Annotated in this window: 45 protein-coding genes; 14 read left to right on the forward strand and 31 right to left on the reverse strand. The window is 72.1% G+C overall.

Annotation, left to right across the window (positions count from 1 at the left end; translation table 11 throughout):
- Positions 1-117: 117 nt before the first annotated feature.
- Entirely contained in the window at positions 118-618 is a 501-nt protein-coding gene (locus IE332_RS09495) for an NUDIX domain-containing protein (protein ID WP_189915010.1), read from the reverse strand.
- Positions 619-647: 29 nt separating this feature from the next.
- Positions 648-2,000, reverse strand: coding sequence for an NsdA family TPR-like regulatory protein (locus IE332_RS09500; RefSeq protein ID WP_189915011.1), 1,353 nt, complete (start codon positions 1,998-2,000; stop codon positions 648-650).
- A gap of 160 nt (positions 2,001-2,160) precedes the next feature.
- Here IE332_RS09500 and IE332_RS09505 point away from each other — a divergent pair, with 160 nt between their 5' ends.
- The 6 genes from IE332_RS09505 to IE332_RS09520 all read left to right on the forward strand — a co-directional run bounded on the left by IE332_RS09505 (position 2,161) and on the right by IE332_RS09520 (position 6,040).
- The gene (locus tag IE332_RS09505) at positions 2,161-2,886 is read left to right on the forward strand and encodes an ATP-binding protein (RefSeq protein ID WP_189915012.1); all 726 of its coding nucleotides are present in this window, start codon (positions 2,161-2,163) and stop codon (positions 2,884-2,886) included.
- A gap of 25 nt (positions 2,887-2,911) precedes the next feature.
- Entirely contained in the window at positions 2,912-3,727 is an 816-nt protein-coding gene (locus IE332_RS09510; protein WP_308437541.1) for a radical SAM protein, read from the forward strand.
- Entirely contained in the window at positions 3,667-4,032 is a 366-nt protein-coding gene (locus tag IE332_RS42195; RefSeq protein ID WP_308437542.1) for a hypothetical protein, read from the forward strand. The genes IE332_RS09510 and IE332_RS42195 overlap by 61 nt, the downstream gene beginning before the upstream one ends.
- A complete protein-coding gene (locus IE332_RS41840) occupies positions 4,029-4,163 on the forward strand; it encodes a hypothetical protein (protein ID WP_268256547.1) in 135 nt (44 codons plus the stop codon). The genes IE332_RS42195 and IE332_RS41840 overlap by 4 nt, the downstream gene beginning before the upstream one ends.
- Before the next feature lie 68 nt (positions 4,164-4,231).
- Entirely contained in the window at positions 4,232-5,041 is an 810-nt protein-coding gene (locus tag IE332_RS09515; protein ID WP_189915013.1) for a protein kinase family protein, read from the forward strand.
- Between the two features lie 219 nt (positions 5,042-5,260).
- Entirely contained in the window at positions 5,261-6,040 is a 780-nt protein-coding gene (locus tag IE332_RS09520) for a VOC family protein (RefSeq protein ID WP_189915014.1), read from the forward strand.
- Positions 6,041-6,120: 80 nt separating this feature from the next.
- On the opposite strand, the gene hisF is transcribed toward IE332_RS09520, so the two are convergent.
- The 8 genes from hisF to hisD form a co-directional block, all read right to left on the reverse strand.
- Positions 6,121-6,891, reverse strand: coding sequence for an imidazole glycerol phosphate synthase subunit HisF (hisF, locus tag IE332_RS09525; RefSeq protein ID WP_189915015.1), 771 nt, complete (start codon positions 6,889-6,891; stop codon positions 6,121-6,123).
- Complete coding sequence (locus IE332_RS09530; RefSeq protein ID WP_189915016.1) at positions 6,888-7,328, reverse strand: RidA family protein; 441 nt, start codon at positions 7,326-7,328, stop codon at positions 6,888-6,890. Before IE332_RS09530 ends, hisF begins: the two co-directional genes overlap by 4 nt.
- Positions 7,325-8,050, reverse strand: coding sequence for a bifunctional 1-(5-phosphoribosyl)-5-((5-phosphoribosylamino)methylideneamino)imidazole-4-carboxamide isomerase/phosphoribosylanthranilate isomerase PriA (priA, locus tag IE332_RS09535; protein WP_189915403.1), 726 nt, complete (start codon positions 8,048-8,050; stop codon positions 7,325-7,327). The genes IE332_RS09530 and priA overlap by 4 nt, the downstream gene beginning before the upstream one ends.
- A 17-nt stretch (positions 8,051-8,067) precedes the next feature.
- Positions 8,068-8,703 carry an imidazole glycerol phosphate synthase subunit HisH gene (hisH, locus tag IE332_RS09540; RefSeq protein ID WP_189915017.1) on the reverse strand — a complete coding sequence of 212 codons (636 nt, stop codon included), beginning with the start codon at positions 8,701-8,703 and terminating at the stop codon, positions 8,068-8,070.
- Between the two features lie 71 nt (positions 8,704-8,774).
- Positions 8,775-8,927, reverse strand: coding sequence for a CG2302 family histidine operon protein (locus tag IE332_RS40840; protein WP_229928467.1), 153 nt, complete (start codon positions 8,925-8,927; stop codon positions 8,775-8,777).
- A complete protein-coding gene (gene hisB, locus IE332_RS09550; protein ID WP_189915019.1) occupies positions 8,924-9,517 on the reverse strand; it encodes an imidazoleglycerol-phosphate dehydratase HisB in 594 nt (197 codons plus the stop codon). The genes IE332_RS40840 and hisB overlap by 4 nt, the downstream gene beginning before the upstream one ends.
- 6 nt (positions 9,518-9,523) lie before the next feature.
- Positions 9,524-10,624 (reverse strand): histidinol-phosphate transaminase, encoded by a 1,101-nt coding sequence (locus tag IE332_RS09555; protein WP_189915405.1) that lies wholly within the window; start codon positions 10,622-10,624, stop codon positions 9,524-9,526.
- A gap of 5 nt (positions 10,625-10,629) precedes the next feature.
- On the reverse strand, positions 10,630-11,937 hold the full coding sequence (gene hisD, locus IE332_RS09560) for a histidinol dehydrogenase (protein ID WP_189915020.1): 1,308 nt from the start codon (positions 11,935-11,937) through the stop codon (positions 10,630-10,632).
- 91 nt (positions 11,938-12,028) lie between these two features.
- On the opposite strand from hisD, the gene IE332_RS09565 reads away from it, so the two are divergent.
- The 3 genes from IE332_RS09565 to ybaK are packed head-to-tail and all read left to right on the forward strand — an operon-like array spanning position 12,029 to position 14,914.
- On the forward strand, positions 12,029-13,609 hold the full coding sequence (locus IE332_RS09565) for an oxidoreductase (RefSeq protein ID WP_189915021.1): 1,581 nt from the start codon (positions 12,029-12,031) through the stop codon (positions 13,607-13,609).
- A 49-nt stretch (positions 13,610-13,658) separates the two neighbouring features.
- On the forward strand, positions 13,659-14,387 hold the full coding sequence (locus tag IE332_RS09570) for an LON peptidase substrate-binding domain-containing protein (protein ID WP_229928468.1): 729 nt from the start codon (positions 13,659-13,661) through the stop codon (positions 14,385-14,387).
- A gap of 32 nt (positions 14,388-14,419) precedes the next feature.
- Positions 14,420-14,914: a Cys-tRNA(Pro) deacylase gene (gene ybaK, locus IE332_RS09575; RefSeq protein WP_189915022.1), complete on the forward strand. Its 495-nt coding sequence runs from the start codon at positions 14,420-14,422 to the stop codon at positions 14,912-14,914.
- 144 nt (positions 14,915-15,058) lie between these two features.
- Here ybaK and IE332_RS41845 read toward each other — a convergent pair whose 3' ends face one another.
- The 6 genes from IE332_RS41845 to IE332_RS09605 all read right to left on the reverse strand — a co-directional run bounded on the left by IE332_RS41845 (position 15,059) and on the right by IE332_RS09605 (position 21,515).
- The gene (locus IE332_RS41845; protein ID WP_189915023.1) at positions 15,059-15,814 is read right to left on the reverse strand and encodes a hypothetical protein; all 756 of its coding nucleotides are present in this window, start codon (positions 15,812-15,814) and stop codon (positions 15,059-15,061) included.
- A 54-nt stretch (positions 15,815-15,868) separates the two neighbouring features.
- Positions 15,869-16,678: an ABC transporter permease gene (locus IE332_RS09585; RefSeq protein WP_189915024.1), complete on the reverse strand. Its 810-nt coding sequence runs from the start codon at positions 16,676-16,678 to the stop codon at positions 15,869-15,871.
- Positions 16,675-17,673: an ABC transporter ATP-binding protein gene (locus IE332_RS09590; protein WP_189915025.1), complete on the reverse strand. Its 999-nt coding sequence runs from the start codon at positions 17,671-17,673 to the stop codon at positions 16,675-16,677. The genes IE332_RS09585 and IE332_RS09590 overlap by 4 nt, the downstream gene beginning before the upstream one ends.
- A gap of 91 nt (positions 17,674-17,764) precedes the next feature.
- The gene (locus IE332_RS09595; protein WP_189915026.1) at positions 17,765-19,108 is read right to left on the reverse strand and encodes an NYN domain-containing protein; all 1,344 of its coding nucleotides are present in this window, start codon (positions 19,106-19,108) and stop codon (positions 17,765-17,767) included.
- Positions 19,109-19,467: 359 nt separating this feature from the next.
- Positions 19,468-20,496, reverse strand: coding sequence for an aspartate-semialdehyde dehydrogenase (locus tag IE332_RS09600; protein ID WP_189915027.1), 1,029 nt, complete (start codon positions 20,494-20,496; stop codon positions 19,468-19,470).
- Between the two features lie 113 nt (positions 20,497-20,609).
- Positions 20,610-21,515 (reverse strand): dihydrodipicolinate synthase family protein, encoded by a 906-nt coding sequence (locus IE332_RS09605; protein ID WP_189915028.1) that lies wholly within the window; start codon positions 21,513-21,515, stop codon positions 20,610-20,612.
- 97 nt (positions 21,516-21,612) lie between these two features.
- Between IE332_RS09605 and IE332_RS09610 the strand changes: the two genes are divergently transcribed.
- Positions 21,613-22,500, forward strand: coding sequence for a LysR family transcriptional regulator (locus tag IE332_RS09610; protein ID WP_189915029.1), 888 nt, complete (start codon positions 21,613-21,615; stop codon positions 22,498-22,500).
- A 66-nt stretch (positions 22,501-22,566) separates the two neighbouring features.
- Here IE332_RS09610 and dnaE read toward each other — a convergent pair whose 3' ends face one another.
- From dnaE to IE332_RS09635, 5 genes are all read right to left on the reverse strand, one after another.
- Positions 22,567-26,100: a DNA polymerase III subunit alpha gene (gene dnaE, locus IE332_RS09615; protein ID WP_189915030.1), complete on the reverse strand. Its 3,534-nt coding sequence runs from the start codon at positions 26,098-26,100 to the stop codon at positions 22,567-22,569.
- A gap of 179 nt (positions 26,101-26,279) precedes the next feature.
- The gene (locus tag IE332_RS09620; RefSeq protein WP_189915031.1) at positions 26,280-27,359 is read right to left on the reverse strand and encodes a hypothetical protein; all 1,080 of its coding nucleotides are present in this window, start codon (positions 27,357-27,359) and stop codon (positions 26,280-26,282) included.
- 15 nt (positions 27,360-27,374) lie between these two features.
- Positions 27,375-27,896: a DUF3592 domain-containing protein gene (locus tag IE332_RS09625; RefSeq protein WP_189915032.1), complete on the reverse strand. Its 522-nt coding sequence runs from the start codon at positions 27,894-27,896 to the stop codon at positions 27,375-27,377.
- Between the two features lie 69 nt (positions 27,897-27,965).
- Complete coding sequence (locus tag IE332_RS09630) at positions 27,966-28,628, reverse strand: MOSC domain-containing protein (protein WP_189915033.1); 663 nt, start codon at positions 28,626-28,628, stop codon at positions 27,966-27,968.
- Between the two features lie 155 nt (positions 28,629-28,783).
- Positions 28,784-29,956, reverse strand: a complete 1,173-nt coding sequence (locus tag IE332_RS09635; RefSeq protein ID WP_229928469.1) for an amidohydrolase family protein — start codon at positions 29,954-29,956, stop codon at positions 28,784-28,786.
- Positions 29,957-30,319: 363 nt separating this feature from the next.
- On the opposite strand from IE332_RS09635, the gene IE332_RS09640 reads away from it, so the two are divergent.
- Both IE332_RS09640 and IE332_RS09645 read left to right on the forward strand, forming a co-directional pair.
- The gene (locus IE332_RS09640) at positions 30,320-31,102 is read left to right on the forward strand and encodes a VOC family protein (RefSeq protein WP_189915035.1); all 783 of its coding nucleotides are present in this window, start codon (positions 30,320-30,322) and stop codon (positions 31,100-31,102) included.
- Between the two features lie 117 nt (positions 31,103-31,219).
- On the forward strand, positions 31,220-31,762 hold the full coding sequence (locus IE332_RS09645; RefSeq protein ID WP_189915036.1) for a HEAT repeat domain-containing protein: 543 nt from the start codon (positions 31,220-31,222) through the stop codon (positions 31,760-31,762).
- An 83-nt stretch (positions 31,763-31,845) separates the two neighbouring features.
- On the opposite strand, the gene IE332_RS09650 is transcribed toward IE332_RS09645, so the two are convergent.
- The 6 genes from IE332_RS09650 to IE332_RS09675 form a co-directional block, all read right to left on the reverse strand.
- Positions 31,846-33,003, reverse strand: coding sequence for an MFS transporter (locus IE332_RS09650; protein ID WP_189915037.1), 1,158 nt, complete (start codon positions 33,001-33,003; stop codon positions 31,846-31,848).
- A 145-nt stretch (positions 33,004-33,148) separates the two neighbouring features.
- The gene (locus IE332_RS09655) at positions 33,149-33,868 is read right to left on the reverse strand and encodes an HAD family hydrolase (RefSeq protein ID WP_189915038.1); all 720 of its coding nucleotides are present in this window, start codon (positions 33,866-33,868) and stop codon (positions 33,149-33,151) included.
- 161 nt (positions 33,869-34,029) lie between these two features.
- Positions 34,030-35,757 carry a carbamoyltransferase family protein gene (locus tag IE332_RS09660; protein ID WP_189915039.1) on the reverse strand — a complete coding sequence of 576 codons (1,728 nt, stop codon included), beginning with the start codon at positions 35,755-35,757 and terminating at the stop codon, positions 34,030-34,032.
- Between the two features lie 560 nt (positions 35,758-36,317).
- Positions 36,318-36,896, reverse strand: a complete 579-nt coding sequence (locus IE332_RS09665; protein WP_373313691.1) for a dienelactone hydrolase family protein — start codon at positions 36,894-36,896, stop codon at positions 36,318-36,320.
- A gap of 105 nt (positions 36,897-37,001) precedes the next feature.
- Positions 37,002-37,859, reverse strand: coding sequence for an ABC transporter permease (locus tag IE332_RS09670; protein WP_189915041.1), 858 nt, complete (start codon positions 37,857-37,859; stop codon positions 37,002-37,004).
- Entirely contained in the window at positions 37,856-40,648 is a 2,793-nt protein-coding gene (locus IE332_RS09675) for an alpha/beta fold hydrolase (RefSeq protein ID WP_189915042.1), read from the reverse strand. The genes IE332_RS09670 and IE332_RS09675 overlap by 4 nt, the downstream gene beginning before the upstream one ends.
- Positions 40,649-40,764: 116 nt before the next feature.
- On the opposite strand from IE332_RS09675, the gene IE332_RS09680 reads away from it, so the two are divergent.
- Positions 40,765-41,784 (forward strand): mechanosensitive ion channel family protein, encoded by a 1,020-nt coding sequence (locus tag IE332_RS09680; RefSeq protein WP_189915043.1) that lies wholly within the window; start codon positions 40,765-40,767, stop codon positions 41,782-41,784.
- Between the two features lie 109 nt (positions 41,785-41,893).
- Here the strand turns inward: IE332_RS09680 and IE332_RS09685 are convergent, their stop codons facing one another.
- The 4 genes from IE332_RS09685 to IE332_RS09700 form a co-directional block, all read right to left on the reverse strand.
- The gene (locus tag IE332_RS09685) at positions 41,894-42,379 is read right to left on the reverse strand and encodes a GNAT family N-acetyltransferase (RefSeq protein WP_189915044.1); all 486 of its coding nucleotides are present in this window, start codon (positions 42,377-42,379) and stop codon (positions 41,894-41,896) included.
- Position 42,380: 1 nt separating this feature from the next.
- Positions 42,381-43,319: an RluA family pseudouridine synthase gene (locus IE332_RS09690; protein ID WP_189915045.1), complete on the reverse strand. Its 939-nt coding sequence runs from the start codon at positions 43,317-43,319 to the stop codon at positions 42,381-42,383.
- Between the two features lie 85 nt (positions 43,320-43,404).
- Positions 43,405-44,118 (reverse strand): signal peptidase II, encoded by a 714-nt coding sequence (gene lspA, locus IE332_RS09695; RefSeq protein WP_373313692.1) that lies wholly within the window; start codon positions 44,116-44,118, stop codon positions 43,405-43,407.
- A gap of 94 nt (positions 44,119-44,212) precedes the next feature.
- On the reverse strand, positions 44,213-44,677 hold the full coding sequence (locus IE332_RS09700) for a TraR/DksA family transcriptional regulator (protein ID WP_229928471.1): 465 nt from the start codon (positions 44,675-44,677) through the stop codon (positions 44,213-44,215).
- 643 nt (positions 44,678-45,320) lie between these two features.
- On the opposite strand from IE332_RS09700, the gene ileS reads away from it, so the two are divergent.
- Positions 45,321-48,449, forward strand: coding sequence for an isoleucine--tRNA ligase (gene ileS / locus IE332_RS09705; protein WP_189915049.1), 3,129 nt, complete (start codon positions 45,321-45,323; stop codon positions 48,447-48,449).
- Positions 48,450-48,668: the final 219 nt, after the last annotated feature.

The following is a 48,668-nucleotide window of genomic DNA, read 5'->3' on the forward strand; positions in this document are numbered from 1 at the left end:
GCGGCGACGTTGCCCCAAACCTCTGACGAGCAGGAAGTTCCCTCTCTCGCCGGTAGATGATGACGGCCCGCGCCCCATGAGCCTGGGGCGCGGGCCGACTACACGCTGATACTGGAATTAGCGCTGCCACGAATCGAGGGAGACGCTCGGACCGTTATTGAGGTAGCTGATCAGGGCCTCCTTGGTGGTGGAGACGAATTCCTCCGGCACAGCACCAGTGCCGACCCAGGCGACTTCCGAATGCTTGGCCGGCTCCCCGTTCGCAAGATCGCCGGCCCAACGGTGAGCGGCGAAAACGACGGTCAGGAAGCCGTTGGGCGCCTCAACTCCTTGGGCCCCGTGGATCACGTGGGCAAGACGCAGGTCCTCGGCAGCGACGACGAGCCCGGTCTCCTCCTTGAGTTCGCGCACCGCTGTCTCGGTGACCGGTTCGCCTGGTTCGCTCTTACCGACAGGCAGATCCCACAGGCCTTGAGCGAACTTGGCCTTGGGTCCTCGGCGCAGGAGGACGACCCGCTGGGCTTCGACGTCGTGGACGATGACAGCGGCGACCAACAGGGTCATCGACTCCATAGCGGGCTTGAGAGTGGCGGTCTGATCGGCGGTCGGCTGAGCCACGTCAACGGGTCCTTCCTGTGGTGCGGCTGTCATGTCAGTGCCTCGCGTGCGCGGCGCTCCAAGTCGACGGCTCCTGGGACACCGCGTCTACGGTAGATCGCCAAGCAAGGACGGATCGAGGAGACCGCTTTTCTCGTCCGATCCGAGGTCATGCCGGCCATGAGGTCAAGCGCGCGTCCCCATGTTGCGACTGCCTCGTCCGCTCGGGCTTGCGCGGCCAAGCTGTCCCCGAGGTCCGCGTAGGTGAGGGCATGCACGCGCTTGTACTTCGTGGCGTCCCAACGAATCAGCGCGGCACGGTGCTGCTGCTCGGTTCCCGCATGGTCTCCGAGGTCAGTGAGAGTACGGGCCGTGTGACTGGCGACGGTGCCGGCCACCGGCCCGCTGACGAGCGAGAAGCCGGCCTGCGAATCGCCGTCACGGGTAAGGGCGTTCTCGGCGGCGAGGAGCGCTCTGGCCGCAGCGGGCTTGTCCCGGACGGCGGCGAAAGCACGGGCGTGGGTGATATGGAGGAGCGCTTCGGTCTTTCCGTCCACACGACCGACGCTTCGGGCCAACGCGTTCTCGATCAATGCCACACAGTGGTGGGGCTGCTTGAGGCTGAGCGCCTGGTGGGCGAGGGCGCGCATCATCCATCCGGCGTGACCATGGGGATCCGCCTCCACGGCGAGCTGGTAACCGACCTGGTAGTAGTGCTGAGCCGCGCCCTCCTGGCCGAGATCGTGGTGCTTCCACCCGGCGAGGTAGGCAAGTTCGGCCACGGCACCGAAGGCTCGGCACCGCGTGTTTTCGTCAGGGAAGCGGCCGTTGAGCATCGGGGCCGCTGTGTCAGCCAGGTAGGCGCTCACGGTGGTCAGCCCGTGCCCGCCGCCGAGTCGCTCGTCTGCCTCGCTGAACACGGCAGTGATCTGTCGAACGACCTCGACCTCCTCAGCACCGACACGAGCCTTGCCGGTCCGAGCCCGCATCAGACGCGAGATCGGCTCGGGGTCGTAGAGCAACGGCATGGCCACACCGGCGGTGGTGAATGCGGCCACGGCCAGAAAGCTTCGACGCTCGACATCCGCGCGGCCGAGATCGGCGGCAGCCTCGACCGGATCACCACTCACCGCCAAGGCCTCTTCCGGGGTGGCGAAACCGATTTCGGCCAAGGTGATCCGCCACCCGAGGCGGCGGGACAGCGCCTCGGCGATGTACTGACCGACCTGCCCTGCCGGCTGCGCGCCGTTGACCCAGTGGGCGACGGCGGACTTGTTGGTGAGCAGCGTGTCACCGTTCTCCGCACCGATGCGCCGTACGGCACCGGCTAACGCCTCGTAGGTCCATCTGCCGGCTGAAATCGCCTCTCTGAGGCGGTGATTGGGCTCCCTGCGTGTGGCCACGATCGATCCCCTGAGGTGGAGGAGCTGTAAACCGCGTAAACCACTCTACGTGCTGGAACGCCTACCGATCGTGCCGTTGGGTCGGTTCACTGAATTCGAGCTTCCAGAGGTGCTGAGCTCTCACCGCCTCATCGATCAACGCCCCCGTGCTGGAGAACTGATGAACACCGACGAGTGCGCTGTGCTCCCGATGTCGAAGACCCGGGAGGTGCAACCGACGACAGCCGCGGTGCGATCCGCTCGGCGGTGGGTGGTGCACGCGGCCCGGTCCTTGCGCGGACTCCTCTCCGAGAAGTCGCTGCGGGAGGTCGAACTGTGTGCCGCCGAGGTGATCGCCAACGCTGTTGAGCACACCGGAGACCGCTGCCGGGTCACGGTCCAGTGGGTCGGCGGAAGGCTCCGGGTCGAGGTCGAGGATTCGAGTCCGCGCCTGCTGGAGCGGAGCGCTGTCGACGACCTGGCTACCGGCGGCCGCGGTCTCCTCCTGGTCGAGGCGCTGTCGCACGCATGGGGCTGGCACCCCGCGGACGAGGGCAAGGTGGTGTGGTTCGAGACCGTGCCCGACCTGATCGTCCCGGGGGACGCGAGGCTCGCCGAACTCGCCTCCACTACCCGTCTTCGCGCCTTGGAAGGTCGCGCGGTGACCACTCCCACCATGGCGCCTCGGTACGAGATCCGCCTGATCGACGTCCGCAGCCCCCACTTCGTCTCGCTGGAGTGCTGGGGGATCCATGACCGCGAGCAGCACGGGTACGTGCGCGTCCCGGGTTCCTCCGACCGGATCAGGCGCTTCTACACCGAGTCGGCCGCCCAGGCACACCTGCAAGTTCTGCTGACGGGTTCCGACCCCCTCGCGGCCCGACGCATCCGACCCATCAACGTCTGAATCAACCGAGTGAAGGGTGGCCACGATGCACGATCTGATCGCGAGTCCGTTCCTCAACAGCTTCGTTCTGTTGCGCCCGGGCCGGCTGGAGGGCATCAAGCTGCCCGAACGACGGTTCCGGGAGCTGGAACGCGCCCGAGACTCCGGGGCCACCCTCCCGTTCTGGCTCACGGATGCCGCCCGCGCCCGATGGAACGTCGAGCTGTCGGTCCGGCTGACGAGCGAGGCCGTCCTGGTCCGCGACACGTCGATGTTCGGGCACAGCCGTGCGAGCTGGGAGATCAACCTCGGATGCGATCTCGACTGTGAGCACTGTTACCTCGGGCAGAAGCGGTTCGCCGGCCTGGACGGGAAAGGCAAGCGCCGTCTGCTGCTGACCCTGCGGGACGCCGGAATCCTCTGGCTCCAGATCACCGGGGGCGAGGCACTGATCGACCCCCACTTCGCCGCCTCATGCCGGCTCGCGCACGACCTGGGGATGATGACCGAGGTCCTGACGAACGGCACCCGGCTCTCGAACCCTGACATCCTGGCTGCGCTCAACGCCGGTAGGCCGTACAGGGTCACCGTCTCCCTCTACGGGGCGACCGCTGAGACATACGACTCGTTCACCCGTCGTCGAGGCGCCTTCAAACGGGTCACGGCCGGACTGGCCGCTGGGATCGCGGCCGGGCTTCCCCTGCAACTGGCGTTGATCGTCACCGCGCAGAACGCGCACGAGCACGAGCAGATGCTCGCAATGGCGGACGAACTCGGCCTTCCCGCAAGGAATACACCCACATGTCGCCCACGATCTACGGCGGCGCCGAATCACTCGCCTCCCAGTCGCCCGCTCACCTGAAGCCACTCGCACGGTTCACGGGCTGCAACGCCGGACACACGTTCTTGCACGTCGACCCGCACGGGCAGGCGTCGATCTGCAAGGTCGGCCGGGACGAGCAGATCGACCTCATGACCGAAGGCCTGCAAGGCCTTGGCCGGCTCGGCGGAATCGCCGACCGCCTCATGCTTCGCACGGGTGGCTGCGCCGGCTGCCAGCTCTCCGACAATTGTTCGGTTTGCCGGCCGCTGGCCAAGCGCTACCAGGAGGCGAAGGCACCACTGAACACCTACTGCCGGCACGGACAGAAGGGAAACACCACATGACCGCTGTCATGATCGAGATGACCGCCACCCGCCGCGAGAACGACGACGAGACGTTGGGGTTCATCGACGACATGGAGGACTTCGGCACTGACGCCCTCCCCGGGTGCAGCGACGACAACCCGTACCGCTGAGGTAGGACCCCGGAGGCCGACGGCTGTTCCGCCGTCGGCCTCCGGGCTGGCTCTGGGAGCCTGGGCACGTGACCACCACCCGCTTCGACTGGGCGGACCTGCCTGACGCGGTACACCAGGCCGTCCACGCCCACCTCCGCTCGCCGGTCCTCACCTCGGAGACCGTCTCCGCCGGATTCAACTCCGAGATCGCCGCCAAGCTCACCACGGACAAGGGCACCGTCTTCGTCAAAGGGATGCGGTTGAGCCACCCACGTGTGTGGACGCAGCAACGTGAGGCGGAGATCAACCGGTACGTGAAGGGCCTCGCACCCCCGCTGTTGTGGCACCTGGAGGTGGACGGCTGGAGCCTCGTCGCGTTCGAGTACGTCGAGGCCCGCCACGCCGACTATCGGGCAACCGGGGACTTGAAGCTGATGGTCGACGCCCTCGGCCGGCTCGGTCGCACCCCGTGCCCGCCGGTCGAACTCCGTCGCGCCGAGCAGCGCTGGGCCGCCTACGTGGACGACCCAGGGGTGCTGTCGCGATTCGCCGGCGGTTCCCTGCTGCACACCGACCTGAACAACGAGAACGTGCTGGTCCAAGACGACCGCGCCCTGCTGATCGATTGGGCATGGGCCACCCGTGGAGCGCCCTGGATCGACCCGGCCCTGTGGGTCATCTGGCTGATCGCCGCGGGTGGCCACGGCCCGGCTGCCGCAGAGGCCTGGGCTGCCGAAGTTCCGGCCTGGGAGACCGGCGATCCGGCCGTGGTGGACGCCTTCGCGCAGGCGCAGGCCCGCTTGTGGGCCGACATCGCCGGAGAGAGCCCGGACCCGTGGACCGCCGGCCTGGCTCAAGCGGCTCAGCGCTGGGCCCTCTTCCGGAAACGTCGGTGACGCCGCCGAACCGAGCCGCCGTGCAGTCGTTCGTTCCCCGCTTCCGACGCACGAACCCGTCCGTCCCTGACGCACCGAACACCCGGGTCAGTCGTGTCCCGGCTGCGGATGTCAGTGCCCGGGTGCAGACTCGCAGGTGGCCGGGGCGGGGGCGTGCGCGCGTCCGACGGAACTGTTCCGGCCCAACCCGGTCACTCTGCGTCGAAGGGGCACCACTCCATGCTCACCACCGACTTCCCCACCGGCTCCCCCTGCTGGGTCGACCTCGGCAGCCCGGACATCCCCGCGACCGCCGAGTTCTACGGCAAGGTCTTCGGCTGGACCTTCCAGGAGGTTCCCGAGGCCGGCGGCTACGGCTTCTTCCAGTTGAACGGCAGGACCGTCGGCGCCCTCGGCAACCTGGACGAGGGCGCCCGGTCCGCCTGGACGACGTACTTCCGCTGCGCGGACGTGGACGCCACCGTGAACGCCGCGGAGAAGGCCGGTGCGACCGTCCGGGTGCCGCCGATGGACGTCATGCGGGCGGGCCGGTTCGCCGCGCTCACCGATCCGCAGGGCGCCGAGTTCGCCGTGTGGGAGGCGGGCGACACCAAGGGGCTGGACGTCGTCTCCGAGGACGACGCGCTGGTCTGGTCCGAGCTGCACACCTCGGACCAGGACGGCGCCTTCGAGTTCTACCGGCGGCTGTTCTCCTGGCGGGTGGAGCACTTCGAGCCGTCCCCGGGCATGAGCTACCGGGTGGTCTCCACCGCCGAGGGCGACCAGCAGGAGACCAGCTTCGGCGGTATCGCCCCGACGATGTCCCCGGAGCAGCCCTCGGCCTGGACGCCGTACTTCGCCGCCGCCGACGTGGACGCGGTGATCGCCAAGGCCACGGCGGCCGGCGGTTCGGTGCTGATGCCGGCCTCGGACGTGGAGAACGTCGGCCGGCTGGCCTGGCTGGCGGACCCGAACGGCGCCCCGTTCGCCCTGATCAAGGGCGAGCCGCGCGAGTCCTGAGCGGGAGTCCTGGACACGAGTCCGGATACGCGAAGGGCCCGCGGTTCGAGGAACCGCGGGCCCACGCGTACGAACGCGGCTCACCGCACCGGGTGGCCGGCCTCCCGCAGCGCGTCCTTGACCTGGCCGATCCGCAGGTCCCCGAAGTGGAAGACGCTGGCGGCCAGCACCGCGTCGGCGCCCGCCTCGACGGCCGGGGCGAAGTCGGCGAGCTTGCCGGCCCCGCCGGAGGCGATCACCGGCACCGAGACGGCCTTGCGCACGGCCCGGATCATGTCCAGGTCGTAGCCGTCCTTGGTGCCGTCCGCGTCCATCGAGTTGAGCAGGATCTCGCCGGCGCCCAGCTCGGCCGCGCGGCCCGCCCATTCGACGGCGTCCAGGCCGGTGCCCTGGCGGCCGCCGTGCGTGGTGACCTCGAAGCCGGACTCGGTCTCGACGCCGTCGGGGCAGCGCCGGGCGTCGACCGAGAGCACCAGCACCTGCCGGCCGAACCGCCGGGCGATCTCCCGGACCAGCTCCGGCCGGGCGATGGCGGCGGTGTTGACGCCGACCTTGTCGGCACCGGCCCGCAGCAGCTTGTCGACGTCCTCGACGGCGCGGATGCCGCCGCCGACGGTGAGCGGGATGAAGACCTGCTCGGCGGTGCGGCGGACCACGTCGTAGGTGGTCTCCCGGTCGCCGGAGGAGGCGGTGATGTCGAGGAAGGTGAGCTCGTCGGCGCCCTCGGCGTCGTAGAGCTTGGCCATCTCGACCGGGTCGCCGGCGTCGCGCAGGTTCTGGAAGTTGACGCCCTTGACCACCCGCCCGGCGTCGACGTCCAGGCAGGGGATGACACGTACGGCGAGGGTCACGGCTGTTTGCCTTCCGGGGCTTCCAGGGTCTTTGCCAGCCCGGAGCGGTAGGCGTCGAGCTCGACCTCGACCATCATCCGGGAGTCGATCAGTCCCTCGACCACCACCATGGTGGCCACCGGGCGTGCGGCGTCGAAGAGTTCGTGGTGGGCGCGGCCCACCTCCTCGGCGTCGCGGACGTGGGTGATGTACATCCGGGTGCGGACCACGTCGTCCGCCGTCAGACCGTACGCGGCCAGGGCCTTGAGCCCGACGCCGAACGCGGCGAGGGTCTGCCGGTACGGGTCGCCCTCGTGCTCGATCCGGCCGTCCACCCAGGCGGTGGAGCCGGCCACGTGCACGTGGTCGCCCGCGGCGACGGCCCGGGAGTAGCCGAACTCGTCCTCCCAGGGGGAGAATCCACTGATCCGGCCACGCACGATCCGACCATCCGTCATCCTGAAACCGCCTCCAGGGCCTCTTCGAGGGTGAACTTCTGCTCGTAGAGTGCCTTGCCCACGATGGCGCCCTCGACACCCTCGCCGACGAGCGTGGCGATGGCGCGCAGGTCGTCCAGCGAGGAGACGCCGCCGGAGGCGACGACCGGGCGGTCGGTGGCGGCGCAGACGTCGCGCAGCAGCTGCAGGTTGGGGCCGGTCAGGGTGCCGTCGCGGTTGACGTCGGTGACGACGTAGCGGGCGCAGCCTTCCTGGTTCAGGCGCTCCAGCACGTCGAAGAGCTGGCCGCCGTCGCGGGTCCAGCCGCGGCCGCGCAGGGTGGTGCCGACCACGTCCAGGCCGACGGCGATCTTGTCGCCGTGCTCGGCGATGGCCTTGGCGACCCACTCGGGGGCCTCCAGGGCGGCGGTGCCGAGGTTGACCCGGGTGCAGCCGGTGGCCAGCGCGCGGGCGAGCGACTCGTCGTCGCGGATGCCGCCGGACAGCTCGACCTTGATGTCCAGCTGTCCGGTGACCTCGCGCAGCAGCTCGTAGTTGCTGCCCGTTCCGAAGGCAGCGTCCAGGTCGACCAGGTGCAGCCACTCGGCGCCGGCGTTCTGCCAGGCGAGGGCGGCGGCCAGCGGTTCGCCGAAGGAGGTCTCGGTGCCGGAGGCGCCCTTGACCAGGCGGACGGCCTGACCGTCGCGGACGTCGACGGCGGGCAGCAGTTCAAGGCTCATCAGATCCAGCTCTCAGACAGTCAGAGGGTGTTGACCCAGTTGGTCAGCAGGGCGGCGCCGGCGTCGCCGGACTTCTCGGGGTGGAACTGGGTGGCCCACAGCGGGCCGTTCTCGATGGCGGCGACGAACGGCTGCCCGTGCGTGGCCCAGGTGACCAGCGGCGGGTTGATCCGGGCGCTGTGGGTCTCCAGCTCCCAGTGCCGCACGCCGTAGGAGTGCACGAAGTAGAAGCGGGTCTCCGGGTCGAGGCCGGCGAACATCCGGCTACCCTCGGGCACGTCCACGGTGTTCCAGCCCATGTGCGGGACGACCGGGGCCTCCAGCGGTTCGACGACGCCCGGCCACTCGTCGCAGCCGGGGGTCTCCACGCCGTGCTCGACCCCCTTCTCGAAGAGGATCTGCATGCCGACGCAGATGCCCATGACGGGGCGGCCCCCGGCGAGCCGGCGGCCGATGATCCAGTCCCCGCGGACCGACTTCAGCCCGCGCATGCAGGCCTCGAAGGCGCCGACGCCGGGGACGAGCAGGCCGTCCGCGGCCATCGCGGTGTCGTAGTCGGAGCTGACCGTGACGTTCGCCCCGGTCCGTTCCAGGGCGCGCTGCGCGGAGCGGAGGTTGCCGGAGCCGTAGTCGAGGACGACGACGTTCTTGCCCATGTTCAGGTGTCCAGTCTCTCTACAGGGCCAGGCGGGTCTACGGGGCCGGGCGGTCTACCGGCCAGGCGGGTCTACAGGCGCAGGAGGCCGGAGGCCAGGCACATCACGGAACCGAAGGCCAGCACCAGGATGACGCTCTTGGAGTGCTTCTGCTTCCAGAAGGAGATCACCCCGCCGGCCAGGAAGAGGCCGACGAAGATGAGGATCATCGCGGTGTTGTTCACAGCGCACCCTTGGTCGAGGGGAGGATGCCGGCCGCACGCGGGTCGCGCTCGGCGGCGTAGCGCAGCGCCCGGGCCAGCGCCTTGAACTGGCACTCCACGATGTGGTGCGCGTTGCGCCCGTACGGCACGTGGACGTGCAGCGCGATCTGCGCCTGGGCCACGAAGGACTCCAGGATGTGCCGGGTCATCGTGGTGTCGTAGGCGCCGATCATCGGCGCCATGCCCTCGGGCTCGGTGTGCACCAGGTAGGGCCGGCCGGAGAGGTCCACGGTGACCTGGGCGAGCGACTCGTCCAGCGGCACCGTGCAGTTGCCGAAGCGGTAGATGCCGACCTTGTCGCCGAGCGCCTGCTTGAAGGCGGCGCCGAGCGCGAGGGCGGTGTCCTCGATGGTGTGGTGGGTGTCGATGTGCAGGTCGCCGTCGGTCTTGACGGTGAGGTCGAACAGACCGTGCCGGCCGAGCTGGTCGAGCATGTGGTCGTAGAACCCGACGCCGGTGGAGATGTCGGTCTTGCCGGTGCCGTCGAGGTCTATCTCGACCAGGACGGAGGTCTCCTTGGTGGTGCGCTCGACGCGTCCGATGCGGGACATGGGGGGTTACAGCTCCTTGATCACTGTGCGGACGGCGTCCAGGAAGGCGTCGTTCTCGGTGGGGGTGCCGGCGGTGACGCGCAGCCATCCGGGCACGCCGTTGTCGCGGACCAGGACGCCCTGGTCGAGGATGGCCCGCCAGACGGCGTGGGTGTCGGCGAAGCGGCCGAACTGGACGAAGTTGGCGTCCGAGTCGGTCACCTCCAGTCCCATCGCCCGCAGCGCGTCGACCAGCCGGTCGCGTTCCTCCTTGAGCCGGCCGACGTAGCCGAGCAGGGTGTCCGTGTGCTCCAGGCAGGCCAGCGCGGTGGCCTGGGTGACGGCGGACAGGTGGTACGGCAGGCGGACCAGCTGGACGGCGTCCACCACCGCCCGGTCGGCGGCCAGGTAGCCCAGGCGCAGTCCGGCGGCGCCGAAGGCCTTGGACATGGTGCGGGTGACCACCAGGTTGGGGCGGCCCTCGATCAGCGGCAGCAGCGAGTCGCGGTGCGAGAACTCGACGTACGCCTCGTCGACGACCACCAGGCTGGGCCGGGCGGCCTGCGCGGCCTCGTACAGCCGCAGCACGGTGTCGGCCGCGACGGCGGTGCCGGTCGGGTTGTTCGGCGAGCAGACGAAGACCACGTTGGGCCGGTGCTCGGCGATCTCGGCGACCGCGGCGTCGACGTCGATGGTGAAGTCGTCGTTGCGCGGGCCGGAGATCCAGGCGGTGCCGGTGCCCCGGGAGATCAGCGCGTGCATCGAGTACGAGGGCTCGAAGCCGAGCGCGCTGCGGCCGGGGCCGCCGAAGGTCTGCAGCAGCTGCTGGAGCACCTCGTTGGAGCCGTTGGCGGCCCACACCTGCTCGCGTACGACCGGGAAGCCGGTGGTGCGGGTCAGGTACGCGGCGAGGCCCTCGCGCAGTTCGACCGCGTCCCGGTCGGGGTAGCGGTTCAGCCCCCGGGCGGCCTCGGCGACGCGCTCGGCGATCCGGGCCACCAGCTCCTCGGGCAGCGGGTACGGGTTCTCGTTGGTGTTGAGCTGGACGGGCACGTCCAGCTGGGGCGCGCCGTACGGGGACTGGCCGCGCAGCTCGTCCCGGATGGGCAGGTCGTCGATGCGAGTCACAGCGGTCACGAGCCGGGAACCGTCCAATCGAACCGAGCCTTGACGGCGTCACCGTGACCGGGCAGGTCCTCGGCGTTCGCCAGGTTGACGACGTGCGCGGCGATGTCGGCCAGCGCCTCCCGGTCGTACTCGACGACCTGGACGCCGCGCAGGAAGGTCTGCACGGAGAGCCCGGAGGAGTGGCAGGCGCAGCCGCCGGTGGGCAGCACGTGGTTGGAGCCGGCCGCGTAGTCGCCCAGCGAGACCGGGGTCCAGCGGCCGATGAAGACCGCGCCGGCGTTGACGACGCGGGCCGCCACCGCGTGCGGGTCGCGGGTCTGGATCTCCAGGTGCTCGGCCGCGTAGGCGTTGACCACGGCGAGGCCCTGGGTGAGGTCGTCGACCAGGATGATGCCGGACTGCTTGCCGCCCAGCGCCTCGGCGACCCGCTCGCTGTGCTTGGTCCGGGCGACCTGGACGGCCAGTTCGGCCTCGACCGCGTCGGCCAGCGCCGGGGAGTCGGTGACCAGCACCGAGCCGGAGGTCGGGCCGTGCTCGGCCTGGCTGATCAGGTCGGCGGCGACGTCGGAGGGCAGCGCGGTGTCGTCGGCGAGGACGGCGATCTCGGTCGGACCGGCCTCGGAGTCGATGCCGACCCGGCCGGCGAACAGCCGCTTGGCGGCCGCCACGTAGATGTTGCCGGGGCCGGTGACCATGTTCACCGGCGCGCACTCCTCGGTGCCCAGCGCGAACATCGCCACCGCCTGGCCGCCGCCGACGGAGTACACCTCGTCCACGCCGAGCAGCGCGCAGGCCGCCAGGATCGTCGGGTGGACCCGGCCCCCGAACTCCTTCTGCGGGGGCGAGCTGACCGCGATGCCCCGGACGCCCGCCTCCTGGGCCGGCACCACGTTCATCACCACGGAGGACGGGTAGACCGCCAGCCCGCCCGGCACGTACAGGCCGACCCGCTCGACCGGCACCCAGCGCTGGGTGACGGTGCCGCCCGGCACCACCTGGGTGGTGTGCCCGGTGCGGCGCTGGTCCGCGTGCACGGTGCGGGCCCGGCGGATCGACTCCTCCAGCGCGGCGCGCACCTTCGGGTCGAGCGTCTCCAGGGCCTCGGTGAGCTGCTCGGCCGGCACCCGGGTGGACTCCAGGCGGACGCCGTCGAAGCGTTCGGTGATCTCGATCAGCGCCGCGACCCCGCGATGGCGTACGTCCTCGGCGATCGGCCGCACCTTCTCCAGGGCGGCCGCGACGTCGAAGTCGGCACGGGGCAGCAGGTCACGCGGGTCGTCGAGCGAGCCGCGGAGGTCGATTCGAGAGATCACGCCACCCAGTGTAAGGAGTGGCCGGAATCGCTGGTCCCGCATTTCAGTCCGTGATACGAAAGGCGAGACGACCGGGGGGACGGGGGAAACGATGGCGGAGCGTGCTCCGGAAGACTGGAGCGACACCGAGCGGGAGCTCTGGGAGGCCTACCGCCAGGGGGAGATCCTCGACCTGCGCAGCGGCGAGGCCGACACCGACGACCCCTTCGGCGACGCCGTCTGGGAGCCCCGGCGGACCGTCCGGGCCGAGGTGCTGGCCCACCTCCTGCTGGTCGGCCCGAAGCCCGAGCCCGGGCGGGTCGCCTCGCTGCGGGTCAGCGGCGTCCTGGTCACCGGCGCGCTCAACCTGGCCGGTGCCGCCATCGGCGACTACGTCGAGCTGCACGACTGCCGCTTCGAACGCAAGATCCTCATCTCCGAGGCGGCCGCCTCCACGCTGCGCTTCGTGAACTGCCTGGTCCCCCGTCTGGAGGCCTCCCGGCTCTCCACCACCGGCGACCTCCACCTCGCCCGCTGCCGCGTCCCCGACGGCATCCGGCTCACCGACGCCAGGATCGGCACCGACCTGCTGCTCAACCAGACCGTCGTCGGCGCCGACCGCCACGGCCGCGCCGTCTCCGCCGACGGGATCACCGTCAACCAGGACTTCGAGGCCGAACGCCTGGAGACCGCGGGCGAGTTGAGCGTACGCACGGCCCGGATAGGCGGCCGGCTCTCGCTCCGCGGCGCCCAGCTGAACGCCGACCGGGAGCACAACCGCACCTGCCTCAACGCCGTCCGGATCACCGTCGGCCACACCCTCTACCTGACCGGCTCCGCCGACCGCGGCTGGGTCGGCTCCCGCGGCTACTACGGGTCCGGCTACGGCGAGCACCCGCCGCCGGACGGCCCCGTCACCCCGTTCCGCGCCTTCGGCCGGGTGCGGCTGTCCGACAGCCGCTTCGACGGCGCCTGCCTGATCTCCGGGGAATTCCACCTGGAGGGTGACGACGAACTCTCGCTGCGCCGCATCCACACCCCCGAGCTGCGCTTCACCTGCAAGTTCCGCCCCACCGGCACCGTCTCGCTCTCCCGGGCCCGGGTCGGCAACCTGGTCGACGCGCCCGACGCCTGGCCGCTCGGCAAGCACCTGGGCCTCACCGGCTTCGTGTACGAGAACCTGCGCCCGATGAGGGCCTTCCCGCTCCAGGACCGGATCGCCTGGCTGGAGGGCTCCTCCGTCGACTTCCAGCCCGAGTCGTACGAGCAGCTGGCCGCCGCCCTGCGCCGCGACGGCGCCGACGACGACGCCCGCGAGGTGCTGTACGCCAAGCAGCGCCGGCGCCGCGCGACCCTGCCGCTGCCCGCCCGGGTCTGGGGCGCCGTCCAGGACGCCACCGTCGGCTACGGCTACCGCCCGGGCCGGGCGGGCCTGTGGCTGCTGCTCGCCTGGGTGCTCGGCAGCGTCTGGTTCGCCACCCACCCGCTGGAGCCGCTCAAGGCCGACGAGCGCCCGCACTGGAGCCCGGTGCTCTACACCCTCAACCAGCTGCTGCCGATCGTGGACCTCAACCAGGGCGGCTGGAACCCGGGCGGCCTCAGCCAGTGGATCTCCGCCTCGCTGGTGATCATCGGCTGGCTGCTCGCCTCGACCGTCGTCGCCGGGGCCACACGGATGCTCCAGCGCGGCTGATGGTCGACCGCGCGACAAGGCGCCCGTCCGGGGAACTACGCTGTCCGCCGTGACAGAACGGCTGCCGCTCTTCCCGCTGAACACCGTGCTCTACCCGGGCCTGGTGCTGCCCCTGAACGTCTTCGAGGAGCGCTACCGCCGTCTCGTCGCCGACCTGCTCGAACAGTCCGAGGACGCCCCCCGGCGCTTCGGCGTGCTCGCGATCAAGGACGGCCGCGAGGTCGCCCCGGTCCGGGCCGAGGACGGCCCCGCCGGGCCGCTCGACGGCCTCGGCACCGTCACCGGGGACCCGCTGGAGGCGATCTTCCCCGTCGGCTGCGTCGCCGACGTCGCCTCCGTCGAGCAGCAGCCGGACGGCCGCTACGAGCTCCTGGTCACCGGCACCACCCGGTTCGCCCTGCGCGCGGTGGACGCCTCCGGTCCGTACCTGACCGGCGAGATCGAGACGATCGAGGAACGCCCCGGCGAAGGCTCCGGCGTCCTGGCCGCCGAAGTCGAGCGGGCGTTCCGGGTCTACCAGAAGCGCCTCGCCGGCGCCCGCGAGGCCAGCACCGTCGGCCGCCAGGACCTCCCCGACGACCCGCAGGTGCTCTCCTACCTGGTCGCGGCCGCCTCGGTGTTCGAGACCCCGGTCAAACAGCGGCTGCTCGCCTGCCCGGACACCGCCCAGCGGCTGCGCGCCGAACTCGACCTGCTGCGCCGCGAGACCGCCGTCCTCAGCTGGCTGCCCTCGCTGCCCGCCGTCGACCTCACCCGCCAGTCCTTCAGCCCCAACTGACCCAGGACAGCAAGGACACCCAGGACCCCCGTATGGCCAAGAAGAGCAGGAAGGGCGGCCAGGGCACACCGGCCACCGTCGCCCTGGAAACCGCCGCCGTCGCCTTCACCGTGCACGCCTACGACCACGACCCGGCCGCCGCCTCGTACGGCGGCGAGGCGGCCGAGGTCCTCGGCGTGCCCGCCGAGCGCGTCTTCAAGACCCTGGTGGCCGACGTGGACGGCACCCTCACCGTCGGCGTCGTCCCGGTCGCCGGCCAGCTCGACCTCAAGGCCCTCGCCGCCGCGGTCGGCGGCAAGCGCGCCGCCATGGCCGACCCGGCCGCGGCCGAACGCAGCAGCGGCTACGTGCTCGGCGGCATCTCCCCGCTGGGCCAGCGCCGGCCCCTGCGCACCGTCGTCGACGCCAGCGCGCTCACCCACCCCACCGTCTACGTGTCGGCCGGGCGCCGGGGCCTCGAAGTGGAACTCGCCCCCGCCGACCTGATCGCCCTCACCGACGCCCGCACCGCCCCGATCGCCCGCTGAGCCCGCTGAGCCCGCTCAGCCCGCCGAGCCCACTGCGCCCGCTGAGCCCCCTGAGCCCGCTGACGGAAGCGGCGCCCGGGAACGCCGCAGGGCGGGGGCCCGGCCCGTCCCCGGACCGCCGACCCTCCGCCCTGCCACCGAAACTCAGACCCGGTCCTCCGGAGCCGCCGGGCTCACCGGAGCAGCCGGAGCCGCCGGCGGAGCGACCGGAGCCCCCCAGTACGGCGGCGGGTCCTCCTCCCGCTTCCCGACCGCCGCCGACAGCGCGAGCAGCACCACCATCGCCGCCATCGGCCAGACCAGCAGCGCCCCCATCGCCCCCAGGTCGATGCCCGCGTCGAAGTGCCCGCCGTTGCCGACCCGCCGGGCCTCGCCGATCAGGTCGTTGCCCGGGCCGAGCCACCGGCCGATCCGCCAGGCGCCCATCGAGCCGAGCAGGCCGCCGACCGTGAGCCCCAGCGCGACCGCGATGCCGCCGCCGCGCCGCCGGGTGACCAGGAAGGCCCCGAGCGCGGTCAGGATCCCGGCGCCCAGGCCGATGAGCACGAACACCGCGTCGGCCCCGGCCCGCTGCTCGCCCTCGGGGTCGACGTAGAGGATCCGGTCCCCGTCCACGACCAGCGGCACCTTCGGCGCCAGCCACGCCCAGAGCGCGGCCATCACCAGTCCGGCGACCAGGCAGGCCAGGACGACCCCGGCGCCGAGCCGCAGCTCCGGCAGCAGCCGCTGCACCGGCGTCTCCCCCGCCGCCCCGGCCGGGTCGGCGGCGACGGGCGCGGTCTCCGGCGGCGGCGCGTACGGGTCGGGCACGGCGTCGGACACGGCGTCGGACACGGCGTCGGCCGAAGCCGCCCGCACATCGGTGTGCGCGGGATCCGGAGGTGTGTTCGGTACGGTCACAGGCCCCATCGTTTCACGACGCCCTCCGGAACGGCCCCACCACCCGGGCGGGCTTCAGCGAGCGACCGCCCTCCGGTACGCCCAGGTGGCCACGCCCAGTGACAGCACGCCCACCCCGGCGCACACCCCGAGGTCCGCGAGCACCATCGCCCAGTCCGGGTCCGGCGCGAACGTCCGCGCGAAGGCCTCGACCCCGTACGTGGAGGGCAGCAGGTCCCGCAGCCACAGCACGGGCTGCGGCAGGTGGTCGACGGGCAGCACGCCGAGCAGCAGGGCGGCGGACATGCCGAGCTGCCCCAGCATCGTCGCGATCTCCTGCCGCGGCGCCAGCAGCCCGCAGGCCGCCCCCAGCCCGGCCAGCGCGGCTCCGGCCAGCGGCACGACCGCCAGCAGGACCCACAGCTGCCCGAGCGGCAGTCCGAACATGACCGCCCCGACGGCCGCCGTGACGACCGTCCCGGGCAGCGTGAAGGAGGCGTACGCGGCGGCCGCCCCCAGCACCACCGAGGCGGCCGGCACCGGCAGCGTCGCGTAGTGGTCGAGGCCACCGGTGGCCCGCAGCTTGCCGAAGTACTGGGCGAGCAGGTTCAGCGCGACGAAGGCCACCACCAGCACGCTGGACCCGGCCACCACCGACCGCGCCGCCGAGGACTGTCCGGCCTCCACGACGCCCCGCATCATCACCAGGATGCCGAGCGACTGGAAGGTGGCGACGAACAGCAGCGGGATCCGCGCCACCCTCGCCCGGGCGAGCTGGGCCCGGTACACGGCGGCCAGCGAGGGCAGCAGCCGGGCCGCGGGGGCGAGCGGGGCGGGCCCGCCGGTCGGCCGGTCGGTGCGCGGCGGCGCCGAGAGCAGGGTCACTTGGCCAGTCCTCCGTGGCGGCCGCCCAGCTTGAGGTAGGCGTCCTCAAGGCTGGGGGTGGCGAGGGTGAAGTCGTCGAGGGCGGCGAAGGCCGGGCCGGTGGTGACGGCGGCGACCAGCTCGCGGGCCTGCTCGGGGGTGGTGCGGACGGTCCAGCGGCGCCCGGTGCACTCGGCCCGCTCGCGCAGCGCGGCGACGGCGGGCACGCCGACCGGCGCCTCGTCGCGCCAGACCAGGTCGAGCCGGACGTCGCCGTCCACCAGCGCCTTCAGCCCGCCGGGCGTGTCGCAGGCGATCACCCGGCCGTCGTCGACCACGGCGACCCGGTCGAGCACGGTCTCCGCCTCGATCACGTTGTGGGTGACCAGCAGCACGGTCGTCCCGTGCTCGGCCCGCCGCCGGTCGACGGCGCGCCACACGGCCCGCCGGGCGACGGGGTCCATACCGGTGGTCGGCTCGTCCAGGACGAGCAGCGGCCGGTCCCCCACCAGGGTGGCCGCGAAGCAGGCGAGCCGCCGCTGGCCGCCGGACAGCTTGGCGAGCGGCCGGTGCGCGATGGCCGTCAGCCCGAGCTCCTCCAGGACGTCCGCGGCGGTGCTCCGGGCCTGTGCCCGGCCGAGCCCGCGCAGCCGTCCGGTGGTCTCGGCGGCGAGCGCGACGGTCAGCTCGTCCAGCGCGGTGGATTCCTGCCCGAGGTACCCGAGCAGCCGGGCGGCCCGCTCGGGGTGCCGCACGATGTCGTGGCCGAGCAGTTCGACGGTTCCCGAGTCGGGGCGCAGCAGCCCGGTGAGCTGGCGCACCAGCGTCGACTTGCCGGCGCCGTTCGGGCCGAGCAGCCCGAAGACCTCGCCCCGCCGGACGGTGAGGCTGATCCCGTCGTTGGCGCGGATCTCGGTGGCGGCCGCGCCGCGCCCGCTGCGATACGTCCTGGTCAGGTCGCGCACGACGACGCACGGCGGGGTTTCGTCGGGTGCTCGCCCGGCCGTCTCACTCACGACCGAAGACTCTACGCGCTCATACGGGCGAACCGGACAACGGGTCGGTCGCCCGGCGGTCACCTGGGCTCCCCGGCCGCCCGCTCACGGCTCAGTCGTCGACGACCATCGACCCGCCCGGCACCCGTACCGCCAGTTCCTTCCAGAACCCGGCCCGGATGGCGTAGCGGTCGTGCTCGTCGATCTGGTCGTCCTTGTGCGCGAGCAGCCCGAAGCGGGCGGCGTAGCGGAGCAGCTCGCCGTCCACCCGGTGCGGGATGCGCGGGTAGTCGGGCCAGAGCACGGTGAGCCGCTCGGAGTCGCCGATCCGCTCGGTCCAGCGGCGGGCGAAGACCTGGCCGACCTCGTGGGCGTCGCCGCCGATGGAGGTGATGTCCTCCTCGCGGTCGGCCCAGCGCTGTTCGGAGGTGGTGAGCTGGGCGAGCGTGGGCAGGCTGTCCCCGGCGGTGACGGCGGGCTCCGGGGCGGGCCGGTCGACCCAGCCACGGTCGGAGGACCACCGCAGGACCGGCCCGGCCTGGGCGGCGGCGCCGTGGCCGTTCGTCCCGTGCCCGTTCGTCCCGTTCGCGTGGGCGGCGGACCCGTGCGCCCCGTGCCCGTTCGCCACCGGGGCGATCGGGGTGGCGGAGGGGGCCCGCCCGGCCAGGTCCTTCGGCGTGGGGACGACCTTGAGCGCGGTCGCCGCCGGCTGTGACCGGCCGTTGGCGGCGGAGGCGGGGGCGACGCCGGCTGCCGCGGCGGCGGCCGGCCTGACCACCGGCGGCACCCCGGCCGGCACCACGCTCGGGACCACACCGGGCACCACGCTCGGCAGCGCGGCCGGCGGGGCGGCGAGGATCTTGGCGATCTCCTGCCGGGCCCCGGGCGCCGGGAAGAGGTTGGCGGTGTCCCGCAGCGAGAACGAGCCCTCGATCCACTCGCGGTCCAGCACCCGCCGCTCGTCCGCCTCGCCGACCAGGTCCTCGGACTGGTTGAAGTCGCCGTCGGCGGCCTGCAGGGCCCACAGGTGGACGGCGACGCCGTGCTCCTTGGCGGTCATCATGCCGGGCAGCAGGTCACCGTCCCCGGTGATCAGTACGACGTCGGCGCAGGCCCGGTTGCGGGCGAGTTCGGAGAGCTCGGCGTGCATCGCGGCGTCCACGCCCTTCTGCACCCACCGGCCCTCGGCCCGGGTCAGGGCCCCGAGCCGCACGGTGACCCGGGGCAGGACGCGCAGCCGCCGGTGCTCGGGCATCGGGCGCCGGTCGGGCGCGGCGTCGAACCAGTAGATGCGCAGCAGCGGCAGCCCGGTCTCCGCCTCGGCGCGCTCGCGCAGCGCGGTGATCAGGGCCGTGTGGTTCACCGTGACCTTGGACCGGGATGGATCCCCTGCGAGCAGGCTGGCGGCGGCGCCCAGCAGATATCCGGCGTCCACCAGGACGACACAGCGGTCCATCGCGCACCTCTTTTCGCTCGCCCTCGGAATCAGTCGGGTCGGTCGTTCGGGGTGGGCGGTCCACCCGTCGTCCGGGCGTGCCGAGGTGAGGGGCCCCCGTCGTCGCCCGATCGTTGGGTCACCTTTTACCCGGGGTTCGCCTGCCGAACCTTGCCGGATGTCCCGGTACCGCAACAGCCGCCCCGACCGAGTCCGGACAACGCGAAGGCGGGCCCCGTTCAACGACGGGGCCCGCCCGAGGTCACGCGGCGGTGTTTCGACCTGTGTGCGCTGGAGCCCGGCGAGCGGCCGGCGGACTTCAACCCTTGAACCCGGAGGCCGGCCCGAGAAATCCTGAGGTCAGCCCTCGAACCCGGAGGTCAGCCCTTGAGCTCGGCGGCGACCAGCTCGGCCAGCTGGACGGCGTTGAGGGCGGCGCCCTTGCGCAGGTTGTCGTTGGAGACGAACAGCGACAGGCCGTTCTCCACCGTCTCGTCCACCCGGATGCGACCGACGAAGCTCGGGTCCCGGCCCGCGGCCTGCAGCGGGGTGGGGATGTCGGACAGCTCGACGCCGGGGGCGCCGGCCAGCAGCTCCACCGCGCGCTCGGGGCTGATCGGGCGCTCGAAGCGGGCGTTGATCTGCAGCGAGTGGCCGGAGAACACCGGGACGCGCACGCAGGTGCCGGAGACCTTCAGCTCCGGGATGCCGAGGATCTTGCGGCTCTCGTGGCGGAGCTTCTGCTCCTCGTCGGTCTCGTTGGAGCCGTCCTCGACGATGGAGCCGGCCAGCGGCAGCACGTTGAAGGCGATCGGGCGCTTGTAGACCTTGGGCTCGGGGAACTCGACCGCGGAGCCGTCGTGGGCGAGCGCGGCGGCACCGTCGATGACCTTGGCGGCCTGGTCCCGCAGCTCGGCGACACCGGCCACACCGCTGCCGGAGACGGCCTGGTAGGTCGAGACGACCAGCGCGGCCAGCCCGGCCTCCTCGTGCAGCGGGCGCAGCACGGGCATGGCGGCCATGGTGGTGCAGTTCGGGTTGGCGATGATGCCCTTGGGGCGGTCCGCGATGGCCTCGGGGTTGACCTCGGAGACCACCAGCGGGACCTCGGGGTCGCGGCGCCAGGCGGAGGAGTTGTCGATGACGACGGCACCGGCCGCGGCCGCCTTGGGGGCCAGGGCCTTGGAGGTGGAGCCGCCGGCCGAGAAGATCACGATGTCGAGGCCCGTGTAGTCGGCCGTGGCCGCGTCCTCGACGGTGACCTCGGTGCCCTGCCAGGGCAGCGTGCGCCCGGCCGAACGGGCCGAGGCGAACAGCCGCAGCTGCTCCACCGGGAAGCTTCGCTCCGCCAGGATCTCGCGGACCACGCCGCCGACCTGGCCGGTGGCACCGACAATGCCGATCTTCATTCCGACTACTCCTCTGGATGGTGCTGTCTACAGCCGCACTCCGCCCATCATGCCTTGTCACGGGGGTGGGGCGACCTGCCATTTCAGTGGGTGAGAGGCGCCTCGGACGGGCCCTAGTGGTCCAGACCACTCACCAACGCCAGGGCGGCCTCCACCTCGGCCCGCCCGGCCGGCAGCAGCGGCAGCCGGACGTCCGGGGTCGGGATCCGCCCCAGGGCGTGCAGCACGCCCTTGGTGACCGCCGGGTTCGGCGCCGCGAACGCCGCCAGCGCCAGCCCGGTCAGCCGGTGCCCGAGCGCCCGCGCCGACTCGACGTCCCCGACCCGCCAGGCCTGCGCCAGCTCCACGAACCGGGCGGTGGCCAGGTGGGCGGAGGCGAGGATCCCGCCGGCCGCGCCGAGCGCCAGCATCGGCGCGAGGAAGGCGTCCTCCCCGGTCAGGAACGCGAAGCCGTCGGGGGCGTCCGCGAGCAGTTCGGCGGCCGCCTGGTCCAGCCCGCCGGTCGCGTACTTGACGCCCACCACACCCTCGATCGCGGCGATCTCGCGCAGCGCCGCGGCCGACAGCTGCTGCCCGGTGCGGTACGGGATGTGGTAGACGACCAGCGGCAGCGGGCTGCTCGCGGCCAGCTCCCGGAAGTGCGCGACCGTCCCCGCCTCGCCGGGCCGGACGAAGGCCGGCACGGTGACCAGCGCGGCCGCCGCCCCCGGCACCCGCGCGCCGAGCGCGGCCAGGGACTCGGCGGTCGCCCGGGTGTCCCCGCCGGACGCGCCGACGATCAGCTGCGCGCCGCGCGCGGCGCAGGCGGCCGCGGCGACGTCCACCACCGCGTCCCGCTCCCCGGCGGTCAGCGCGGCCGGCTCACCGGTGGTGCCGAGCGCCACCAGCCCGGCCGCGCCGGCGTCGAGCAGCTCGTACGCGAGCTTCTCCAGCGCGTCCAGGGCGACGCCGCCGTCCGCGGCGAAAGGGGTGACGAGGGGGACGTAGATGCCCTTGAGTTCCAGGCCCTTGAGTTCCATGCGCACGATCCTGCGGCCGACCGTCACCGCAGGTCCAGTTCACATTTCCGACGCTTCTCGTAAGCTGAGCCGATGCTCGCTCTCGTAAGCTGAGCCGATGCTCGACGTCCGACGCCTGCGCCTGCTGCGCGAACTCGCCCACCTCGGCACCATCGCGGCCGTCGCCGAGGCGCTCTCCTTCAGCCCGTCCGCGGTGTCCCAGCAGCTGTCCGTCCTGGAGAAGGAGGCGGGCGTCCCGCTGCTGGAGCGCACCGGCCGCCGGGTCACCCTCACCCCGGCCGGGCGCAACCTGGTCCGGCACGCTGAGTCGGTGCTCGCCCTGCTGGAGCAGGCGGGCGCCGAACTCGCGCACGCCAGACGGGGGTTGGCCGGTCCGCTGCGGATCGGCACCTATCCCTCGGCGGCCCGCGCGATCATCCCGGCGGTGCTCGCCGAGCTCGCCGCCTGGCACCCCGGGCTGGAGCCGATGGTCACCGAGGTGGACCCGGCGGTCGTCGGCGCCGCCCTGCGCGCGGGCGAGCTGGACGTGGCCCTGGTGCACGAGTACGACCTCGTCCCGTCCGACCCCGAACCGGGCCTCGCGGCGACCCGCCCGGTCTTCACCGAGCCCATGTACCTGGCCGGCCGCACCGCCGGCACTATCGCCGAACAGCGCGGCGCCCCGTGGATCATGTCCCCGCCCGGCACCCTCTGCCACACCATGGCCGTCCGCGCCTGCGAGTCGGCCGGCTTCGCCCCCAGGATCCGCCACCAGATCGACGACTTCACCACCGTCCTCGCCCTGGTGGCCGCCGGCCAGGGCGTGGCCCTCGTCCCCCACCTCGGCACCGCCCAGCCCCCGCCCGGCGTCGTCCTCACCCGCCTGCCCATGTACCGCCGCACCCGCGCCGCCTTCCGGGCCGGCGCCGGGTCCCACCCGGCGATCTCGGCCTTCGTCTCGGCCCTCCACACCGCGGTACCCCCCGGTCTCGGCAGCGGCTCCTGAACGCGGAAGAGCCCGGGGCGCCGGCGGCACCCCGGGCTCAGGCCCTCGATCGGACCGCCGGGCGGCTCAGACCACCAGACAGCTCGGCCCGAGCAGCTGCTTCAGGTCCCCGAACAGCGCCGGGTCCGACTTCACCCGGTGCCGGTCCAGCCGCAGCACCGTGGTCTTGGTGCGGCCCTCCAGCCGCACCCGCACCTCGGTGGTGCCCTTGTGGTGGGTCAGCACCTCGCTGAGCCGGGCGACCAGCGGCGGGGTGACCTTCCCGGTCGGGATGTTGATGACGATCGGCGCCTCGGCGTGGGCGTTCGACAGGTCCGGGGCGGACAGCTCCATGCCCATCAGCCGGGGCACGTCCTCCCGCTTGTCGAGCTTGCCGCGCACGAACACCACGGCGTCCTCGACCAGTTGGGAGGAGACCAACTGGTAGCTCGCCGGGAAGAACATGCAGTCGATCGAGCCCGCCAGGTCCTCGACGGTGGCGATCGCCCAGGCGTTGCCCTGCTTGGTCATCTTCCGCTGGAGGCCCGAGATGATGCCGCCGATGGTGACGATCGTCCCGTCCGGCCGGTCCGCGAGGTCGGCGACCGCGCAGTCCGCCTTGTCGGCGAGCACGTGCTCGATGCCGTGCAGCGGGTGCGAGGAGACGTACAGGCCGAGCATCTCCCGCTCCTGGGTGAGCAGGAAGGACTTCTCCCACTCCTCCTCGGAGAAGACGACGTCCAGCCCGAAGCTCGGCTCGTCCGAGGCGATGTCGCCGCCGAAGAGGTCGTACTGCCCGACCGCCTGCTTGCGCTTCACGTCGACGACGTTGTCGATCATCGGCTCGAACTGCGCGCTGAGGCCCTTGCGGGTGTGCCCGAGCGAGTCGAAGGCGCCGGCCTTGATCAGCGATTCGACGGTCCGCTTGTTGCAGACCACCGACTCGACCTTGTCCAGGAAGTCGGGGAAGGAGGAGAACTTCCCCTTGGTCTTCCGGGTCCGGATCATCGACTCGACGACCGGCCCGCCGACGTTGCGGATGGCGGTCAGGCCGAAGCGGACGGTGTCGTCACCGTGCGGGGTGAAGTCCGAGTCCGACTCGTTGACGTCCGGCGGCAGCACCTGGATGCCCATCTTGCGGCACTCGTTGAGGTAGACCGCCGACTTGTCCTTGTCGTCCTTGACGGACGTGAGCAGGCCGGACATGTACTCGGCCGGGTAGTTGGCCTTCAGGTAGGCCGTCCAGTACGAGACCAGCCCGTAGCCCGCGGTGTGCGCTTTGTTGAACGCGTAGCCGGAGAAGGGGACGAGGACGTCCCACACCGCCTGGATGGCCGCGTCGGAGTAGCCGCGCTCGCGGCAGCCCTTCTGGAAGGGAACGAACTCCGCCTCCAGGATCTCCTTCTTCTTCTTGCCCATCGCCCGGCGCAGCAGGTCCGCCTGGCCGAGCGAGTACCCGGCGAGGATCTGCGCGGCCTTCTGCACCTGCTCCTGGTAGACGATCAGGCCGTACGTCGGCCGGAGCACCTCCTCCAGGGGCTTCTCCAGCTCCGGGTGGATCGGGGTGATCTCCTGCTGGCCGTTCTTGCGCAGGGCGTAGTTGGTGTGGGAGTTGACGCCCATCGGGCCCGGCCGGTACAGCGCCAGAACAGCCGAGATGTCTTCGAAGTTGTCGGGCTTCATCAGCCGCAGCAGCGAGCGCATCGGCCCGCCGTCGAGCTGGAAGACGCCCAGCGTGTCGCCGCGGGCGAGGAGTTCGTAGGTCGGCTTGTCGTCGAGCGGCAGCTTGAGCAGCTCGATCTTCTCGCCCTTGTTCCGCTCGATCGCCTTGACGGCGTCGTCCATGATCGTCAGGTTGCGCAGGCCGAGGAAGTCCATCTTGAGGAGGCCGAGGCCCTCACAAGTGGGGTAGTCGAACTGCGTGATGGTGACGCCGTCGGTGTGCCGGGTCCAGACCGGGATGTGGTCGGTCAGCGGCTCGGCGGACATGATGACGCCGGCCGCGTGCACACCGGGCTGGCGGATCAGGCCCTCGATGCCGCGCGCGGTGTCGATGACCTTCCGGACGTCCGGGTCGCTCTCGTACAGCCCGCGGATCTCGCCGGCCTCGCCGTAGCGCGGGTGGCTGTTGTCCGTGATGCCGGAGAGCGGGATGCCCTTGCCCATGACGTCCGGCGGCATCGCCTTGGTGATCCGGTCGCCCATCGCGTAGGGGTAGCCGAGGACCCGCGAGGAGTCCTTGATGGCGGCCTTCGCCTTGATGGTGCCGTACGTGACGATCATGGCGACCTTGTCGGACCCCCACTTCTCCGTCACGTAGCGGATCACGTCACCGCGCCGGCGCTCGTCGAAGTCGATGTCGACATCGGGCATGGAGATGCGCTCGGGGTTGAGGAAGCGCTCGAAGATCAGGCCGTGCGGGATGGGGTCGAGGTCGGTGATGCCCATCGCGTACGCGACCAGCGAACCGGCCGCCGAACCGCGGCCCGGGCCCACCGCGATGCCCTGGCTCTTGGCCCACATGATGAAGTCGGCGACCACGAGGAAGTACGCCGGGAACCCCATCTGGATGATGGTGTCCATCTCGTACTCGGCGAGCTTCTTGTGCTCCTCGTCGTACCCGTTCGGGAAGCGCCAGTCCATGCCCTCCCAGACCTTGGACTTGAAGAAGTCCGCCTCGGACTCGAAGCCCTCCGGGATGGGGAAGCGGGGCATGAGGTTCTTGAACTTGAACATGCCCTCGGTGTCGACGCGGGAGGCGACCAGGAGCTGGCTGTTGCGGCAGCCCTCCTGCCAGGCGTCCGAGGAGTCCAGCGCGTACATCTCGGCGGCGGACTTGATGTAGTAGCCGGTGCCGTCGAAGCGGAAGCGGTCCGGGTCGGAGAGGTTCTTGCCGGTCTGGACGCAGAGCAGGAGGTCGTGCGCGCCCGCGTCGGCCTCGGTGGTGTAGTGCGAGTCGTTGGTGACGACCGGCGGGATGTTCAGCTTCCTGCTGATCTCCAGCAGCCCGTCGCGGACCCGCTTCTCGATGTCGAGGCCGTGGTCCATCAGCTCCAGGAAGTAGTTCTCCTTGCCGAAGATGTCCTGGTAGTCGGCGGCGGACTTGACGGCCTCGTCGAACTGGCCGAGGCGCAGCCGGGTCTGGACCTCACCGGACGGGCAGCCGGTGGTGGCCATCAGGCCGCCGGACAGCTCCGCGATCAGCTCCTTGTCCATCCGGGGCCACTTCACCAGCCAGCCCTCGGCGTAGGAGCGCGAGGTCAGCTTGAAGAGGTTGTGCAGGCCCTCCTTGTTCCGGGCCCAGATGGTCTTGTGGGTGTACGCGCCGGACGCGGAGACGTCGTCCCGCTTCTGGTGCGGCTGGCCCCACAGGATCCGCTTGGTGTTCGAGCGGGACTCCGGGGCGACGTACGCCTCGATGCCGATGACGGGCGTGATCCCGGCCGCGGTGGCCTGCTTGTGGAACTCGGCGGCGCCGTACATGTTGCCGTGGTCGGTCATCGCCACATGGGTCTGCCCGAGGCGCTCGACCTCCTTGAACATCTGCTTCAGCCGGGCGGCACCGTCCAGCATCGAGTACTCGGTGTGGACGTGCAGATGCGCGAACGGCTGATCGCTCAAGGCGGGGCCTCCGAAGGCTCTCGTGCTGGGCTGGTGGGCCGGCGAACGCGCAGGTCACAGGGGATGCCCCGGAAATGGATGTGGCCCGGACCACCTCACGGGGTCCGGACCGTCACTCACACGTTCACCCGTCCACTCTAGCCCCCTCGAACAGCTTTGCCGCTCGACGGGAGAGGCCCCTAGGTCAGCCCGGCGAGTCGCGCCCGAGCGGCGTTTCTGACCTCCGGATCCTCCATCGGATCGTCCCCGAGACAGGCCAGCCGGTCGCGCACATGGGGGCGGTCGGGGGCCCGCTCGACGCCCAGCAGACGCGCTCGCGCTTCGCAGTCCCACAGTGACTCGGTGTACGCCTCGGCCATCCCCGACGAGCCGAGGGCGTCCAACGCCGTCAGGTAGTCGGGGCGCTCGTACGAGTGCGGGGTGTGGAGCCAGAAGCGCCGCAGCAGGGAGATCGCGTCAGCGGCCTTCGGACCGAATCGCGCCAGCCCACGTGCCATCTGAACCGGCCCGCACCAGATACGGTCCACCCAGTCCCGCTCCAGCTCGGCGATCAGCGTCGGAATGTCCTGCTCCTCGCCGTGTTCAGCCAGGACGGACAGGCCCTCCCAGGCCAGCCAACGGGTGTCGGAGGCAACCCACTCACGGGCGGCCGGCATGGCGAGGGCGCCGAGCTTACGGATGACACCTGGGAGCAGCGGCAGGGAGTACTCGCCGTCCGCCGTGCCGAGCGAGGGGACGAGCGGGACGAGTGCGGGCTCCGGCTCCCGCCGGTAGAGGACGCGCAGCGCGTTCCTCTTGCGGTGCGCCGACTCGTCAGGGTCGGCGAGCAGTTCCAGCAGTGCGGTGTTCGGCAGCCCGGCCATCGGATCCGGCTCGCCGGGCTGCCGTTGCGAAGCCGGGAATTCCTCGTGCTCCTCCTTCGCCACCTGATCCCGCAGGGCCTCCCGAGCCTCGGTCGAGCCCCCGAGTGCCAGCAGCTCCAGGACTCCGACGGCCCGGTCGCGGGTGTCCTCGTCGTCGGACAGGAGTTCCACTACCGGCGCTAGCGGCAGCTCAAGGTCCCGGATCAGCCGGGCCAGGTAGAGGTGCCGGTCGTCGACCTGCGAGTCCCACCGCCACTCCCAGCGGATGCAGCCGTGGACGAGGTCGGCGACCGAAGCCCGGTCCTCGGCGGCCATCAGCGCGCCCTGACCCCGGCCGCGCTGCAGCAGGCCGAGGAGGGTGTTCGGTGGCGCGTACTCGTATCTCCGCTGTGTCACGCGGTCCATCGTGCCTCAAGAGGTCGCGGGCTCACTCCCCCTCCTCGGGCGCCTCCGTGCCCGGGTGAGCCGGCGGTAGGCGAGATGGACCGCGAGGCCCAGCAGGGTCATGACGACCGACGCGACCAGTGCGACCACATCGAGTACGTTCCGGCCCAGCGAGTTCCAGAAGCCGATGCTCGAAGCGAGAGCGGCGACATCGGTGTGCCGGGGGTCGTACACCACCGTCACGGTGTCGCGGGCCTTGATGGTGTCGGTGACGTAGGCGAGTCGGGTCTCGACGGATGTCCCCCCGGGCGTCGTGAACCGCACCCGGCAGTCGGCGTTCCCTGCCGGGTTGTCCCGCGGCCCGCTCACTTCGGTGCACTCGGTGACGACCGCCGGGGTGTGGACGCCACGGCTGCGCAGATCCGACGTCACACCCATGTCGTGCGGTATCAGGTAGACCAGGCTGAGGACGAACAGCAGGACCCCCAGGGCGATCATCGCGATCGACCCGTTCCGCACCGTCCGGCCGTGGTCCGGCGTGTTCTCCATCGATCCCCCCGGTGTCGGCCCGACTGCCCACGCCCGCGCACGCCAGCCGCACCCACCGGCTCCGCCACGCTACGCCCGGGTCCGCCTCCGCACCAGTTCCTTGATCTCCTCCGGGAGCGCGTCCGCCGCCAACAGGCCCGGCAGCAGCTGCGGTTCGGTCGTCACCGCGCGGAACGAGCTGGCCACTGTGACGTCGTGGTCCGGGCGGTGCACCACCTCCACCGCGTCTCCCGCGTGCAGTTCGCCGGGTGTGACCACCCGCAGGTAGGCGCCCGGCAGGGCTGCCTCGGTGAAGCGGCGGATCCAGCCCTCGCGGTCCAGCCAGCCTTGGAAGGTCCCGCAGGGGATGCGCGCGCAGGACACCTCCAGGACCACGTCCGGGCCGATCCGCCAGCGTTCCCCGATCAGGGCGCCGTTGACGTCCAGGCCGGTGGTGGTCAGGTTCTCGCCGAAGGAGCCGTTGTCGAGTTCCCGGCCCAGCTCCTCCTGCCAGCCGTCCAGGTCCTCCCGGGCGTAGGCGTACACGGCCTGGTCGTCGCCGCCGTGGTTCCGCACGTCGTACACCCGGTCCCCGGCGAGGCCGACCGCGCCCGTCCCCTTGGGGCCCGGCGCGGCCACGGCGACCGGGCCGTCCACCGGGTGCTTGTCGATGCCTGTGGCGCGGAGGCCCTTCCACGGGTTCGGCCGGGGCCTGCCGACGTTGACGGAGAGCAGTCGCGCGTGTGCGTCCATGCTTCGACCGTACGACGGGTGCCCGGCCCGGGTCCACGGAATACCTCCCCCGCCGACTTCGCCGACGTCGCCGGGGCGGCCCGCGTCAGCGCGGCGGCCCCTCGCGCTCACCCGCGTGGGGGGCCGCGAACCGCCGGCGCTCCGGAGCCCGGCCGTCAGTCCTCGTCGTCCAGTACCGCGACGTGGTTGCCCGTGCCGGCCGGGGTGGTGCTCTCCCCGCCGTGCGGGCGCGGCCGCGAGGGACAGACTCTCGGCGCCACGTCCTTCAGGCCCAGCAGCCGGAAGTAGTTCTGCCCGAGCGCGATGTCCCGGAAGGCCTCGTTGTCCAGTGCCCGGTTGATCCGGCTGGTGACCTCCAGCTCCTCCTCGTACACCTTGTAGTCCTTGTTCCGCGCGGCCACGAAGTCCGTCCCGGTGATCGCCCGGGTCGGGTGGCGGTCGAGGAAGGCGGCGTACTTCTCCCGGGCGCCGGGCCGGCTGAAGTAGAGGTCCTCCAGTACGCGCCAGCTCAAGTCCAGGGTCAGGTTGGGGTGTTGGCCGAGGAGCCGGTCCAGGATGCGGATGTGCTCGTCCGGGTCCATGGTGGCGAGCTCCTTGGAGAGCCCCATGTGCGCCCACACGATCTTGTTGTCGGGGTACTGCGTGAGGATCTCCTCCATCAGGTGGAGGTACTTGGTCGGCTCCGCGTCGTTGCCGAGGTCGGAGTGGAAGGTGACGGGGATCCCGCGCTCCTGGTACACCCGCATGAAGGGCGCCCAGTTCGGGATGTCCTCGCTGGTGGCGGGTTCGGCCAGGTTGGGCAGGATCGCCTGCTTGACCACGTTGACCTCGCCGGCCCACCGGAACATCCCCGGGTACTCCCGGTCCAGCAGCGCGATTCCGGCCGGGACGGTCTCGGGGTGGTGCAGGTCCATGAACGTCATGGAGAGCGCGAGCTTCGGGTCCTCGGGCCGGTTCTCCCGCAGGCTCTCGGCGTTGACGAAGTCGTTGCGCAGCATGGGCCGTACGGGCGTGCCGGGGCAGTCGAGGTAGTACGTGCAGCCGGAGTCGGCGGGCAGTACCTGCCCGATGCCGAACATGTTGGCGTAGCGGACGCCGCTCTTGCGCAGGTAGTCGGCCATCTCCTCGAAGGGGATGGCCCGGCCGCCGAAGGGCCGGAAGTGCAGGTGGCCGTCGACGACCGAGGTGTACGGCTCGGTGGACCGGTCGAAGCAGGCCCGGGCCGCGAAGGCCTCGCCGGCTCCCGCCGGGGAGAAGACGACGGCCAGCGCGGTCGCGCCGACGACGGCGGCGGTGAACCGTCTGCCGGTCCGTTGCCCGTTCCTCACGGGCTTCATCAGATTCATCGGCGTCATCGGATTCCTGTGCTTCAGGGGCTTCATGACGTTGCCTCCGGTGGCGGTCGGCCGGCGCTCGGCACCGGCCCGGGGTCTGGTGCTGCCACGGAGAAGGGTCAGCCGTCGAGCCGCCGCCCGTTGCCGCTCCGCACGGTGTCGGCCCGCCCGGCCGCTCGAACGGCCGTACCCGTAGGTCCGTCGGGGTTCCTCGGGATCCACCGGAGGCCCCCGCCGCCCCGACGCCCCACCGCCCCACCGCCCCACCGCCCCACCGCCCCGGCGGCGTGTCGAGTGGCGATCCACCGCCCACGACGACAGGGTGACCGGCAGCAAACCCCACCAGAAAGGGTCAAAATGCCCGAGGTCACCACCCCGTACGCGACCGGCACCCCCTGCTGGGTCGACCTGATGGCGAAGGACCAGCAGGCCGCGCTGGACTTCTACCGCGACCTGTTCGGCTGGCAGGGCCAGCCCGGCCCGGCCGAGTTCGGCGGCTACGCGGTCTGCGAGTTCAACGGCAGGGCCGCGGCCGGCATCGGCCCGGCGATGGCCCCCGAGGGCATGCCGGAACCGCCGACCGTCTGGACGAGCTACCTGGCCACCACCGACGCCCAGGCCACCCAGGACGCGATCGTCGCCGCCGGCGGCACGCTGATCGCCCCGGTCATGGACGTCGGCGCCCTGGGCCGGATGCTGATCGCCTCCGATCCGCAGGGCGCGGTCTTCGGCGTCTGGCAGCCGGGCGAGTTCTTCGGCGCCCAGGTGGTCAACGAGGCCGGCGCGCTGACCTGGAACGAACTGCACACCAGCGACATCCAGGCCGCCACCGCCTTCTACGGCGCGGCGTTCGGCATCGAGATCGAGCCGCTGGACGGCGCGGACTCCTACTGGGAGGTCCGGGTCGGCGGCCGCGCGGTCGGCGGCGCCACCCTCCTCGCCAACGACCCGCCCGGCACCCCGGCGCACTGGCTGACCTACTTCGCGGTCGACGACGTCGACTCCACCGTGGACGCCCTGGTGAAGCGCGGCGGCACGGTCCTCGCCCCGCCGTTCGACATGATGGCCGGCCGGATGACCGTCGTCGCCGACCCCCAGGGCGCCGCCTTCGCGATGATCAAGCCCCAGCCGCTGGCCTGAGCCCCCGCACACCCGCGCCCGCCCGACCCCGCCCGGGCGGGCGCCCCGCATTCCCCCGCACGCCCGCTCCCCGAAATCCCGTTGCCCCGCCGCCAGTTACGGGCCGACACTCCCCCCATGCTCGGATTCGCACGGACCGACAACGAAGCCCTCGTCTCCTACCTGGGCGACCCCCAGCGCACCGTGGGCGCCTACCACGAACTGCTGCGCCGAGCCGCGGACTCCCTCGACGCCATCCGCGCCGGCCTGTCCGACCCGGACCCGGCGGTGCGGGAGGGCTGCTGCCGCCTCCTCGACCACCTGGTCGACACCGACTCGATGGACCTCCTGATCGCGATGGCGGACGACCCCGACGCCCGGGTCCGGATCGCCGCCTTCCACGCCCTGGCCTGCGACCGCTGCAAGGACGACGCCTGCGCGCCGGGCGCGGACCGGGTGCTGGACCCGGCGCTGCGGCACCTGGCCGACGACCCGGACCCGCAGGTCCGGATGCGGGCCGCCGAGCTCGTCGGCAAGTTCGTCCACACCGTCCCCGGCGCCCTCGCCGCCCTGGTGCGCTGCCACGAGCGGGACCCGAGCCCGGCCGTCCGCAAGAAGGCCGGCTGGTACGTCCCCGGCGGCCCGATCCACCGCCGCACGGCCCCGCCCGCCGCCGGCTGAGTTTCGCGCTCACCGCGCAAAGCGCAGGAAGTCGGCCTGTCCGACTTCCTGCGCGAGTACGCGAGCCCCTACCCTCCGGCGCCTCAGCGCCGGACCGCCCGCAGCCACACCGCGAGTCCGAGGCAGAGCAGGCACGTCCCGGCCAGCACCAGCGGGATCACCGTCGCCCCGTCCGAGCCGCTGAGCGCCCCGACCACCGCCGGGACGACGGCGTTGCCGAGCATGCAGCAGAGCGTCAGTACGGAGGTCGCCTGCTGCGGCACCTCCGCCACGCCGGAGACCCAGGCGATCAGGGTCGGCAGCACCGGCGCCAGCGCCAGCCCGGCCAGGGGGTAGGCGACCACCGCCAGGTGCGGCACCGCGGCCAGGGCCAGCGCGCCGAGACCGGCCGCCAGGTAGCCGGGCAGGGTGGTGCGGCCGGGCAGCCGCTTGGTCAGCTGCGGGAGGACCAGGCGTCCGACGGCCATGCCGGCCCAGAAGCCGGAGGCCGCGGTGGTCGCGGCCTGCGTGCTCCAGCCGTCGCGCACCAGTTGGGTCGACTGCCAGGTACCGATGCTGGTCTCCATGCCCGCGTACACCAGGCCGACCAGCAGGAAGGGGAGCAGCTGCAGGCCGATCCGCCGGCCGCCACCGCCGGCGCCCGCCCCCGGCTCGCCCTTCGGGGCGGCGAGCACCGCCCCCGCCCGCCCGACCAGGAAGCACGGCAGCGCGCACACCGCCGCGGCCAGGGCGAGCAGCCGGATGTCCGTGTGCCCGACGGCCCCGGCGGCCAGTGGTCCCAGCATCGCGCCGATCCCGAAGACCGCGTTCAACCGGTTGACCATCACCACGCTGTTCCCCGCGAACCCGCGCGCGAACGCCGTGTTGAGGGTGAGCGCGAGCCCGCCGTACCCGATGCCGGTCACCGCCGCGCAGCCGAGGTAGGCGGTCCAGCCGGGGCTGGCCGCCATTCCGGCGGCGCCGGCGGCGAAGACGGCGAGCAGGACGGGCGGCGCCGCCCGGACGTTCAGCCGGCGGCCGAGCAGCCCGATGCAGACGGTCGCCGCGAGCGCGCCGAGGTTGTAGGCGGAGACGACCCGTCCGACCTCGTGCTCGGCGCCGAACCGTTCCCGCAGGTACGGGAGGGAGGCGCCGAGCGAGGCGGTGAGCACGCCGAGGACGAGGAAGACGCAGAACGCCGAGACCGCCGCCGACCTGGCCATCACCGGCGCGGCCGGCACCCCCGGTCCGGCCTGCTCCACCCGGCTCTCCGCCGCCGACCCTGAGCCGACGAGCCCCGGCCCGGAGTCCCCGAGCGCTGGCCCGGAGCCGACCAGCCCCGCCCCGGAGTCCCCGAGCCCCGCCCCGGAATCGACGAGCGCCGGGTTCGACGCGGCCCGGCCGGCCTCAGCCACCGTCGGGCCCGAGCGCGAGCGCCACGGTGACCCGCCCGTCCGGGTCGGTCAGCGTGATCGTCCCGCGGCCGTCCGCCACCACCAGGGCGGTGAAGTCCGGCACCGCGACCACCGCACCGGCCTCCACCAGCGCCGGCCCGCCGATCCCGACGCAGACCGCCCCGGCCGTGACGGCCGAGCGCACCCCGCTGACCGAGTCCTCGAAGACCAGCGTGCGCTGCGGCCGGATCCCGAGCCCCCGGCAGGCCGCCAGGTACGGGTCCGGGTGCGGCTTGCCCCGCTCCACGTCGTCCCGGGTGACCCGCACCCGGAAGACGTCGAGCAGGCCGAGCCCGCCCAGCGCGTTGTCGATCTTCCGGGTCCAGCTGCTGGTGGCCAGGCCGATCGGTACCCCCGCGTGCCGGAGCCGGTCGGCGAGCCCGTCCGCGCCGGGGACGGCGTGGTACGGCGCCTCCTCCTCGACGGTGTCCACCTCGGCCCAGATCGCCTCCCGGTCGGTGTCCGAGTGGTCGGGGAAGATCAGCCGTACCGTCTGGTCGCCGGTCCGCCCGTGGACGTACTCCTCGATCTCCGGGTCGGTCAGCGCCCGGCCGTGGCGCCGGGCCACCGACCGCCACGCCTCCTCGATCACCGGCCTGGAGTCGATCAGGACCCCGTCCATGTCGAAGACGACGGCCTCGACCTCGTACCGCGTTCCGGCTTGCGGCTGCATCGGTCTCCTCACTCGGCGCTTGCGCCATACGGTCTGACGATAGTTCAACCCGCATCGGCCGGGCGGTCAACTGGACTAGACCTCCCCAGGTGACCTCCCGGCCGATCCAGCAGGCGCGACCCCAGGGCGTGTCGGACACGCCCCAGGGTCCGACAAAGGCCCTAGCCGGCCCGCCGCGCCATGAAGCCGTCGGCGGAGTCCTTCCACACCAGGTACACGTCGTCGACCAGCAGCAGGTCGATCACCTCGTCGGCCAGCGGGTCGAGCGCGTCGCGGTGCGACCCGACGATCGGCTCCTCGTGCTTGTTGAACGAGGTGTTCACCAGCGCCGCCTGGCCGCTGCGGTCGTACCAGGCCATCAGCAGGCCGTGCAGGAACGGGTCGTCCTGGGCCCGGACGACCTGCGGGCGGGCGGTGTTGTCGACGTGCACCACCGCCGGGCAGGCCTTGGCGAAGGGCTCGTGGCAGTCGTAGGTGAGCGTCATGAACAGCGCCGCCGGGTGCTCCGGCTCCCAGCCCACGTAGCAGTCGGCCGCCAGGTCCTCGGCCGTGATCGGCGCGAAGGGCATGAACTCGGTGCGGTTCAGGCGCTTGTTGAGCCAGTCGTTCATGCTCGGGTCGGCGGTGCCGTAGATGACGCTGCGGCGGCCGAGCGCGCGCGGGCCGAACTCCATCCGGCCGCGGTAGGTGCCGATGACCTGGTCCGCCTCCAGCGCGCCCAGCAGGACCTCCTGCATGGACTCGCCGATCCGCCGGTAGCGCAGCTCGGGGTAGTCCCGCAGGATCTCCTCCAGCCGGCCCTCGGAGATCGCGGCGTCCGGCCCGAGCGCCATCGAGGGCACCCGCGGGCGCTCGCCGGTCTCCCGGTGGGCCACGATCACGGCGGTCTGCAGCGGCAGCCCGCCGTCGCCCATCGGCGGCAGCACGTAGACGTTCCGTACGCCCGCGGTCTCGAAGATCCGCTGGTTGAGCTTGACGTTGGCGAACACGCCGCCGGAGAGGCAGACGTTTCCGCTGGTCACCCGGCCGATGTGGCGCGCCACGACGGCGGTCAGCAGGTCCTCGACGTGCCGCTGGGCGGCGGCCGCGACATCGGCCGGCTCGTGGGTGGCGATCTCGGCCAGCAGCGCCTCGGAGTAGCCCTCGTAGGACGGCTGGTACCAGTCGCCGCAGCGGGCGCGGATCGCGCCGTTCTCCTCGACGTCGATCATCCGCCGCATCAGCGGGAGGAGCTTCTCCGGGTCGCCGTTGGCGGCCAGCCCGGTGATCTTGCCCTCGTGGCGGTTGGGGCGGAAGCCGAGCAGCTTGGTGATCCGGCCGTAGAAGTACCCGAGGCTGTCGATCGAGGTCTCGCGCTGGAGCACCTCCTCGCCGCCCGGGAAGTAGTGCGTGACGGTCAGGGACTGGAAGTCCCCTCGGCCGTCGCAGGTGACCACGAGGGAGTCGTCGAACGGGGAGCAGAGGAAGGCGCCCAGGCCGTGCGACTCGTGGTGGTCGATGTGAACCACCTTGCCGCGCAGTCCGTTCTCCTCGATGAACGCATCGAACTCACCGCGCTTCTCGCGGTCGTTCCGAATTTCGTCGGATATCCGCTTGCGGAGATGAGGAAGCGCCTCGGGGCGCAGCCGGGCCTCCTCCGAAATCCGGTCCACGTAGAGCAGCAGGTGCTTTTCGGCGCTGAATCCCGCCTGCCATCCGTAGGCCACCCGGTCGACATCGGAAAGGGTGACCCCGGCCTCCTTCAGGACGTAGTCGATCGACTGCTCCGGCCAGGTCTTGTGATCCTTGACCCGGGAGAACCGCTCCTCGCTGACGGCCGCGACGACCGTTCCGTCCTGAACCAGGCAGGCGCCGGCCAGATCGTTGTTGGTGATTCCGAGAACAAGCATGTGCGGCTCCAATGCTTAACGTCACGGGAAATCGCTCGACGGCAATTCCACGGATTTGGCGAGCTGGTGAGGCTGGAGTGCACCGCGACTCTATGGAGAGGTTTCCCCGGAGATCAACGACGCCGTGGGGAATCCGGTCAACCTGACCTGCCGTCGGACTGTGACGCCCGGGAGGCCGCCCGGTGAACAACGGTTCGTCAACCGATCATTCATGCTGGCAGGGCGGCCCGGGCCGGACAAGAGGTCTGGACCACTGCTCCGTCGATCACTGTGGGTAGCTGTCCGGAAACGAACCTTTCGGCGCGCGCCCGGTCCGCGACCGGCACTTCCGCCGCCCCCCGACCGTCCCCCCGACGCCTCACCACACCCGCACCACACACCACATGACACGTCATCAGCCACCCCCGGCCCGAGGGCGCCCGCCCCGGAAACGCCGAAGACCGGGCCGGGGGCTTCCGCCCCGACCCGGTCCCGGTCGGTCGTCCGGCTCGGTCACTCGTCCGGCTCCGTCAGTCCTCCGGCCCGCTCGGCCGTCCGGCTCCGTCAGTCCTCCGGCCCGGTCAGTCCGCCAGCTCCGCGAGGAAGTCCAGCGACGCCGCCCAGGCCCGCTCCGCCGCCTCCTCGTCGTAGTCCGGCAGCTCCGGGTCGGTGAACAGGTGCCCGGCGCCCCGGTAGCGGTGCACCTCCACCTCCGCACCGGCCCGCCGCATCCGCAGGTACCAGGCGTTCAGCCAGTCCTCCGGCTCGAACGGGTCCGGCTCGGCGATGTGCAGCTGGACGGGGATCTCGGTGACCGCGTCCTCCCGCAGGTCCGAGGTGCCGTGCAGGAGCAGCAGCCCGCGCGCCTTCTCGTCGGCCAGCGCCAGGTTCTGCGCGACCGCGCCGCCGAGCGAGAAGCCCGCGTACACCAGCCCGCCCTCGGACAGCGGCGCGGCCGCCGTCACCGCGCGGCGCAGCACCTCCTCGCTGCCCCCGGCCGCCTCCTGGTACGCCTGCCCGTCCTCGATCGAGTCGAAGGTCCGGCCCTCGAAGAGGTCCGGCGTGTGCACGGTGTGCCCGGCGGCGCGCAGCCGGTCGGCGGCGGCGCGCACGGCGGGGCGCAGCCCGTAGGCGGAGTGGAAGAGGACGATCTGGGCCACGGTTCGGGTCCTTCGGCAGGGGAGGTCGGCTACCCACCCATGATCCCCCATGGCCCGACCCGCCCCCGGTGCCCGTCCGACGGACGCGCCCCGCCGCACCGCGCCCTACGACACCACGTCCTTGCGCGCGAACCCCCGGAAGGCCAGCGCCAGCAGCACCGCCGCGTAGGAGAGCGACAGCGAGACGCCCTGCACCATGCCGCCCCATTCCAGCTGCGGCTGCAGCGCGTCCGCCCACGCGTACTGCCAGTGCGCCGGGAGCCATTCCCGCAGGTCGCCGAGCGCGGTGACGGCGTCCAGCACCCCGGTGATGATCGACGCGAAGACCGCGCCGCCCACCGCGCCGAGCGGCGCGTCCGTCGCCGTGGACAGCCAGAACGCCAGGGCCGCGATCACGATCTCGCTCAGGAAGACGAAGGCCACCGCGATCGCGATCCGGGGCAGTGCCTCCCCGGCGGGCAGGCTGACACCGGCGGGCAGCTTGAGGTCGCCCCACCCGTAGGCGGCGGTCCCGACGGCCAGTCCGATCGCGGGCAGCATCACCACGGCGACCGCCGAGAACGCCAGCCCGACGACGAACTTGCGGGCCAGCAGCCGGGCCCGGGGCACCGGCGCGGCCAGCAGGTAGCGCAGCGAGGACCAGCTGGCCTCCGAGGCGACGGTGTCGCCGCAGAACAGCGCGACCGGGATCACCAGCATGAAGCCGGTCCCCACGAACAGCATGGTGACCGCGAAGTTGGCGCCCGAGGCGGTGGCCAGCTCGATGAAGGTGGTCCGGTCCGGCCGGCCCGGGGTGCCGCCGATCTGGAAGGCGGCCAGCAGCACGAACGGCATGGCCGCCAGCACCCCGCCGATCACCAGGGTGCGGCGCCGGCGCAGCTGGCGCATCGCCTCCACCCGCAGCGGCAGGGTCCGGCTCGCCCGGTACCCCTCCGCGTGGTCAGCCGACACCACGGCGCTCACTGCCCACCACCTCCGATCAACGACAGGAACGCGTCCTCCAGCCGGCGCTGCGGCCCGGCGCTCTCCACCGGTACGCCGAGGCGCACCAGCTCGGCCAGCAGCTCGCTGGCCGCCAGCCCGTCCAGCCGCACCAGCAGGCCGCCCTCGACGGCCTCCGCCGAGCCGACGCCGGCGAGCGCGGCGACCTTCCCGGCCGCCGACTCCGGGTCGTACGGCTCGGCGACACCGATCATCAGCAGCTCCGACGACCCGACGATCTCACCGACCGCGCCGGTCGTCACCAGCTGCCCGTGGTCCATCACGACCAGGTCCGTACAGCTCTGCTCGACCTCGGACAGCAGGTGGCTCGACACGATCACCGTCCGTCCGGCCGCCGCGTAGCGGATCATCACCTCGCGCATCTCCCGGATCTGCGGCGGGTCCAGCCCGTTGGTCGGCTCGTCCAGGATCAGCAGGTCCGGCATCCCGAGCATCGCCTGTGCGATCGCCAGCCGCTGCCGCATGCCCTGCGAGTACGTCCGCACCGCCCGGTCCAGCGCCTCGCCGAGCCCGGCGATGGCCAGCGCCTCGTCGAAGCGCGCGTCGGCCTCCGGGCGTCCGGTCGCCTGCCAGTACAGCCGCAGGTTGGCCCGCCCGGTGAGGTGCGGCAGGAAGCCGGCGCCCTCCACGAACGCCCCGACCCGGGACAGCACCGGCGCACCGGGCCGCACCAGGTGTCCGAAGATCCGGATCTCCCCGGCATCGGGGCGGATCAGCCCCATCAGCATCCGCAGCGTGGTGGTCTTGCCCGCGCCGTTTGGCCCGAGCAGCCCGAGCACCTGCCCCTGCTCCACCCGGAAGCTCAACTCCCGTACGGCGTAGCGGTCCTGAGCGCCCTTGTAGCGCTTGCTCAGGCCGTCGATCCGCAGCGGCACCGCGGCCAGCTCCGGGTCGAAGTCCGGTCCGCCGGCCGCCCGTCGCCGCCGCAGTCGCGGCGCCAGCACCAGCCCCGCGGCCAGCAGCACGGCGGCCACCGGCAGCGCCCAGGTCCGCGCCGGCAGCGGCGCCGCCTCCGTCACCAGCTCCTCGACGGTCGGCAGGGTCACCGCCCCGGCCGGCGCGACCCGGTAGCTGGCCGGCTCGACGGGCGAAGCGTACGCGAGGTCGGTGGCGGCCAGCACCAGCCGCACCCGGTGCCCGGCCGGGAAGGTGTGGTCGACCGTCGGCAGCGCCACCGTGACCGTCCGTCCGGCGTCCGCGCCCGTCACCCGCAGCGGCGCGGCGAGCTGCTGCGGCAGCACCGCCTTGTCGTCCGGCCCGACGTCGTACAGCTTCGCGAACAGCACCGCGTCCGGCCGGTCCGCCGTCACCCGCACCGGCACGGTCGGCTGTCCGGTCAGGTGCAGCGAGGAGTCCAGCGGCGCCGAGTCGAAGGCGGCGTTCTGCCCGGGGAAGTCCAGCGACAGCCCGGCGCCCAGCGAGGCCGCCTGGCTGAGCGCGCCGATGCCCGGCAGCGTCGAGATCCCCGGGGGCGCCCCGCCGGGCGGGTTGGCCACGGTCCTCTCCCCGCCGGCCAGCTCGACCGCCCGGGACCCGGTCCCGCCCAGCCCGGGGTACCGGTCGGCGGTGGCCCCGCGCAGCACGGCCTGGAAGCCGGTCGAGTCCACCCCGCCGGTCCTGGTCACCCGGAACGCCGGGCCGGTGTCGTCCCCGAGTCCCCGCAAGTAGTGGTCGAACCAGGCGGTGACCCGGGCGTCGACCCGTTCGCTGGTGTCGGTCCCGCCGTCGTGCCCGCCCGCGAACCAGTCCACCGCCACCGGCGCGCCGTTCGCGGCGATCGCCCGGGCGATCCGGTCGCCCTGGTCGAGCGGGAACAGCGAGTCCTGCTGCCCCTGCACCACCAGCGTGGGCGCCTTGAGCCGCTCCGCCACCGAGGACGGGCTGGAACGGTCCAGCAGTGCGACGGCCTCCGGGTCGGCGTGCCCGGCGGTCGCGACCCGGTCGTACATCGCGCAGAGCGACTCCAGGAACCGCCCGCACCCGGTCTGCCCGTCCGCCACCGGCTTCGGCTCGCCGCCCTCGCGCGGAGCGCCGCCGGACGGCCCGAGACCGCCCGCCGAGCCGGGGGCGGCCGAGCCGGTGGTGAAGAAGATCCCGGCCCACAGCTTCTTGAACACGCCGTCCGCCGCGCCGGAGCCCTGCACGCCCTGCGGGAACAGCGCGTCCGCCAGGTTCCACCAGGTGATCTGGGTGGCCACCGCGTCGATCCGGGGGTCGTAGGCGGAGGCGAGCAGCGAGATCGCCCCGCCATAGGAGGCGCCGGTGATGCCGACCTTCGGGTCGCCGGGCCCGTCGAGCCGCACCTCGGGCCGCTGGGCCAGCCAGTCCACCAGGTGCCGGACGTCCTCGACCTCGCGGTCGGGCGCGTTGAGGCCGATCTTGCCGCCCGAGCGCCCGAACCCGCGCGCCGACCAGGTCAGCACCGCGTACCCCTGGCGGGCGAGCTGTCGGGCGCGCTCGCGCTCGCCCTCCTTGGAGCCGCCGAAGCCGTGCGCGAGCAGCACCGCCGGCCGCGGGCCGTCACCGCTGGTGAAGAACGAGGTGTCCAGCTGGACCTGCTGCGCGCTGCCGGGCGTCTCCGGCATGCTGAGGAAACGGTCCTCCTCGCGGACGGTCTGCTCACCGCCGGACGCCACCGTTGCCGTACCCGCCGCGGCCACCGCCACCAGGGCCACCGCACCGGCCAGTACCTTGCGTCTGACCGTCGCGCCCCGGCCTCGCCAGCGACGCCATGCCCCACCGAACTCCATGGCCGCTGATCGTATCCGCCGTCCGGGTAGGCGCCCGATAAAGCCGCCGCCGACGCCGACGGCCGCCGGGCCTTTCCGCCCGGTTCGCACCACTGTGCCCGAGTATCGTACGGCCCATGCTCTGGCCGCTGATCTCGCTGCTCGCCATCGCCGCCGCCACCCTGGCGATCGGCTGGACCGTCGACCAGACCCTCCAGCGGATCGCCGCCCGGCAGCCCGGGGCCCCGGTCTGGGCACTGCTCCGCCGCTGCCGGATCCCGCTCCAACTCGCGGTCGTCTCGGCGCTGCTGCTCGTCGCCAGGCCACTGCGGCGGATCCTCCACCTGCACCAGGACGAGGGCGCGCACCACCTGGTCCTGCTCTGTCTGCTCGCCTCCCTCGGCTGGCTCACCGCGCGCGTGGTGTCGGCCGCCCTGGAGGCCCTGCTCGGCCGCTACGAGAGCCGCGTCGACGACCCGGCCCGCGTCCAGCGGGCGCGCACCCAGATCGGCATGCTGCGCCGGGTGGCCGACGCGGTCGTCGTCGTGGTCACCCTCGCCGTGATGCTGCTGACCTTCTCCGCCATGCGCACCGTCGGCGCCGGCCTGCTCGCCTCGGCGGGCGTCATCGGCATCGTGGCCGGCATCGCCGCCCAGAACACCCTCGGCAACTTCTTCGCCGGTCTGCAGATCGCCTTCGGCGACATCGTCCGGATCGACGACACCGTGGTGGTGGACGGCCAGCAGGGCACGGTCGAGGAGATCACGCTCTCCTACCTGGTGGTCCGCCTCTGGGACTACCGCCGGCTGATCGTCCCGGTCTCCTACTTCGTCAGCAAGCCCTTCGAGAACTGGACCCGCCGCGACCCCGGCCTGCTCGCCGCCGTCCTGCTCCACCTCGACCACAGCACCCCGGTCGACGAACTGCGCGCCACCCTGCGCGCCCGCCTCGACCGGCACCCCCTCTGGGACGGCGCCGAGTGGGCCCTCCAGGTCACCGACACCACCCCGAGCACCATCCTCGTCCGCGCCACCATGACCGCCCGCACCCCCGAGGACGCCGCCCAGCTCCGCTTCGACATCCGCGAACAGCTCATCGCCCACCTGCGCGACGAACACCCCGGGGCGCTACCCCGCGTCCGCACCGCCGACAGCTGACCCGGCAGCCCCACCCGCGACAAAAAGCTCCCCGCGCCCCACCAGGGGCACGGGGAGCTTCGCGACCGGCCGCCGTCCCGTTCCCCCGGTCCGCACGGCCCCCTGAGGGTTACAGCGCCCGCGTCATCGTCCGGTGCGGGATCCCGGCGTCCTCGTACACCGGCCCCTCGGCGACGTACCCCAGCCGCTCGTAGAACCCGAGCGCCTGCACCTGGGCGTGCAGCTCGACCTCAGCGGCCCCGCGCTCCGCCCCCGCGGCCTCGATCGCCCGCACGAGCTCCGCACCCAGGCCGGTCCCCCGGGCCGCCGGCAGGACCGCGAGCCGCCCGAGCAGCACCCGTCCCTCGACGCCGCCGGTCAGCTTCCTGGCCTGGTCGCCGAAGATCAGCCGTCCGGTGCCGAGCGCGGTCCCGTCGGCCGCCACCGCCAGCAGGTGCGCCGAGGTGTCGTCGTACTCGTCGTACTCCAGCTCCTCGGGCACGTTCTGCTCGACGACGAACACCTCCCGGCGGACCTGCCGCACCAGGGCGAGGTCGTCCTCGCCCTCGGCGACCCGGATCGTGACACCCGGGAGGGCACCCGTCCCGGCGCTCATGTCAGCTCTCCTCGGCGATGATGTCCAGCGCCTTCTGCAGGTCCTCCGGGTACTCGCTGGAGAACTCGACCCACTGCCCGTCCGCCGGGTGCTCGAAGCCGAGCGAGACCGCGTGCAGCCACTGCCGGCTCAGCCCGAGCCGCTTGGCCAGCGTCGGGTCCGCGCCGTACGTCAGGTCTCCCACGCAGGGGTGGCGCAGCGCGGACATGTGGACGCGGATCTGGTGGGTGCGCCCGGTCTCCAGCTTGATCGCCAGCAGCGACGCGGCCCGGTACGCCTCGATCAGGTCGTAGTGGGTGACGGACGGCTTGCCCTCCTGGGTCACCGCCCACTTCCAGTCCGCGCTGGGGTGGCGGCCGATCGGCGCGTCCACGGTCCCGCTCATCGGGTCCGGGTGGCCCTGGACCAGCGTGTGGTAGCGCTTGTCGGTGATCCGGTCGTGGAACTGCCGCTTGAGGTCGGTGTACGCGCGCTCGGACTTGGCGACGACCATCAGGCCCGAGGTGCCGACGTCCAGCCGGTGCACGATGCCCTGTCGCTCGGCCGCGCCCGAGGTGGAGATCCGGTACCCGGCCGCGGCGAGCCCGCCGATCACGGTGGGGCCGGTCCAGCCCGGGCTGGGGTGCGCGGCGACGCCGACCGGCTTGTCGATCAGCACGATGTCCTCGTCGTCGTGGACGATCCGCATGCCCTCGACGTGCTCGGCGACGATCTGCACCGGGGCGGCGGGGGCGGGGATCTCGACCTCCAGCCAGGATCCGCCGGTCACCCGGTCCGACTTGCCGGCCACGGCGCCGTCGAGCGTCACCTTGCCGTCGGCGGCCAGTTCGGCGGCCTTGGTCCGGGAGAAGCCGAACATCCGGGCCAGGGCGGCGTCGAGGCGCTCGCCCTCCAGGCCGTCGGGAACGGGGAGGCTGCGGATCTGCGCTGCGGTACTCACCCGTACGAGTATGCCGGAAACACCGCCCTCCCCCGCGCGCCGCTCTCGCCGGGCCGTCCGGCCGGGCGAGCGGGAGCGAGCCGGGCTACTCGCCCTTGCCGCCCTGCTGGTGCACGGTACCGTCCGGGTTGCTGCCCCGGAAGGAGAGCAGCACGACCAGGATCCCGCCGCAGACGATCGCCGAGTCCGCGAGGTTGAAGACGGCGAAGTGCTGGACGGAGATGAAGTCCACGACGTGCCCGCGGAAGACGCCCGGCGAGCGGAACAGCCGGTCGGTGAGGTTGCCGAGCGCCCCGCCGAGCAGCAGCCCGAGCGCGATCGCCCACGGCAGGCTGTACAGCCGGCGGGCGATCCGCCAGATCACCACGATGACGGCCGAGGCGATCATGGTGAAGACGACGGTGAGCGCCTGCCCCATGCCGAAGGCCGCGCCCGAGTTGCGGATCACCTGGAAGGTGACGACGTCCCCGATCACCTTGATCGCCGAGTGGTTCTCCAGCTTGGCGACGACCAGCAGCTTGCTGCCGAGGTCGATCAGGAAGGCGAGCACCGCGACGACCAGCAGGACCCCGATCCGCCGCGGACCCCGGGGCTTCTCCGCCACCGTCGGTTCGTCCACGGACGCCGCCTCGGACGGCTCGGCCACGGGCACCTCCACGGCATCGGCGGGGGACGGGACGGCGTCGTCCCGGGTCTGGGGGGAACCTTGCGTACTGATGATCCGCTCCGCTGCCGGTGGAGCTCCCCCGGCCGTAGGAGGGGGAGGGTGGTGGGCCGGTGACGACCTGGACGCGTCCACGGTCGGGGCGGACGCGTCAGGCGACGTTACGGGGTCGAGCGTACGGCAAGCCCGACCCGCCGCGTCGCTCCGGTCGTCCGGTTCGCCGGCCGGTTCAGCGGCGTTCCTGCTTGGCCTTGCACTGCACGCAGAGCGTCGCCCGCGGGAAGGCCTGCATCCGGGCCTTGCCGATGGCCTGTCCGCAGGACTCGCAGGTGCCGAAGCCGACGCCCTCCAGCCGCCCCAGGGCCCGCTCGGTCTGGGCGAGGCTGTCGCGCGCGTTGTTGGCCAGCGCGAGCTCGCTCTCCCGCGAGATGTTCTTCGTACCGGCGTCCACCTGGTCGTCGCCGGCCCCGTCGTTGGAGTCGCGCATCAGGCCCGAGATGGCCGCCTCGGCGGCGTCGATCTCGTTCTGCAGCCGTTCGAGCTCGTTGATCAGCTCGTTGTGCAGCTCGTGGACCTCCTGGGTGGTCCACGGTTCCTCGCCCGGTCGGACCGGCAGCGTGGCCGGGTCGACGGCCTCGGCCCCGCGCGGTCCGGTGACGGTGTCGGTGCTGGACTTCGGTGCGGTAGTGGTCACGGTCCCCTCCCCTGGATCGACCGCCACGGCCTTGCGTGCCCGCTTGGTGGCGGTACCCGCGCCGGTTCCCTTCTCAGCCATGGCTTCGACCCCATCTACGAACGAATCGAGCCGCCGGTTCCCGGCGGCTTCCAGTGCCGGAACGATAATCCCGATCAAAACCGGTCACAACATGACATACCGACGCCTCATAACGATCCCACCCAGGCAGCCGCCCCAACCGCCACGCCCCTCGCGCTGACAGGGTTGTGCCCAGATCACCCCGGCCTAACCACCCTCTGACCAGCCCCGCCGCCCACCCCGGAGCGCCCCGCCCGGAAACGGTTTGGACAAACCGACTCGCCCGGCCGATACACTGGGCCTGCAAGGCGCAGATGGGACGAGTAGCGACGTACGCAGCCACCAGCGACCCGGGGACGGTGCGAGCCCGGGGGTGTGCACGGCGGGAAGATCACCCCGGAGCCGCCGGAAGAACGGCCGCCGCGAAGCCCGCGACGGTCCGCTAGAACCGGCAGCAAGCCCAAACAAGAGGGCCGCGACGGCAGTACCGCGGCCAAGGAGGGTGGTACCGCGGAGCGGCGACACGCCGTTTCGTCCCTCCGGAGGATCCAGTCACAGCATCCGCCGGAGGTAGACGCCCGCGATGAGCACCTATAACCCCGTCCCCGCACAGGTGGACCTCCCCGCCCTCGAACACCAGATCCTCTCCTTCTGGCAGGACAACAAGATCTTCCAGCGCAGCCTGGAGCAGTCCGAGGGCCGCCCCGAGTGGGTGTTCTACGAGGGCCCGCCGACCGCCAACGGCATGCCCGGTGCCCACCACATCGAGGCCCGCGTCTTCAAGGACGTCTTCCCCCGCTACCGGACGATGAAGGGCTACCACGTCGCCCGCAAGGCCGGCTGGGACTGCCACGGCCTCCCGGTCGAGCTCGCCGTCGAGAAGGAGCTGGGCTTCTCCGGCAAGCAGGACATCGAGGCGTACGGCATCGCCGAGTTCAACGCCAAGTGCCGCGACTCGGTGACCCGCCACACCGACGCCTTCGCCGAGCTGACCACCCGCATGGGGTACTGGGTCGACCTGGACGAGGCCTACCGGACGATGGACCCGTCCTACGTCCAGTCCGTCTGGTGGTCGCTCCAGCAGATCTTCGACAAGGGCCTGCTGGTCCAGGACCACCGGGTCGCCCCCTGGTGCCCCCGCTGCGGCACCGGTCTGTCCGACCACGAGCTGGCCCAGGGCTACGAGACCGTGGTCGACCCCTCGGTCTTCGTCCGCTTCCCGCTGACCAGCGGCCCGCTGGCCGGCCGGGCCGCCCTGCTGGTCTGGACCACCACCCCCTGGACCCTGGTCTCCAACACCGCCGCCGCCGTCCACCCGGACGTCACCTACGTCGTGGCCACCGACGGCGACGAGCAGTTGGTCGTCGCCGAGCCGCTGCTGGCCAAGGCTCTCGGCGAGGGCTGGGAGCCCACCGGCGAGTCCTTCACCGGCGCCGAGATGGAGCGCTGGGCCTACCGCCGCCCCTTCGACCTGGTCGAGATCGAGGACGCGCACTACGTCCTCAACGCCGACTACGTCACCACCGAGGACGGCACCGGCATCGTCCACCAGTCCCCCGCCTTCGGCGCGGACGACCTCGCGACCTGCCGCAAGTACGGCCTGCCGGTGGTCAACCCGGTGCTCGCCGACGGCACCTTCGCCCCCGAGGTCCCGCTGGTCGGCGGCCAGTTCTTCAAGAAGGCCGACGAGGCCCTGGTCGCGGACCTCAAGGAGCGCGGCCTGCTCTTCCGCCACCTGCCGTACGAGCACAGCTACCCGCACTGCTGGCGCTGCCACACCGCGCTGCTCTACTACGCGCAGCCGTCCTGGTACATCCGGACCACCGCCGTCAAGGACGCGCTGATCCGCGAGAACGAGGCCACCAACTGGTTCCCGGAGACGGTCAAGCACGGCCGCTTCGGCGACTGGCTGAACAACAACATCGACTGGGCGCTCAGCCGCAACCGTTACTGGGGCACCCCGCTGCCGATCTGGCGCTGCGAGGAGGGCCACCTCACCTGCGTCGGCTCGCTGGCCGAGCTGAGCGAGCTCACCGGCACCGACCAGAGCGAGCTCGACCCGCACCGCCCGTACATCGACGCGGTGACCTTCGCCTGCCGCGACTGCGGCGGCACCTCGACCCGCGTGCCCGAGGTCATCGACGCCTGGTACGACTCGGGCTCGATGCCCTTCGCCCAGTACGGCTACCCGTACCAGAACAAGGAGCTGTTCGAGAAGCGCTACCCGGCGCAGTTCATCTCCGAGGCGATCGACCAGACCCGCGGCTGGTTCTACACGCTGATGGCCGTCGGCACCCTGGTGTTCGACAAGAACAGCTACGAGAACGTCGTCTGCCTGGGCCACATCCTGGCCGAGGACGGCCGCAAGATGTCCAAGCACCTGGGCAACATCCTGCAGCCGATCCCGCTGATGGACCAGCACGGCGCCGACGCCGTCCGCTGGTTCATGGCGGCCGGCGGCTCGCCCTGGTCGGCCCGCCGGGTCGGCCACGGCACCATCCAGGAGGTGGTCCGCAAGACCCTCCTCACCTACTGGAACACCGTCGCCTTCCAGGCCCTGTACGCCCGCACCTCGAACTGGGCGCCCTCCGCGAGCGACCCGGCCCCGGCCGACCGCCCGCAGCTGGACCGCTGGGTGCTCTCCGAGCTGAACACCCTGGTCCGCGAGGTCGACGCGGCCTTCCAGGCGTACGACACCCAGCGCGCCGGCAAGCTGCTCTCCGGCTTCGTCGACGACCTGTCCAACTGGTACGTCCGCCGCGGTCGCCGCCGCTTCTGGCAGGGCGACGCCGCCGCGCTCGCCACCCTGCACGAGGCGCTGGAGACGGTCACCCGTCTGATGGCCCCGCTCACCCCGTTCATCACCGAGCGGGTCTGGCAGGACCTGGTCGTCCCGGTCGCCCCGGACGCACCGGCCTCGGTCCACCTGGCCACCTGGCCCGAAGCCGACGAGACCCTGATCGACGCCGACCTCTCCCGGCACATGACCCTGGTCCGCCGCCTGGTCGAACTCGGCCGCGCCACCCGCGCCGAGTCCGGCGTCAAGACCCGTCAGCCGCTCTCCCGCGCACTGATCGCGGCTCAGGGCTGGGAGGAGCTGCCCGCCGACCTGCGCGCGCAGATCGCCGAGGAGCTCAACGTCGCCACCCTCGAATCCCTCGCCGAGGTCGGCGCCTCCCTCGTCGACACCACCGCCAAGGCCAACTTCCGCGCCCTCGGCAAGCGTTTCGGCAAGGGCGTGCAGGACGTCGCCAAGGCGGTCGCCAACACCGACGCCGCCCGCCTCGCCGCCGACCTCCGCACCTCCGGCACGACCACCGTCGACCTCAACGGCGAGACGATCACCCTCTCCCCCGACGAGGTGATCATCACCGAAACCCCCCGCGAGGGCTGGGCCGTCGCCAACGAGTCCGGCGCCACCGTCGCCCTCGACCTGGCCATCACCCCGGAGCTCAAGCGCCTCGGCATCGCCCGCGACGCCATCCGCCAGATCCAGGAGGCCCGCAAGAACTCCGGCCTCGACGTCGCCGACCGCATCATCCTCCGCTGGCGCGCAGCCTCCGAGGAAACCGCCGAAGCCATCGCCGAACACGGCCCCCTCGTCGCCGAGGAGGTCCTCGCCACCGACTTCGCCGCCGGTGCGGCCGACTGGAACTCCGAAACCTTCACCGACGAATCCCTCGGCCTCGCCTTCCAGCTCCGCAAGGCCTGACCACACACCCCGAACCGCCGCCCGGCTCCCCAGCCGGGCGGCGGTTCCGTTTCCCCACCCCCACCCCCACACACCGGCGAGAGGGAGTGCTGCGGGAGGGGTGGCGCAGGGGGTGGCCCGGAGAGGGGCGTTGCGGGTGATTTTCAGACTGCCAACGGCGCCCAGCCCCGAACCCTCAGAGTCGGCAGTCTGAAAATCATCCAGCCCCTCGGAGCGGCC

The sequence above is a fragment of the Kitasatospora xanthocidica genome, assembly GCF_014656195.1.
GTDB classification, from domain to species: domain Bacteria; phylum Actinomycetota; class Actinomycetes; order Streptomycetales; family Streptomycetaceae; genus Kitasatospora; species Kitasatospora xanthocidica.

What these genes read in the sequence shown, in the direction of transcription:
- IE332_RS09530 (WP_189915016.1), bottom strand. Translation starts at nt 7,328, where the DNA reads ATGACGGATGGTCGGATCGTGCGTGGCCGGATCAGTGGATTCTCCCCC.
- hisH (WP_189915017.1), bottom strand. Translation starts at nt 8,703, where the DNA reads ATGGGCAAGAACGTCGTCGTCCTCGACTACGGCTCCGGCAACCTCCGC.
- IE332_RS09625 (WP_189915032.1), bottom strand. Translation starts at nt 27,896, where the DNA reads ATGGAGAACACGCCGGACCACGGCCGGACGGTGCGGAACGGGTCGATC.
- ileS (WP_189915049.1), top strand. Translation starts at nt 45,321, where the DNA reads ATGAGCACCTATAACCCCGTCCCCGCACAGGTGGACCTCCCCGCCCTC.
- IE332_RS09600 (WP_189915027.1), bottom strand. Translation starts at nt 20,496, where the DNA reads ATGAAGATCGGCATTGTCGGTGCCACCGGCCAGGTCGGCGGCGTGGTC.
- IE332_RS41840 (WP_268256547.1), top strand. Translation starts at nt 4,029, where the DNA reads ATGACCGCTGTCATGATCGAGATGACCGCCACCCGCCGCGAGAACGAC.
- IE332_RS09595 (WP_189915026.1), bottom strand. Translation starts at nt 19,108, where the DNA reads ATGGACCGCTGTGTCGTCCTGGTGGACGCCGGATATCTGCTGGGCGCC.
- IE332_RS09685 (WP_189915044.1), bottom strand. Translation starts at nt 42,379, where the DNA reads ATGAGCGCCGGGACGGGTGCCCTCCCGGGTGTCACGATCCGGGTCGCC.
- IE332_RS42195 (WP_308437542.1), top strand. Translation starts at nt 3,667, where the DNA reads ATGTCGCCCACGATCTACGGCGGCGCCGAATCACTCGCCTCCCAGTCG.
- IE332_RS09675 (WP_189915042.1), bottom strand. Translation starts at nt 40,648, where the DNA reads ATGGAGTTCGGTGGGGCATGGCGTCGCTGGCGAGGCCGGGGCGCGACG.
- IE332_RS09510 (WP_308437541.1), top strand. Translation starts at nt 2,912, where the DNA reads ATGCACGATCTGATCGCGAGTCCGTTCCTCAACAGCTTCGTTCTGTTG.
- IE332_RS09605 (WP_189915028.1), bottom strand. Translation starts at nt 21,515, where the DNA reads ATGGAACTCAAGGGCCTGGAACTCAAGGGCATCTACGTCCCCCTCGTC.
- IE332_RS09640 (WP_189915035.1), top strand. Translation starts at nt 30,320, where the DNA reads ATGCCCGAGGTCACCACCCCGTACGCGACCGGCACCCCCTGCTGGGTC.
- IE332_RS09520 (WP_189915014.1), top strand. Translation starts at nt 5,261, where the DNA reads ATGCTCACCACCGACTTCCCCACCGGCTCCCCCTGCTGGGTCGACCTC.
- IE332_RS09505 (WP_189915012.1), top strand. Translation starts at nt 2,161, where the DNA reads ATGAACACCGACGAGTGCGCTGTGCTCCCGATGTCGAAGACCCGGGAG.
- IE332_RS09645 (WP_189915036.1), top strand. Translation starts at nt 31,220, where the DNA reads ATGCTCGGATTCGCACGGACCGACAACGAAGCCCTCGTCTCCTACCTG.
- IE332_RS09565 (WP_189915021.1), top strand. Translation starts at nt 12,029, where the DNA reads ATGGCGGAGCGTGCTCCGGAAGACTGGAGCGACACCGAGCGGGAGCTC.
- hisB (WP_189915019.1), bottom strand. Translation starts at nt 9,517, where the DNA reads ATGTCCCGCATCGGACGCGTCGAGCGCACCACCAAGGAGACCTCCGTC.
- IE332_RS09630 (WP_189915033.1), bottom strand. Translation starts at nt 28,628, where the DNA reads ATGGACGCACACGCGCGACTGCTCTCCGTCAACGTCGGCAGGCCCCGG.
- IE332_RS09655 (WP_189915038.1), bottom strand. Translation starts at nt 33,868, where the DNA reads ATGCAGCCGCAAGCCGGAACGCGGTACGAGGTCGAGGCCGTCGTCTTC.
- ybaK (WP_189915022.1), top strand. Translation starts at nt 14,420, where the DNA reads ATGGCCAAGAAGAGCAGGAAGGGCGGCCAGGGCACACCGGCCACCGTC.
- IE332_RS09610 (WP_189915029.1), top strand. Translation starts at nt 21,613, where the DNA reads ATGCTCGACGTCCGACGCCTGCGCCTGCTGCGCGAACTCGCCCACCTC.
- IE332_RS09660 (WP_189915039.1), bottom strand. Translation starts at nt 35,757, where the DNA reads ATGCTTGTTCTCGGAATCACCAACAACGATCTGGCCGGCGCCTGCCTG.
- IE332_RS09680 (WP_189915043.1), top strand. Translation starts at nt 40,765, where the DNA reads ATGCTCTGGCCGCTGATCTCGCTGCTCGCCATCGCCGCCGCCACCCTG.